Source organism: Pseudomonas sp. NPDC087639 (assembly GCF_044743385.1).
Taxonomy (GTDB): Bacteria; Pseudomonadota; Gammaproteobacteria; order Pseudomonadales; family Pseudomonadaceae; genus Aquipseudomonas.
Genome location: NZ_JBIUWI010000026.1, coordinates 1 through 55,977, shown reverse-complemented (window position 1 = coordinate 55,977; position 55,977 = coordinate 1). Strand labels below are relative to the sequence as shown.

At 59.6% G+C, this 55,977-nt stretch carries 54 protein-coding genes (1 of these 54 only partly in view); 22 read left to right on the top strand and 32 right to left on the bottom strand.

What is annotated here, in order from left to right:
- Window positions 1–73, bottom strand: the 5' portion of a protein-coding gene (locus ACIOVB_RS13565; protein WP_401268411.1) for a DUF6124 family protein. 167 nt of this gene lie to the left of the window's left edge; the window shows 73 of its 240 coding nt (coding positions 1–73); the start codon lies at window positions 71–73; the stop codon falls past the left edge of the window.
- 507 nt (window positions 74–580) lie between these two features.
- Between ACIOVB_RS13565 and selD the strand changes: the two genes are divergently transcribed.
- Together selD and mnmH are read left to right on the top strand one after the other, a co-directional pair.
- Entirely contained in the window at window positions 581–1,615 is a 1,035-nt protein-coding gene (selD, locus tag ACIOVB_RS13560) for a selenide, water dikinase SelD (protein WP_401268409.1), read from the top strand.
- A complete protein-coding gene (gene mnmH, locus ACIOVB_RS13555; protein WP_401268407.1) occupies window positions 1,615–2,718 on the top strand; it encodes a tRNA 2-selenouridine(34) synthase MnmH in 1,104 nt (367 codons plus the stop codon). The genes selD and mnmH overlap by 1 nt, the downstream gene beginning before the upstream one ends.
- A gap of 135 nt (window positions 2,719–2,853) precedes the next feature.
- On the opposite strand, the gene ACIOVB_RS13550 is transcribed toward mnmH, so the two are convergent.
- A complete protein-coding gene (locus tag ACIOVB_RS13550; RefSeq protein WP_187677614.1) occupies window positions 2,854–3,528 on the bottom strand; it encodes a histidine phosphatase family protein in 675 nt (224 codons plus the stop codon).
- Window positions 3,529–3,841: 313 nt separating this feature from the next.
- Here ACIOVB_RS13550 and ACIOVB_RS13545 point away from each other — a divergent pair, with 313 nt between their 5' ends.
- From ACIOVB_RS13545 to hemB, 3 genes are all read left to right on the top strand, one after another.
- Window positions 3,842–4,540 (top strand): glutathione binding-like protein, encoded by a 699-nt coding sequence (locus ACIOVB_RS13545; RefSeq protein WP_187677615.1) that lies wholly within the window; start codon window positions 3,842–3,844, stop codon window positions 4,538–4,540.
- Window positions 4,541–4,550: 10 nt separating this feature from the next.
- Window positions 4,551–5,393 carry a PhzF family phenazine biosynthesis protein gene (locus ACIOVB_RS13540; protein ID WP_401268403.1) on the top strand — a complete coding sequence of 281 codons (843 nt, stop codon included), beginning with the start codon at window positions 4,551–4,553 and terminating at the stop codon, window positions 5,391–5,393.
- A gap of 147 nt (window positions 5,394–5,540) precedes the next feature.
- Window positions 5,541–6,515: a porphobilinogen synthase gene (gene hemB, locus ACIOVB_RS13535; RefSeq protein WP_187677617.1), complete on the top strand. Its 975-nt coding sequence runs from the start codon at window positions 5,541–5,543 to the stop codon at window positions 6,513–6,515.
- A 34-nt stretch (window positions 6,516–6,549) separates the two neighbouring features.
- On the opposite strand, the gene ACIOVB_RS13530 is transcribed toward hemB, so the two are convergent.
- Both ACIOVB_RS13530 and ACIOVB_RS13525 read right to left on the bottom strand, forming a co-directional pair.
- Window positions 6,550–8,079, bottom strand: a complete 1,530-nt coding sequence (locus tag ACIOVB_RS13530; protein WP_401268400.1) for an FAD-dependent oxidoreductase — start codon at window positions 8,077–8,079, stop codon at window positions 6,550–6,552.
- 213 nt (window positions 8,080–8,292) lie between these two features.
- A complete protein-coding gene (locus ACIOVB_RS13525; protein WP_401268399.1) occupies window positions 8,293–10,497 on the bottom strand; it encodes a TonB-dependent receptor in 2,205 nt (734 codons plus the stop codon).
- Window positions 10,498–10,841: 344 nt separating this feature from the next.
- On the opposite strand from ACIOVB_RS13525, the gene ACIOVB_RS13520 reads away from it, so the two are divergent.
- Window positions 10,842–11,933 (top strand): DUF1615 domain-containing protein, encoded by a 1,092-nt coding sequence (locus tag ACIOVB_RS13520; RefSeq protein WP_401268397.1) that lies wholly within the window; start codon window positions 10,842–10,844, stop codon window positions 11,931–11,933.
- Window positions 11,934–12,004: 71 nt separating this feature from the next.
- On the opposite strand, the gene ACIOVB_RS13515 is transcribed toward ACIOVB_RS13520, so the two are convergent.
- From ACIOVB_RS13515 to ACIOVB_RS13460, 12 genes are all read right to left on the bottom strand, one after another.
- Entirely contained in the window at window positions 12,005–12,445 is a 441-nt protein-coding gene (locus tag ACIOVB_RS13515; protein WP_401268396.1) for a hypothetical protein, read from the bottom strand.
- Window positions 12,446–12,577: 132 nt separating this feature from the next.
- Window positions 12,578–13,273 carry an anti-sigma factor domain-containing protein gene (locus tag ACIOVB_RS13510; protein WP_187677622.1) on the bottom strand — a complete coding sequence of 232 codons (696 nt, stop codon included), beginning with the start codon at window positions 13,271–13,273 and terminating at the stop codon, window positions 12,578–12,580.
- A complete protein-coding gene (locus ACIOVB_RS13505) occupies window positions 13,270–13,806 on the bottom strand; it encodes a sigma-70 family RNA polymerase sigma factor (protein ID WP_401268394.1) in 537 nt (178 codons plus the stop codon). Before ACIOVB_RS13505 ends, ACIOVB_RS13510 begins: the two co-directional genes overlap by 4 nt.
- Window positions 13,807–13,901: 95 nt before the next feature.
- Complete coding sequence (locus ACIOVB_RS13500; RefSeq protein WP_401268392.1) at window positions 13,902–14,423, bottom strand: DUF3455 domain-containing protein; 522 nt, start codon at window positions 14,421–14,423, stop codon at window positions 13,902–13,904.
- Between the two features lie 165 nt (window positions 14,424–14,588).
- On the bottom strand, window positions 14,589–16,223 hold the full coding sequence (locus ACIOVB_RS13495) for an ABC transporter ATP-binding protein (RefSeq protein WP_401268390.1): 1,635 nt from the start codon (window positions 16,221–16,223) through the stop codon (window positions 14,589–14,591).
- Window positions 16,224–16,237: 14 nt separating this feature from the next.
- The gene (locus ACIOVB_RS13490; RefSeq protein WP_187677626.1) at window positions 16,238–17,260 is read right to left on the bottom strand and encodes an ABC transporter permease; all 1,023 of its coding nucleotides are present in this window, start codon (window positions 17,258–17,260) and stop codon (window positions 16,238–16,240) included.
- Window positions 17,260–18,324: a microcin C ABC transporter permease YejB gene (locus tag ACIOVB_RS13485; RefSeq protein WP_401268389.1), complete on the bottom strand. Its 1,065-nt coding sequence runs from the start codon at window positions 18,322–18,324 to the stop codon at window positions 17,260–17,262. The genes ACIOVB_RS13490 and ACIOVB_RS13485 overlap by 1 nt, the downstream gene beginning before the upstream one ends.
- A gap of 1 nt (window position 18,325) precedes the next feature.
- Window positions 18,326–20,191 (bottom strand): extracellular solute-binding protein, encoded by a 1,866-nt coding sequence (locus ACIOVB_RS13480; RefSeq protein WP_401268387.1) that lies wholly within the window; start codon window positions 20,189–20,191, stop codon window positions 18,326–18,328.
- Between the two features lie 225 nt (window positions 20,192–20,416).
- On the bottom strand, window positions 20,417–23,128 hold the full coding sequence (locus ACIOVB_RS13475) for a TonB-dependent receptor (RefSeq protein ID WP_401268386.1): 2,712 nt from the start codon (window positions 23,126–23,128) through the stop codon (window positions 20,417–20,419).
- 207 nt (window positions 23,129–23,335) lie between these two features.
- A complete protein-coding gene (locus ACIOVB_RS13470) occupies window positions 23,336–23,737 on the bottom strand; it encodes a biopolymer transporter ExbD (protein ID WP_007918272.1) in 402 nt (133 codons plus the stop codon).
- Entirely contained in the window at window positions 23,737–24,444 is a 708-nt protein-coding gene (locus ACIOVB_RS13465; protein ID WP_401268383.1) for a MotA/TolQ/ExbB proton channel family protein, read from the bottom strand. Before ACIOVB_RS13465 ends, ACIOVB_RS13470 begins: the two co-directional genes overlap by 1 nt.
- Before the next feature lie 50 nt (window positions 24,445–24,494).
- Window positions 24,495–25,325, bottom strand: coding sequence for an energy transducer TonB (locus tag ACIOVB_RS13460; protein WP_401268381.1), 831 nt, complete (start codon window positions 25,323–25,325; stop codon window positions 24,495–24,497).
- A gap of 1,087 nt (window positions 25,326–26,412) precedes the next feature.
- Between ACIOVB_RS13460 and ACIOVB_RS13455 the strand changes: the two genes are divergently transcribed.
- Window positions 26,413–27,036, top strand: a complete 624-nt coding sequence (locus tag ACIOVB_RS13455) for a glutathione S-transferase N-terminal domain-containing protein (protein WP_401268378.1) — start codon at window positions 26,413–26,415, stop codon at window positions 27,034–27,036.
- 51 nt (window positions 27,037–27,087) lie between these two features.
- Here the strand turns inward: ACIOVB_RS13455 and ACIOVB_RS13450 are convergent, their stop codons facing one another.
- Window positions 27,088–27,528 carry a CBS domain-containing protein gene (locus ACIOVB_RS13450; RefSeq protein WP_187677632.1) on the bottom strand — a complete coding sequence of 147 codons (441 nt, stop codon included), beginning with the start codon at window positions 27,526–27,528 and terminating at the stop codon, window positions 27,088–27,090.
- Between the two features lie 235 nt (window positions 27,529–27,763).
- Between ACIOVB_RS13450 and ACIOVB_RS13445 the strand changes: the two genes are divergently transcribed.
- Window positions 27,764–30,124, top strand: a complete 2,361-nt coding sequence (locus tag ACIOVB_RS13445) for a DNA polymerase II (protein ID WP_401268375.1) — start codon at window positions 27,764–27,766, stop codon at window positions 30,122–30,124.
- Here ACIOVB_RS13445 and ACIOVB_RS13440 read toward each other — a convergent pair.
- The 3 genes from ACIOVB_RS13440 to ACIOVB_RS13430 all read right to left on the bottom strand — a co-directional run bounded on the left by ACIOVB_RS13440 (window position 30,089) and on the right by ACIOVB_RS13430 (window position 32,718).
- Window positions 30,089–30,559 carry a DUF1810 domain-containing protein gene (locus ACIOVB_RS13440; RefSeq protein WP_401268372.1) on the bottom strand — a complete coding sequence of 157 codons (471 nt, stop codon included), beginning with the start codon at window positions 30,557–30,559 and terminating at the stop codon, window positions 30,089–30,091. The genes ACIOVB_RS13445 and ACIOVB_RS13440 overlap by 36 nt on opposite strands.
- 29 nt (window positions 30,560–30,588) lie before the next feature.
- Window positions 30,589–31,410 carry an aldo/keto reductase gene (locus ACIOVB_RS13435; RefSeq protein WP_187677635.1) on the bottom strand — a complete coding sequence of 274 codons (822 nt, stop codon included), beginning with the start codon at window positions 31,408–31,410 and terminating at the stop codon, window positions 30,589–30,591.
- A gap of 159 nt (window positions 31,411–31,569) precedes the next feature.
- A complete protein-coding gene (locus ACIOVB_RS13430; protein WP_401268370.1) occupies window positions 31,570–32,718 on the bottom strand; it encodes an aldose epimerase family protein in 1,149 nt (382 codons plus the stop codon).
- 233 nt (window positions 32,719–32,951) lie between these two features.
- Here ACIOVB_RS13430 and ACIOVB_RS13425 point away from each other — a divergent pair, with 233 nt between their 5' ends.
- The 4 genes from ACIOVB_RS13425 to ACIOVB_RS13410 all read left to right on the top strand — a co-directional run bounded on the left by ACIOVB_RS13425 (window position 32,952) and on the right by ACIOVB_RS13410 (window position 36,285).
- Complete coding sequence (locus ACIOVB_RS13425; protein WP_187677637.1) at window positions 32,952–33,701, top strand: hypothetical protein; 750 nt, start codon at window positions 32,952–32,954, stop codon at window positions 33,699–33,701.
- An 80-nt stretch (window positions 33,702–33,781) separates the two neighbouring features.
- Window positions 33,782–34,996 (top strand): MFS transporter, encoded by a 1,215-nt coding sequence (locus ACIOVB_RS13420; RefSeq protein ID WP_401268368.1) that lies wholly within the window; start codon window positions 33,782–33,784, stop codon window positions 34,994–34,996.
- 167 nt (window positions 34,997–35,163) lie between these two features.
- Complete coding sequence (locus tag ACIOVB_RS13415; RefSeq protein ID WP_401268365.1) at window positions 35,164–35,949, top strand: sulfite exporter TauE/SafE family protein; 786 nt, start codon at window positions 35,164–35,166, stop codon at window positions 35,947–35,949.
- Between the two features lie 9 nt (window positions 35,950–35,958).
- Window positions 35,959–36,285, top strand: a complete 327-nt coding sequence (locus ACIOVB_RS13410) for a hypothetical protein (protein ID WP_401268363.1) — start codon at window positions 35,959–35,961, stop codon at window positions 36,283–36,285.
- A gap of 28 nt (window positions 36,286–36,313) precedes the next feature.
- Here the strand turns inward: ACIOVB_RS13410 and ACIOVB_RS13405 are convergent, their stop codons facing one another.
- Window positions 36,314–36,778 carry a GNAT family N-acetyltransferase gene (locus tag ACIOVB_RS13405; protein ID WP_401268361.1) on the bottom strand — a complete coding sequence of 155 codons (465 nt, stop codon included), beginning with the start codon at window positions 36,776–36,778 and terminating at the stop codon, window positions 36,314–36,316.
- A gap of 207 nt (window positions 36,779–36,985) precedes the next feature.
- On the opposite strand from ACIOVB_RS13405, the gene ACIOVB_RS13400 reads away from it, so the two are divergent.
- The gene (locus tag ACIOVB_RS13400; RefSeq protein ID WP_401268359.1) at window positions 36,986–37,555 is read left to right on the top strand and encodes a DUF4174 domain-containing protein; all 570 of its coding nucleotides are present in this window, start codon (window positions 36,986–36,988) and stop codon (window positions 37,553–37,555) included.
- A 62-nt stretch (window positions 37,556–37,617) separates the two neighbouring features.
- Here ACIOVB_RS13400 and ACIOVB_RS13395 read toward each other — a convergent pair whose 3' ends face one another.
- Window positions 37,618–38,247 carry a TIGR02646 family protein gene (locus ACIOVB_RS13395; RefSeq protein WP_401268358.1) on the bottom strand — a complete coding sequence of 210 codons (630 nt, stop codon included), beginning with the start codon at window positions 38,245–38,247 and terminating at the stop codon, window positions 37,618–37,620.
- The gene (locus tag ACIOVB_RS13390) at window positions 38,240–39,601 is read right to left on the bottom strand and encodes an AAA family ATPase (protein WP_401268356.1); all 1,362 of its coding nucleotides are present in this window, start codon (window positions 39,599–39,601) and stop codon (window positions 38,240–38,242) included. The genes ACIOVB_RS13395 and ACIOVB_RS13390 overlap by 8 nt, the downstream gene beginning before the upstream one ends.
- Before the next feature lie 487 nt (window positions 39,602–40,088).
- Here ACIOVB_RS13390 and ACIOVB_RS13385 point away from each other — a divergent pair, with 487 nt between their 5' ends.
- Window positions 40,089–40,418, top strand: coding sequence for a DUF6124 family protein (locus tag ACIOVB_RS13385; RefSeq protein WP_401268354.1), 330 nt, complete (start codon window positions 40,089–40,091; stop codon window positions 40,416–40,418).
- Window positions 40,419–40,482: 64 nt separating this feature from the next.
- Here the strand turns inward: ACIOVB_RS13385 and ampC are convergent, their stop codons facing one another.
- Window positions 40,483–41,649, bottom strand: coding sequence for a class C beta-lactamase (gene ampC / locus ACIOVB_RS13380; protein ID WP_401268351.1), 1,167 nt, complete (start codon window positions 41,647–41,649; stop codon window positions 40,483–40,485).
- 160 nt (window positions 41,650–41,809) lie between these two features.
- Between ampC and ACIOVB_RS13375 the strand changes: the two genes are divergently transcribed.
- Window positions 41,810–42,682: a LysR family transcriptional regulator gene (locus ACIOVB_RS13375; protein ID WP_401268348.1), complete on the top strand. Its 873-nt coding sequence runs from the start codon at window positions 41,810–41,812 to the stop codon at window positions 42,680–42,682.
- A 128-nt stretch (window positions 42,683–42,810) separates the two neighbouring features.
- Here the strand turns inward: ACIOVB_RS13375 and gudD are convergent, their stop codons facing one another.
- Together gudD and ACIOVB_RS13365 are read right to left on the bottom strand one after the other, a co-directional pair.
- The gene (gudD, locus tag ACIOVB_RS13370) at window positions 42,811–44,154 is read right to left on the bottom strand and encodes a glucarate dehydratase (protein WP_401268345.1); all 1,344 of its coding nucleotides are present in this window, start codon (window positions 44,152–44,154) and stop codon (window positions 42,811–42,813) included.
- A 25-nt stretch (window positions 44,155–44,179) separates the two neighbouring features.
- Entirely contained in the window at window positions 44,180–45,526 is a 1,347-nt protein-coding gene (locus ACIOVB_RS13365) for an MFS transporter (protein ID WP_401268342.1), read from the bottom strand.
- Window positions 45,527–45,893: 367 nt separating this feature from the next.
- Here ACIOVB_RS13365 and ACIOVB_RS13360 point away from each other — a divergent pair, with 367 nt between their 5' ends.
- Together ACIOVB_RS13360 and ACIOVB_RS13355 are read left to right on the top strand one after the other, a co-directional pair.
- A complete protein-coding gene (locus ACIOVB_RS13360; protein WP_401268339.1) occupies window positions 45,894–46,607 on the top strand; it encodes a FadR/GntR family transcriptional regulator in 714 nt (237 codons plus the stop codon).
- A gap of 92 nt (window positions 46,608–46,699) precedes the next feature.
- Window positions 46,700–46,900 (top strand): hypothetical protein, encoded by a 201-nt coding sequence (locus tag ACIOVB_RS13355; protein WP_401268337.1) that lies wholly within the window; start codon window positions 46,700–46,702, stop codon window positions 46,898–46,900.
- 127 nt (window positions 46,901–47,027) lie between these two features.
- Here ACIOVB_RS13355 and ACIOVB_RS13350 read toward each other — a convergent pair whose 3' ends face one another.
- The gene (locus tag ACIOVB_RS13350; protein WP_401268334.1) at window positions 47,028–47,924 is read right to left on the bottom strand and encodes a DMT family transporter; all 897 of its coding nucleotides are present in this window, start codon (window positions 47,922–47,924) and stop codon (window positions 47,028–47,030) included.
- Window positions 47,925–48,025: 101 nt separating this feature from the next.
- Between ACIOVB_RS13350 and ACIOVB_RS13345 the strand changes: the two genes are divergently transcribed.
- A complete protein-coding gene (locus tag ACIOVB_RS13345) occupies window positions 48,026–48,889 on the top strand; it encodes a LysR family transcriptional regulator (RefSeq protein ID WP_401268332.1) in 864 nt (287 codons plus the stop codon).
- 89 nt (window positions 48,890–48,978) lie between these two features.
- Here ACIOVB_RS13345 and yegQ read toward each other — a convergent pair whose 3' ends face one another.
- Window positions 48,979–50,316, bottom strand: coding sequence for a tRNA 5-hydroxyuridine modification protein YegQ (gene yegQ, locus ACIOVB_RS13340; RefSeq protein WP_401268330.1), 1,338 nt, complete (start codon window positions 50,314–50,316; stop codon window positions 48,979–48,981).
- A gap of 261 nt (window positions 50,317–50,577) precedes the next feature.
- Here yegQ and ACIOVB_RS13335 point away from each other — a divergent pair, with 261 nt between their 5' ends.
- Window positions 50,578–51,639, top strand: coding sequence for an AI-2E family transporter (locus tag ACIOVB_RS13335; protein ID WP_401268327.1), 1,062 nt, complete (start codon window positions 50,578–50,580; stop codon window positions 51,637–51,639).
- Here the strand turns inward: ACIOVB_RS13335 and ACIOVB_RS13330 are convergent.
- From ACIOVB_RS13330 to ACIOVB_RS13320, 3 genes are all read right to left on the bottom strand, one after another.
- Window positions 51,636–51,818: a hypothetical protein gene (locus tag ACIOVB_RS13330; RefSeq protein WP_401268325.1), complete on the bottom strand. Its 183-nt coding sequence runs from the start codon at window positions 51,816–51,818 to the stop codon at window positions 51,636–51,638. The two genes, ACIOVB_RS13335 and ACIOVB_RS13330, sit on opposite strands and share 4 nt — an antisense overlap.
- 102 nt (window positions 51,819–51,920) lie before the next feature.
- Window positions 51,921–52,115: a hypothetical protein gene (locus ACIOVB_RS13325; RefSeq protein WP_016984641.1), complete on the bottom strand. Its 195-nt coding sequence runs from the start codon at window positions 52,113–52,115 to the stop codon at window positions 51,921–51,923.
- Window positions 52,116–52,345: 230 nt separating this feature from the next.
- On the bottom strand, window positions 52,346–52,705 hold the full coding sequence (locus ACIOVB_RS13320) for a hypothetical protein (protein WP_187677652.1): 360 nt from the start codon (window positions 52,703–52,705) through the stop codon (window positions 52,346–52,348).
- 245 nt (window positions 52,706–52,950) lie between these two features.
- On the opposite strand from ACIOVB_RS13320, the gene ACIOVB_RS13315 reads away from it, so the two are divergent.
- Window positions 52,951–53,769, top strand: a complete 819-nt coding sequence (locus tag ACIOVB_RS13315; RefSeq protein WP_401268321.1) for a shikimate 5-dehydrogenase — start codon at window positions 52,951–52,953, stop codon at window positions 53,767–53,769.
- 111 nt (window positions 53,770–53,880) lie between these two features.
- Window positions 53,881–54,399: a cupin domain-containing protein gene (locus ACIOVB_RS13310; RefSeq protein ID WP_401268318.1), complete on the top strand. Its 519-nt coding sequence runs from the start codon at window positions 53,881–53,883 to the stop codon at window positions 54,397–54,399.
- A 72-nt stretch (window positions 54,400–54,471) separates the two neighbouring features.
- On the opposite strand, the gene ACIOVB_RS13305 is transcribed toward ACIOVB_RS13310, so the two are convergent.
- Window positions 54,472–55,116 (bottom strand): YceH family protein, encoded by a 645-nt coding sequence (locus ACIOVB_RS13305; RefSeq protein ID WP_401268317.1) that lies wholly within the window; start codon window positions 55,114–55,116, stop codon window positions 54,472–54,474.
- A 126-nt stretch (window positions 55,117–55,242) separates the two neighbouring features.
- On the opposite strand from ACIOVB_RS13305, the gene ACIOVB_RS13300 reads away from it, so the two are divergent.
- Window positions 55,243–55,752, top strand: coding sequence for a DUF1993 family protein (locus ACIOVB_RS13300; RefSeq protein WP_123529389.1), 510 nt, complete (start codon window positions 55,243–55,245; stop codon window positions 55,750–55,752).
- The last annotated feature ends 225 nt before the right edge of the window (window positions 55,753–55,977 follow it).

Sequence of the window (55,977 nt, the reverse complement as noted above, 5' to 3'; positions counted from 1 at the left end):
GTAGGGATTCGGTGTCGATGTTGGGCGCGACCATGAACATGGTGCTGGGGGGATCCGGAGTAACTTTGACCATTGTGAAATCACCTTTCAAATCGATGGACTGACCCCATCTGCCGCCAAGCAGATTGGGTGGCAGGTTGCACAGGGTTGGCGGACCGAGAAAGGTGAATCGGCATCCCCGAAGGAATCCATGTGCAACCCGCCATAAAGTGAGTCCGGCACCCATAAGCGCCTGAAACTTTCATGACAGAACCTGCAACACCTTTCCGGGCCGCCAAGCCCGACCGCTGTATTTCAGCGACCGAGAAACAATAGGCACAGCCCGCAAGGCACACAAGCCGGGCGATTCTGGCGTTGTTGTAGGCAAAGACGCAACCCGCCGTAGCCCAAACATGTAACCAGTGAAATCGGTGTAGGAACCGTCTAACAGTGGCAGATGATTTTTCATCAGGGCACTTTCTGCGCTTTTGCAGTGAAGTGTTCATTGACTGCTCGCGCAGGCGCCTTGACAGTCACCAGACAAATTGCAAGTTCCGCTCTCTGCTAGAATCCGCCCCATTCCCTGCCAGAGACCCTCCTGATGAGTGAGCCGATTCGTCTGACCCAATACAGCCACGGCGCCGGTTGTGGCTGCAAGATTTCTCCGCAGGTGCTGGAAGTGATTCTGGCCGGCAGCGGCGCGCAGAACCTTGATCCGAAGCTGTGGGTCGGCAATGCCTCGCGCGATGACGCGGCGGTGTATGAGATCGATGCCGAGCGCGGCGTTGTGTCGACCACTGATTTTTTCATGCCGATTGTCGATGACCCGTTCGACTTCGGCCGTATCGCCGCGACCAACGCGATCAGCGACATCTACGCCATGGGCGGCGATCCGTTGATGGCGATTGCGATCCTCGGCTGGCCGGTGAATGTGCTGGCGCCGGAAGTCGCGCGGGAAGTGATTCGCGGCGGGCGTGCGGTGTGCGACGCCGCAGGTATTCCGCTGGCCGGCGGCCACTCGATCGATGCACCGGAGCCGATCTTCGGCCTGGCCGTGACCGGTCTCGTCGAAAAACGCCACATGAAGCGCAACGACACTGCCACCGCTGGTTGCTTGCTGTACCTGACCAAACCGCTGGGCATCGGCATCCTCACCACTGCCGAGAAGAAGGGCAAGTTGCGCCACAGCGACGTTGGCGTGGCTCGCGACTGGATGTGCACGTTGAACAAACCCGGCAGCCGCTTCGGCAAACTGGCCGGCGTCACCGCGATGACCGACGTCACCGGTTTCGGACTGCTCGGGCATCTGGTGGAAATGGCCGATGGCAGCCAACTGACCGCACGCATCCACTATGACCTCGTGCCGCGTCTGGACAGCGTCGAGTATTACCTCGATCAGGGCTGTGTACCCGGCGGTACGTTGCGCAATTTCGACAGTTACGCAAGCAAGGTTGGGCGCGTGCAGGAGTTGCACAAACGCGTGCTGTGCGACCCGCAAACCAGCGGCGGCCTGCTCATCGCCGTCACGGCTGAAGGCAATGACGAGTTCCTCGCCGTCGCCGCCGAACTGGGACTGAACCTTGCGCCAATCGGTGAACTGGTTGAGCGACAGACGAACGCAGTCGAGGTGATTTGATGTTCCGCGACTGCACTGATTACCGTGACATCTTCCTCAACGACCGGCCGATGATGGATGCCCGTGCGCCGATTGAATTCGCCCACGGCGCGTTTCCCGGCGTGGTCAACTTGCCGCTGATGAATGACCGTGAGCGCGAACTGGTTGGCACTTGTTACAAGGAACACGGGCAGCAAGCCGCGATTGCCTTGGGTGAGCGGTTGGTGTCCAACGAGGTCAGGGAGCAGCGCATTCAAGGCTGGGTCGAGTTCGCCCGGGCCAATCCCGATGGCTATCTTTACTGCTTCCGCGGCGGCCTGCGTTCGCAGATCGTCCAGCAATGGATCAAGGAAGAGGGCGGTATCGATTACCCGCGTGTCGGCGGCGGTTACAAGGCTATGCGTACTTTTCTGCTGGAGACCGTCGATCAGGCGGTGGCCGAGTGTGAATTGGTACTACTGGGCGGCATGACCGGGACCGGCAAAACCGAAGTGCTGGTGCAGTTGAGCAACAGTCTGGATCTGGAAGGCCATGCCAATCACCGGGGGTCGAGTTTCGGCAAACGGGCCATCGGGCAACCGACCAACATCGATTTCGAAAATCGGTTGGCTGTCGATGTGCTGAAGAAGCGTGCGGGCGGGATCAGTCAATTTGTCCTGGAGGACGAAAGTCGAGTGGTCGGCAGTTGCGCCTTGCCATTGCCGCTGTACAAAGGCATGCAAGCGGCACCGCTGGTCTGGCTGGAAGACAGCATCGAAAACCGCGTCGAGCGCATCCTCCAGGATTATGTGATTGACCTGCACGCCGAGTTCGTCGCGGTGCATGGCGAGCAGGGCTTTGCGCTGTATGCCGAGCGGCTGATTTCCAGTCTGCACAACATTCAGCGACGCCTGGGTGGCGAGCGCCACCAGCGAATGTTTTTGCAGATGGAAGAGGCGCTGTCCGAGCAGGCGCGCAGCGGGTCAGTCGAACTGTTCCGGGACTGGATCGAAGTGTTGCTGCGCGAGTATTACGACCCGATGTATGTGTTTCAGCGGGAGAAGAAGGGCGGGCGAATCGAGTTTGCGGGTGAGCGCGGGGCGGTTATCGAGTATTTGCGCGAGCGGGTCAGTTTGAAAGATTGAGGCTGATTTTACCGGCCCCTTCGCGAGCAGGCTCGCTCCCACATTGGGTTTTCGGTGGACACGAATCAGGTGCCTTCGTCAGCCCCTGTGGGAGCGAGCCTGCTCGCGAAAGGGCAGGCACAGACACCGCACAACTCAGGTCGGGCAGGATTCCTTGCCATTATCCAACCCCTGCTTGTAGCTATGGCTCTGCAGACTGGCCTTGCCGTTGTGCCAGGTCAGGGTCAGCACATACAGCGAGTCAAAGTCGTTGCCCGCCCAGTCATCGGTGATGCTCTGCTTTTCGCCGACCGCGTTGCCCGCCACCTTGTTGATCAGCTCCGGCAGATAGCCGTGTGACCAGGCCGTGTAGATCGTCGAGTTGTGATACTTGTCATCAAGCAGCTCACGCGCCAGATCGCTGGTGTCGTTGGCCGAGAACTCGATGTTTACCGGCAGGCCGAGCTTGATCGCGGCCGGGCTGATGGTCATCAGTGGGCGAATGTAACTGTAGGAATTGTCCAGCTCGCCTTCCTCGACATTGCGCGTCGGATTGGCGGCGAACACGTAGTCAGCCTTGCCGAATTTCTCCGGTAGCAGTGTCGACAGGTCGATGGCACGGTTCAGGCCCTGGCAGTTGAGCTGGCCGAGACCGCCCTCGGGTTTTTCAGCGTGGCGCAGGAACACCAAAGTCTGCGTGCCGTCGACCGGCTGCGCACGGCTTTCGCTGGATTCCAGCGACAGAAACAGCGCGCTGACCGCCAACAGGGAGGGCAGGGCCACATAAGCGCGATGTTTGAAGCGTTTGGCGAAACTCATAAGGTTCGTCATGAAATTAAGAATTCTTCAGCGTGTTCGGTTAAGGCTGACAAACCTTTACACCGCGGGCTCCCAGCACCGGGTGTTTTCCATGTCGTTTGCGCTTCCCTTGCGAAAGGCATAACTCAGAGTCCTCTGAGGCCGTTTGGTTCGATCGGCAAAAGTGCGCAGCACTCTATCGGCAACCCTCAATGGCTTGTTCGCAGGTTAGCGACAGGATGTTGCGAAATTAAGTAAGCAGGTGGCCGTCCGGGAAAAGAACCCGAGCTAGAGCGGATGATCCTGGATTATGCTCAGGCCTTTCATTTGTGACTGGATGCTTCCCATGACCGATCTGTCCGCGTTCCCGATCACCCAAAAGTGGCCCGCGCAGTACCCAGACTGGATTCAGCTCTACTCTTTGCCGACCCCCAATGGCGTCAAAGTCTCGATCATGCTCGAAGAGATCGGCCTGCCGTACGAGCCGCACCGCGTCGGTTTCGACACTAATGACCAGTTGTCCCCGGCGTTCCTGTCGCTGAATCCGAACAACAAGATCCCGGCCATCCTCGACCCCCACGGCCCTGAAGACCAACCGTTGCCGCTGTTCGAATCCGGCGCGATCCTGATTTATCTGGCTGACAAGAGCGGCCAATTGCTCGCTCAGGAAGGCGCGCTGCGCTACGAAACCATTCAGTGGCTGATGTTCCAGATGGGTGGTATCGGCCCGATGTTCGGCCAGTTGGGTTTCTTCAACAAATTCGCCGGCAAAGACTACGAAGACAAGCGTCCGCGTGATCGCTACGTCGACGAAAGCAAACGTCTGCTCAAGGTGCTCGACACTCGCCTCGAAGGGCGCGACTGGATCATGGGCGAGCGCTACACCATCGCCGACATCGCCACGTTTCCGTGGGTGCGCAATTTGATTGGCTTCTACGAGGCCGGTGACTTGGTCGGCATCAGCAATTTCCCGAATGTCACCCGCGTGCTGGAACGCTTCCTGGCGCGACCGGCGGTGGTGCGTGGTTTGACTATTCCTCAATAAAGGTCTGTGTATGCGTTCATTCGATTTCAAGCAAGTCGACGTTTTCAGCCAGATAGCGCTCAAAGGCAATCCGCTGGCGGTGGTATTTGGCGCCGACTCCCTGAGCGATGAACGCATGGCTGCGTTTGCCGCATGGACCAATTTGAGCGAAACCACGTTCATTCTTGAACCGCGGGATCCTCGCGCCGATTATCGGGTGCGGATTTTCACCACGTTGAACGAATTGCCGTTTGCCGGTCATCCAACGCTCGGTAGCTGCCATGCCTGGCTCGAGGCCGGGGGCACGCCCAAAGGCGACGAGATCATTCAGGAGTGCGGCGTCGGGTTGGTGCGGATTCGGCGCGAGGGCAAGGAACTCGCGTTTCTCGCACCGCCACTTATAAGGACGGGACCGGTTGAGTCCGAGATTATGGCGCGAGTGCAGCGAGGTCTTGGCCTTGCCAGCGACGCCATTGTTCGTGCGCAGTGGGTGGACAACGGCGCGGGATGGCTGGCCGTGATGCTCAGCGATCGGCAGCAGGTGCTGAACCTGCAACCGGATCATGCGCAAATGCTTGGTCTGGCGGTTGGCGTCATCGCTCCGTGGGATCCTGAGCGCGAGGGTGATGAGGCACAGTTTGAGGTGCGCGCGTTTATTTCCGGGGATGGTATGCCCGAGGATCCGGCCACCGGAAGTCTGAATGCCGGGATGGCTCAATGGTTACTCGGCGAAGGGCTGGCGCCAGATTCCTACACCGTCAGTCAGGGTTTGAGCATGGGCCGAGCGGGGCGGATTCGGGTTAATCGGCTTGGCGACGAAATCTGGGTTGGCGGTGCTGTGGTGACCTGCATTGACGGACAGTTGACTCTCTGAAGGCAAGACGCGCCAGCGTAACCCCGATGATTATTGCACCCCCGGTAATGCACTCTTGATTGATCCAGGTTTGTACCTCAACCCCCGCAAGGCATAAGCTTCGCCCCCTACGACTTTCGTCTCATCTGCAGGTTTCAGGAAGGCCCCATGTCCAGTCAGTTCCCCGAAGCACGTCCCCGCCGTCTGCGCCGCAATGCGAGCCTGCGCAGTCTGTTCCAGGAAACCGAATTCAGCCTGAACGATCTGGTGCTGCCGATTTTCGTCGAGGAAGAAATCGATGACTTCGTGCCGATCAAGAGCATGCCCGGGGTGATGCGCATTCCCGAGCGCAAACTGGCCAGCGAGATCGAGCGCTACGCCCGTGCCGGCGTCAAATCGGTGATGACCTTCGGCGTGTCCCACCATCTGGACAGCAACGGCAGCGATACCTGGCGCGAAAACGGTCTGGTCTCGCGCATGTCGCGCATCGCCAAGGATGCCGTGCCGGAAATGATCGTGATGTCCGACACCTGCTTCTGCGAATACACCGATCACGGCCACTGCGGCGTGATGCACAACCATGAAGTCGACAACGACCAGACCTTGGTCAACCTTGGCAAACAAGCCGTGGCAGCGGCGCGGGCGGGCGCAGATGTGATTGCACCGTCGGCGGCGATGGACGGTCAGGTGCGTGCGATTCGCCAGGCACTCGATGCCGCCGGTTTCACCCAGATTCCGATCATGGCCTACTCGACCAAATTCGCCTCCGCACTTTACGGCCCGTTCCGCGAGGCCGGTGGCAGCGCGCTCAAGGGCGACCGCAAAAGCTACCAGATGAACCCGATGAACCGCCGCGAAGCCCTGCGCGAATCGCTGCTGGACGAACAGGAAGGCGCCGATGCGCTGATGGTCAAACCGGCCGGCGCGTATCTGGACATCATCCGCGACATCCGCGAAGCCTCGAACCTGCCGCTGGCGGCGTATCAGGTCAGCGGCGAGTACGCGATGATCAAGTTCGGCGCACAAGCCGGGGCGATTGATGAGGATCGTGTGGTGCGTGAGAGCCTAGGCGCAATCAAGCGCGCGGGTGCGGATCTGATCTTCACTTACTTTGCGATGGATCTGGCACTGGCCGGGATCTAAACAGCACTGCACTCCTACAGGGTTTTTTGGTGTGTCAGGGGAGGAATGGCCTGATGCCTTGATCGCGGAAGTAGCGTTCTATGACTTTCGGATCGGCGCTGTTATCGGCAATCGCCACATAGGTATCCGGGCGCAACAGATAAAAGCCGTTGCGCCCCAATCCCGCCGTTTCAAACGCCGGGCGCCAGTCGAACACATGCAGCGGCAAATGATGCTTAACGCACCAGGCGATCATCTCGTCGCTGGTGTCGCCGTACACATGCACCTGCCAGCACGGTTGGCGTAGCGGCTCATAATTATCCCCTTCACCGTCATGCGCCCACGGCAAGCGATCGCCGCCGTGGACGTGGCCGGCCGTGCCTTGGCTGAGCGGCATGCCGCGATAGTTGAGAGTGACCTGCGAGACAGTGCGAAAGAGAAATTCGCGACTGGCCTCGAACGAAGCCATTTTCGGGATCAGAAACGGTGCAAGCCGCATGCGCAGCAGATCGGCCATGCGCCCCTCAGCGGTGACGAAGCTGAAGACTTTGTCGGTGGTCGAGACCAGTCGCCGGGCAAACGCGATGCGCTCGGTTTCGTAAGTGTCGAGCAGTCTGGCCTCGGCAGCGCCGCTGAGCACGGCGGCGAGTTTCCACGCCAGATTGATCGCGTCACCGATACCGGTGTTCATGCCCTGGCCGCCCGCCGGGCTGTGCACGTGCGCCGCGTCGCCGAGCAAAAAAGCGCGGCCACTGCGAAAATGCTCAGCCACGCGGTGATGCACGCGATAGGTCGAGAACCAGTTCACGTCTTCGATATGGACTTTCAGGTGCTCGATGGCGCGGCTGCTGACGTCAGAGAATTCCAGGGTTTCGACGCGATCCGCGCGTTCGTCGCGCACGGTGCCGATCAGTCGCGCACGGCCTTCGCCCGCCAGTGGGAACACCGCGAGAAAGTCCGCTTCGTCCAGATCCAGATGCAACTCGCCATTGAGCGCCGGGCCGCTGGCCTGCACATCCGCCACGTAGAAAATCTGCTGATAGGTCCCGCCGGGGAATTCGGTGTCGAGGTTTTTACGCACCACCGACCGCGCGCCATCGCAACCAGCCAGGTAACAGGCCTGGCAGATTTCCTGCTCGCCATCGGGCAGACGCAAATGCGCGGTGAGGCCGTCGCCGGTTTCCGCGAAACTCTCCAGCAACGTATTGCGTTCGACGCGGACGCCATAGTCTTCGAGGCGTTCGATCAATAGCCGTTCATGCTCATCCTGCGGGAAGATTTCGACGAAAGAGTAAGGCGTCAAGCCTTCGCCGATGCGGTTGAGCGGCAATTGCGCGACGGGTTTGCCGTTGACCCAGAAGTTTGCCGCCGCCACGCGATGGCCGTTGCGCACAATGGTGTCGGCCAGATCCAGTTGCCGATACAGCTCCAGGGTTCGCGCCTGTACCGCCAATGCCCGGGAGGTGGTGCCGGGGGCAGAAGTCTTGTCGATGATGCGCACCTGAACGCCCAGTTTTCTCAGCCACAGGGCCAGAACGAGTCCGGTGGGGCCGGCGCCGATGATCAGGACGTCGCTGCGGTTCATGGGCCTGTCCTCCGTTTGCTGTGGAGCAAGTATGGATCAGAAGGAGAGGGTGGCCAGGCCCGGCCGTCTTCGCGAGCAGGCTCGCTCCCACTTTGGAATACAGTCCCCTGTGGGAGCGAGCCTGCTCGCGAAGTGGCTTTATCAAGCGCCACAAAACCCAAAAAGGCCCCGCAACCGTGAAGCTGCGAGGCCTTTTTCATGTTGCGGCGTTGTTTAGAAGTCGATGGTGCCCGACAACTTCGCCACTCGCGGTTCACCTTGCGTCAGATAACCGCCCTGAGCCGATTCCCAGTACTTCTTGTTCGCCAGATTCTCCACGCCCAGACGCAAGGTCACGTCTTTTTCCGAGACCTTGAAGGCATAACGCGCACCCGCGTCGAAGCGGTTCCAGGTCGGCAGGCTGAGGTTGTTCGCCGCGTCGGCGTATTGGCCGCCGGTGCGCAGCATCCGCGCATTCAGCGCGACGCCTTGCAGGCCGGGTACATCCCAATCCACGCCGGCGTTGAACTGGAAGGTCGGCACGCCGATGGCGCGGTTGCCGTCGTTGGCACCGTTGAGGGTGTTCTTCAGTTCGGTGTCCATGAGGGTCAGGCCGCTGATCAGGCGCAGACCGTTGATCGGCTCGCCGAACACGTTCATTTCCACGCCTTTGTTGATCTGCTCGCCTTCACGCACGTAGGTGCACGTGGTGGCGCTGTCGATTTCACAGTAGCCGTCGCTCGGCTGCTCGATGCGGTACACACCCAGGCTCGCGCCGTAAGTGCCCATGTCGACTTTCACCCCGGCCTCGGTCTGCTTGGAACGGGCCGGTGCGTAGACTTCGTTGCCATTGGTCACGCGAAAGCCACCGGAGCTGGTCGGCGAAGTCGGGCCCTGGGCCAGGCCTTCGATGTGGTTGGCGTAGAACGAAACGTGCTCCCACGGCTTGAATACGATGCCGTACACCGGCGTGGTGATCGACTCGTCGTAGCTCGAAGAGCGCGGGCCGCTGCCGTAGCTGGCGTAACCGTAACCTTGCACGACCAATTGCTGACGACGCAGGCCGGCGGTGATCAGCAGTCGATCATCGAAGAAACCGAGGGTGTCGGAGATCGCGAGGCTGCGGTTGAAGGTCTTGCCGACGATGCCCGGGTCATTCAGGTCGCCACCGGAAAAGTTGCCGACCGGCGACGGGGTCTGTACCGGGTGATAGATGTTGTTGGCGTATTTGGTCAAGTCAAAATCATAGGCGCTGCGCTGTTCGGCCCAGATGCCGGTCAGGCCGAAATTGAGCTTGTGGCTGACCGGGCCGGTGTTGAATTTACCGTTAAGGCCGGCCATCACACTGGTGTTGTCTTCATCGTGGGGAATGAACGAGCCGGTGGTGAACGATGCACCGTTATTGCCGACCAGTGTGGTCGAGTTATAGCGCCCGACTTCACGGGTGTGCTTGGCGCCGCCAGCGGCGTAGGCGGTCCAGTTGTCGTTCAGGTCGTACTCGGCGCGGAGCATGCCGAAGGTGTCTTCGATGTCGGTGTAGCCCCATTTCGGCGCGTAGTTGGTGTCGGCTGATGGCGCATCCGGAATGTGCGTGGCGGTGCCGAGGTTGACCGAGTTGCGGCCACCGTTGACGCGCTCTTTCTGATAGGCGAAGTCGCCGGAAATTCGCAGCGCATCGCCGCGATAGTCGAGGCCGATGGCGAACAGTTTCGAACGCTGGTTCTCGTGATCAATGCCGGTATCGCCTTCGCGCTGGGACAGGTTGATCCGTGCGCCGAAGCGGTTGTCTTCACCGAAACGCTGGCCGATGTCGAAGTGATGACCGATGCGGCCTTCGCTGTTGATGTCGGTGGTGTAGCGGCGCAGCGGCACGTCGCCGGCGCGCTTTGGCTGCAGGTTGACGCCGCCACCGATGCCCGAGCCGGTTGGGGTCACGCCGTTGATGAAGGCGTTGGGGCCTTTGAACACTTCCACGCGCTCCAGGGCGTCAGTGGAAATGATCTGCCGTGGCAGTACGCCGTACAGGCCGTTATAGGAAATGTCGTCGCCGTTCAGCGGCAGGCCACGGATCATGAAGACTTGCGACTGGTTGGAAAAGCCGGACGCCTGGCGCACCGACGAATCATTGAGCAGCACGTCAGCGACGTTTTCGGCTTGCTGGTCCTGAATCAGTTGCTCGGTGTAGGACGCGGCACTGAAAGGTACGTCCATCATGTCCTGATTACCCAACACGCCCAACTGGCCGCCACGAGCGACCTGACCACCGGAATAAACCGGTGGCAAGGCGTTTGGCGCTGGGGCCTGGGCGTTGATGTTGACGTTGTCCAGCAGCAGTTCTTTGCCGTCTTCTTCAGCGGCATGGGCAGTGACAGTCAGGGAGCACAGCAGGGCGAGAAGCGTCGGGCGGAACGGGACGGCAAGTCGGGCTGAAGCGGGCATGTTTCGTACCTGGAGGCGCACGGCCGGTGAGAAAAGGTTAAGACGGCGCGGAACTCCTTGCGCAAATGCGACTCCAGGTGCAAATGATAGGTTTTCTCAGTAACGTTTTGCAATCAGTTTGTCATCACCTCTTGAAGGCGCTAGGCCGATGGGCATTTTACCCCCCGTGGTGAGGGGATTTATCCCCGATGGGCTGCGCAGCAGTTCCCTTTTCAGTAAAAAAGCAGGGCCGCTTCGCGCCCCATCGGGGATAAATCCCCTCGCCACAGGGTCTGTGTGGGTCTGGCTTGTGGAATACCATTGATCGTATGGTGAACCCGGCTCAACGGACTGGATGGAGCAACATGCACACCCCTCGATTACTGATCACCCTCGCCGCAATGCTCGTACTGGCCGGTTGCGCCAGCCAGCGCGGCGGCGAACCCGCCCCGCGCCCACCGGCTGAAGTGAAGGCCGAGATCGTGCGCCTGATGCCCGCCAAAACCGCCGATCGCCAAGGCTGGGCCACCGATATCTACGCCGCGTTCGCTGCACAAGGCATCAGCCCGACCACACAGAATCTGTGTTCGGTACTGGCCGTTGCCGAACAGGAATCCACCTTTCAGGCCGACCCCACCGTGCCCGGTCTGGGCAAAATCGCTCGCGATGAAATCGACCGCCGCGCCGCCAAAGTCCATATCCCCAGCCTGTTGGTCAGCGGCGCCCTGCAAGTGCGTTCGACCAACGGCAAGAGCTACAGCGAACGCCTGAGCAGCGCGCGCAGCGAAAAGGAGTTGAGTGCGATTTTTGATGACTTCATCGGCAGGGTGCCGATGGGTCGCACACTGTTCGGCGGCTTCAATCCTGTGCATACCGGCGGACCGATGCAGGTCAGCATCGAGTTTGCCGAACAGCACGCCAAGGATTATCCGTACCCGGTCGACGGCACCATCCGCCGCGAGGTGTTCAGCCGTCGTGGTGGGATGTACTTCGGCATCGCGCATCTGCTCGGTTATCCGGTGAGTTACCGCGAGCCGCTCTATCGTTTCGCCGACTTCAACGCCGGTTGGTACGCCAGCCGCAACGCGGCGTTCCAGAACGCGGTCAGTCGCGCGTCGGGTATCCCGCTGGCGCTGGACGGCGACTTGATTCGCTACGATTCGATCATGCCCGGCGGCACGGAACTGGCGGTACGCACCCTCGGCAAGTCGTTGGGCATGCGCAATCCGACCATTCGCGATCAACTGGAGAAGGGCAAAACCCTGGAATTCGAAGAGACCAAACTCTATCAACGGGTATTCGAGTTGGCGGAGAAGGCCGAAGGCAAGTCATTGCCGCGTGCGGTGCTGCCGGGGATCGTGCTGCAGAGCCCGAAAATCACCCGAAAACTGACCACCGCGTGGTTCGCCAAACGCGTGGATGAACGCTACAAACGCTGCATGGCCAAGGGTGGCTGATTGTTGCAGGCATAAAAAACCCGGCTGAGGGGAGCCGGGTTTTTCTGGGTTGTTGCGATGACGCCATTCATTCAAGCGTTGCGCAGTTCGTTCAGGCGATCAGCACCACCTTCAGCGACGGTGTTGCCTTGCAGGCGATCCGAGCCATCGGCAGCGACGGTGTTGCCTTGCAGACGATCCGAGCCATCGGCAGCGACGGTGTTGCCTTGCAGACGATCCGAGCCATCAGCCGCGACGGTGTTGCCTTGCAGACGATCCGAGCCATCGGCAGCGACGGTGTTGCCTTGCAGACGATCCGAGCCATCGGCAGCGACGGTGTTGCCTTGCAGACGATCCGAGCCATCGGCGGCGACGGTGTTGCCTTGCAGACGATCCGAACCGTCAGCAGCAACGGCGTTCTGGTACAGACGGTCCGAGCCATCGGCGGCGATCATCGTGTGTGCTGGAGTAGCGGCAAAAGCGTTAACTGCGAAAACCGAGAAAGCGATGCTGAGAAGAGTTTGGCGTTTCATGATGGTGTGCTCCGGGGTGTTATTGGTTGGTATGGAGCAGATGTTACGCCGGAGATTTTTTATGAGAACTTCATTGCTGTGATTGTGAACATCGACGCCGCTGATGATTGCCAGAGCCCGCAGCTTAGAGCCTCACAGCACCTTCACAGCGCGCCCGATGGCCTGAATCGGCCCGGTCGGTTTGCCGATCGGCGAGCCATTGGCGCCTTCCAGCGTCAGCTCGAACAACTGATTGGGTTGCAGTGGCGGCAACTTATCCAATTCAACCTTCAGCGCTTGCCCGGGCTTGACCAGCCCCAGCGACACAGGCCCTTGCCAGCCATCGGCCTTGGTCCAGAATTCCAGCGCCTTGTCTGCCGGCACCTCGACCACGCCTAGCGGTATCAATTGAATCTCATGTGAGTTGCTGGCCTGAATTACCCAGCCCGGGGCCTTGTCCTGCGGCGCGACCAGCACCACCAGATAACTCGGCTTCGGCGTGGTCTGGGTCAGCAGGATTGAACCCAATATCAACGTTGCGGCTAACCCGGCAGCACTCAAACCGCGCCACAGCGGCAGCAGATTCCACCAGGAGGTTTGCGCCGGGCTAGATACTTTTTGCGTAAGTCGTTCGACACTGCGCTCAATTCGCGGCCACAACAGGGGGGATGGCTGTTGCGGCTCGGCGAGGTCGGTGAGGTCCAGCAGGCGTCGTTCCCAGACATCCACCGCAGCACGCAGTTCAGGATCAGTCGGCAGGCGCCGTTGAACGTCGGCGCGATCTTCAGCCGAGAGCGTGCCGAGCACATATTCGCTGGCCAGCTCATCGCGTTCCGATTCAGTGGTCATCCCATGCACTCCCGCAAGGCGTTGAGGCTGCGTTTGATCCACGCTTTGACGGTGCCCAGCGGCGTTTCGAGGCGCGCGGAAATCTGCGCATGGCTGTAGCCGTCGACATACGCATGAATGATGCAGCTCCGGCGTTGAGGATCGAGTTGTTCCAGGCAGCGGTGAATGCGCGCCGAATGCGCCTGGGCATCGAAGCCGTCATCGTCGTGCGTGGGCATTTCATGATCTTCGCTGAACGGTGTTTCCCGAGCCTGATTACGCAGCAGGTTCAACGCCAGGTGCCGGGTCACGGTGAACATCCAGCCACGCGCCGAACCTCGCGCCGGATCAAACCCTGCCGCGCCGTTCCAGATCTTGATGAAGGCCTCATGGACAATGTCCTCCGCCAGTGCTGTGTCGCGCACCAGCCGTTTGGCCACGCCGAGCAGGCGCGGGCCTTCCTGCACATACAAATCGCGCAGGGCCGACCGCTCGCCGCGGGCACAGGCAGCGAGACGGGCTTCGTAATCGAATTCAGTTTCGGGTAAGGACATGCAGTGCAATCTAGCTCATTTTCCGCATTACAACGCAGAACCCTGTGGGAGCGGGCAAGCCAGCTCCCACAGGGGGGCAGGGTGAGCCTGAGAAATCAGTTCGCCGCCCAGAAAATGTAATCCGCCTGATACTTCACCACTTCCTGCTTACCCTTGTTCGCCGCTGTGCATTCACTGCTCGGCGCCACGCCGCCCTTGAGCGCGACACGCTGGATGTAGCTAACGCCGGTCATCGCGCCTTTGCCTTCTGCGGGGTTGGCCTTGACCAGTTGATAGGGCAGGTTGCCCGGGCTCGACGGCGCTACCGCCAGTTGCGTGCCGGTGACTTTCGAACCGTCCTCGGCCTGCCAGGTGGCCGGTGGGCCGAAGTATTTGCCGACCTGCTTGCCACTGCGATCATTGAGCACCGCTTTGGGGCCGACGAAGGTCCACTCGGTCTGCCCGGCCATATTGGGCTTGTCGCGGCATTCGTAGGTGATCTCGCCGACCCCGGTGGTTTCCAGCGCGATCTTGTGGCCGTCCGGGACTTTGATGGTGTCGGGATAACTGCTTTGGGCGAAGGTTGCCGAGGAGGCTGCGAGCAAACCGGTGAAGCAAATCAGCTGTGTGGCGTTCATCAGTGTTTTCTCCGAAAAGGGTAGATCGCTGGCAGCCAAGGAGGGCTGTTACAGGGACTACCCATGGCGGAGCCGATTGGATGCAGTGAATAAAAAATAAATTTCAAACACCATCCATCCAATGTGGGAGCGAGCCTGCTCGCGAAGCGCCGTGTCAGCCAACACTCACGTCACTGACATACCGCTTTCGCGAGCAGGCTCACTCCCACAGGGTTCCATGTCGGGCTTGAGGCCGGAGGCTTTCAGTAACTCCTGGGTGTAGGGATGCTGCGGCGCCGCAAAGATCTTGCGCGACGAGCCCTGTTCCACGACTTTGCCATCCTTGATCACCATCAAGTCGTGGGCCAGGGCATGCACCACCGCCAGATCATGGCTGATGAACAGATACGTCAGCCCATGCTTGATCTGCAATTGCCGTAACAACTCCACCACTTGCTTTTGCACCGTGCGATCCAGCGCCGAGGTCGGTTCATCGAGCAGAATCAGCGCCGGTTCCAGCACCAATGCGCGGGCGATGGAAATGCGCTGACGCTGGCCGCCGGAGAACTCATGGGGATATCGATGACGACTTTGCGGATCCAGCCCGACTTCTTCGAGCACCCGGATCACCGCTGCCTCACGCTCGGTCTCGGTACCGATGCCGTGGGTCAGCAAACCCTCGGCGATGATCTGCTGCACCGACATCCGTGGGCTGAGGCTGCCGAACGGGTCCTGAAACACCACTTGAATCTGCCGCCGCAACGGCCGCATCAAACGCTGATTAAGCAGACTCAGTTGCTTGTTGCCGAAACGGATATTGCCCTCCGATTCCACCAGCCGCAGGATTGCCTGACCCAGTGTCGACTTGCCCGAACCGGACTCGCCGACAATCCCCAGGGTTTTGCCCCGTTGCAGGCTGAAGCTCACGCCATCCACCGCTTTGATGTATTCCTGATGCCGACTGAACAAAGCCTTGGGCAACGGGAACCACACCTTCAGGTCATCGACTTCCAGCAAGTTGTGCTCGTACAAGCTCGGCACCGGCGCGCCGCTGGGTTCTGCCTCGATCAGCAAGCGGCTGTAAGGGTGCTGCGGCGCGCGAAACAGTGCTTCGCAATCGGCCTGCTCGACGATCTCGCCGTGGCGCATCACGCACACCCGCTGGGCGATGCGTCGCACCAGATTGAGGTCATGGCTGATCAGCAGCAACGACATACCCAACCGCTGCTGCAGTTCAATCAACAGCTCAAGAATCTTCTGCTGCACGGTCACGTCCAGCGCCGTGGTCGGCTCGTCGGCGATCAACAGTTCCGGCTCGTTGGCCAGCGCCATCGCAATCATCACCCGTTGCCGCTGGCCGCCGGAGAGTTGGTGCGGATAGGCTTTCAAGCGCTGCAAGGGTTGGCGAATGCCCACCAGTTCCAGCAACTCCAAGGTGCGCGCACGGGCCGCGCGGCCCTTCAAGCCCTTGTGAATTTCCAGCACTTCGCTGACCTGTCTTTCGACGGTGTGCAATGGGTTCAGCGAAGTCATCGGCTCCTGGAAAATCATCGCAATCCGGTTGCCGCGCAAACCACGCATTTGCTGTTCACTGGCGTGCAGCAAGTCGACGCCGTTGTAGCGAATCGAGCCACTGCTGCTGACGGTTTTGCCGGGCAACAAACGCAAGATCGAATGCGCCGTCACCGACTTGCCCGAACCGGATTCACCCACCAGCGCCAGGCACTCGCCGCGGCGGATATCGAGGTTCAGACCGTGCACCACTTCCTGCCCGACGAAAGCGACACGCAGGTCGCGGATCTCGATCAAATGGTCTTTCATGTCAGCTCCTCGGATCAAGATCGTGGATCAAACGCATCACGGCAGGCTTCACCGATGAACACCAACAACGACAGAATCAGCGCCAAGGCAAAAAACGCCGTTAGCCCCAGCCACGGCGCTTGCAGATTGCGCTTGGCCTGGCCGATCAACTCGCCCAGCGACGCGGTGCCGGCCGGCATGCCGAAACCGAGAAAGTCCAGCGCGGTGAGGGTGGCGATGGCGCCGGTCAGAATGAACGGCAGGTAGGTGAGGGTGGAGGTCATTGCGTTGGGCAGGATGTGCCGGCGCATCAGCTCGCTGTCGGTCAGGCCCAAGGCCCGCGCGGCTTTGACGTATTCCAGATTGCGCCCACGCAAGAACTCGGCACGCACCACGTCGACCAGCGCCAGCCACGAAAACAACGCCATGATCCCCAGCAACCACCAGAAACTCGGCGAGACGAAACCGGACAAAATGATCAGCAGATACAGCACCGGCAACCCCGACCAGATCTCCAGCACCCGTTGCCCGAGCAGATCGACCCAACCGCCGTAATAGCCCTGCAACGCCCCGGCAACGATGCCGATCAGCGCACTGATGCCGGTGAGGATCAGCGCAAACAGAATCGAAATCCGCGTGCCGAAAATCACCCGCGCCAAGACGTCCCGCGCCTGATCGTCGGTGCCCAGCCAATTGCTGGAGGAGGGTGGACTCGGCGCCGGTTCGGCGAGGTCGTAATTGACCGTGTCGTAACTGAACGGGATCGGCGGAAACAGCATCCAGCCGCCCTGATCCTCGATGAGTTTGTGCACATAGTTGCTGGCGTAATCCGGCTGGAACGGCAACTCGCCGCCGAAATCGGTTTCCAGGTAATCGCTGAGGATCGGGAAATACAAGGCGTTGTGGTAGCGGATCACCAGCGGCTTGTCATTGGCGATCAACTCGCCGCCGAGGCAAATCAGGCACAGGCCGATGAACAGCCACAGCGACCAGCGCCCGCGCCGGTTGGCTTTGAACTGAGCGACACGGCGCTGACCCAGAGGAGAAAGTGTGAACATCAGGCAGTCCTCGCCGAGAAGTCGATGCGCGGGTCGAGCAGGGTGTAGCAAAGGTCGCCGATCAGCTTGATCAACAGGCCGAACAGGGTGAACAGAAACAGCGCGCCGAACACCACCGGGTAGTCGCGCGACACTGCCGCTTCGTAGCTCATGCGGCCGAGGCCGTCGAGGTTGAAGATGGTTTCGATCAACAGGGAGCCGGCGAAAAACACCTCGATCAACGCCGACGGCACACCGGCCACCACCAGTAGCATGGCGTTGCGAAACACATGGCCGTAGAGCACGCGGCGCTCAGTCAACCCTTTGGCCCGCGCGGTGATCACGTACTGGCGGCTGATCTCGTTGAGGAAACTGTTTTTGGTCAGGATGGTCAGCGTGGCAAAGCCGCCGATCACCAGCGCTGTCACCGGCAGCACCAAATGCCAGAGGTAGTCGCCGACCTTGCCCAAGGTGCTGAGGCTGTCGAAGTTGTCCGAGACCAGGCCCTGCACCGGAAACCAGTTGACGTAACTGCCGCCGGCGAACACCACGATCAGCAGGATTGCAAAGAGAAACGCCGGCATCGCGTAGCCGATGATGATCGCCGTGCTGCTCCAGACGTCGAAGGCGCTGCCGTTCTTGATGGCCTTGCGAATGCCCAGCGGAATCGAGATCAGGTAAGTGATCAGCGTCGCCCACAGCCCCAGCGACAACGACACCGGCAGCTTCTGCGCGATCAAGTCAGTGACCTTGGCGCCGCGAAAGAAGCTGCTGCCCAGATCCATCTGCGCGTAGTTTTTCAGCATCAGCCACAGGCGTTCATGCAGGGGTTTGTCGAAACCGTAGTGGTGTTTGATTTCCTCGATCAGCGCCGGGTCGAGGCCACGGCTGCTGCGCCCGGCGCCACCAATCGCGGCGACCTCGCCACCGCCGCCCATGCTGTGCCCGCCGAAGCCCTGCAGGCGGGCGATGGCTTGTTCCACCGGGCCACCCGGCGCGGCCTGCACGATAAGGAAATTGACCACCAGAATGCACAGCAGCGTGGGGATGATCAGCAGCAAGCGTCGACTCAGATAACGCAGCATGTCACTGGCCCCCCGCGAGCTGGGCGTTCATCTGTTGGGTCGTCAACGGTTTGGCCGAAACCTCCCACCAGGTTTCCAGACCTTCGTTGTACAGCGGCTGCTGCGCCGGCATGCCGAAACGGTTCTGGTACACCGTCGGCGTGCCTTTGGAGTAGTAGTTGGGAATCATGTAGTAACCCCATTGCAGCACCCGGTCGAGGGCGCGGGCGTAATGCACCATGGCGTCGCGGGTATTGGCCTGGACAAGGCCGTCGATCAGTTGATCCACGGCCGGGTTGGCCAACACCATCGAATTGGAACTGCCGATTTGCGTGGCACTTTGCGAGGCGTAAAGGCTGTACAGCTCGCGGCCGGGGGAGACGATCGGATCGCCACTGCGCGGGAAACTGGTGACGATCATGTCGTAGTCCCGGGCGTTGAGCCGGTTGACGTATTGCGCCGAGTCGATGCGGCGCAAATTGAGGGTGATGCCGATCTGCGCGAGGGTGCGTTTGAACGGCAGCAGCATGCGGTCGAAGCCGCCCTGGCCGTCGAGAAAGGTGAACTCCAACGGTTCGCCGGCCGCGTTGACCAGCCGATTGTTTTTCGCCGTCCACCCAGCCTCGGCCAGCAGCTTTAGTGCTTGCAGTTGCTTGTCGCGGATGTAGCCGCTGCCATCGGTTTTGGGTGCCTGATAAACCGTGGTGAACACTTCCTCGGGGATCTGCCCGCGCAGCGGTTCGAGGATCTTCAATTCCTCGGCGTCGGGCAGGGCGGTCGCGGCCATTTCACTCTTCGGCCAGAAGCTGTTCTGCCGCACGTAGAAGCCGCGCATCATCTGCTTGTTGGTCCACTCGAAATCCCACAACAGGCTGATCGCCTGACGCACGCGACGATCCTTGAAGATCGGGTTCTGCAGGTTGAACACGAAGCCCTGAGCGGCGGTGGGTTTTTCCGGTGCGAGGATCGATTGCTGCAAGCGTCCGTCACGCAGTGCCGGGCTGTCGTAGCCCACCACATAGCCGGACGAAGAAAACTCGCGGTTGTAGTCGAATGCGCCGGCCTGTAGCAGTTGGCGCGCAACGTCAGTGTCGCCGTAAAAATTGACGGTCAGGTTGTCGAAGTTGTACATCCCGCGACTGACCGGCAGGTCTTTGCCCCACCAGTCCGGATCACGTTCGAAACTGATGCTGCGCCCGGCGTCGACCTTGCTCACGCGGTAAGGGCCGCTGCCCAGCGGCGGCTCGAAACCGCCACCGTTGGCGAAATCGCGCGTCTTCCACCAGTGCTCGGGCACCACGCGCATCGTCGCCAGATCCAGCGCCAACGTGCGGTTGAGGTTGTTCTTGAAGGTGAAGCGCACCTGACGCGGACTTTCGATCAGTACGTCCTGCACGTCGGCGTATTGCTGGCGATAACTCAGGCTGCCCTTGGTCATCAGCAGGTTGAAGGTGTAGCGCACGTCTTCGGCAGTGATCGGCGTGCCGTCGGCGAAGCGGGCCTTGGGGTTGAGGGTGAAACGCACCCAGAGGCCTTCGGGATCGCGCTCCATCTGCTGGGCGACCAGGCCGTAGACGGTGTAGGGCTCATCCAGCGAACGGAACGCCAGCGGCGAATACACCCAGTCATTGACCTGCACCACGGAAATGCCTTGATCGGCATAGGGCGCGATGTAGTTGTACTGACCGATCTCCATCGACGCACGGCTGAGCGAACCGCCCTTGGGCGCCTTGGGATCGACGAAATCGAAATGCTGGAAATCCGCCGGGTATTTCGGCGCCTCGCCGTACACCGTCATTGCGTAAGTGCCGACGGCCAGCGCATGGGCGGCATTGCACAGCAGTGCACTGCCAAAAAGCAGCGCAGCCATGTTGCGCATGAAAGTCATGAAGTCACTCCTGAATCCCTGGGAAGGTCACGCACGAAAATGTGGAGGTAAACCTGTGGTGAGGGGATTTATCCCCGACCGGCTGCGAAGCAGTCGCAAAGCCATTGCATGCGGTTGTTCTGGTCATCCGCAGTTGCAGGTTTTGGGGGCGCCTCGCACCCCATCGGGGATGAATCCCCTCACCACAAAAGCTCACTCACACAAGGGGTGTATCCAGCCCTGGGGTTAGAAGTGATAAGTCATCCGCGCAAACAGCGTGCGGCCCAGCGGATCGGTGTAGCGCGGGTCATAGCCGCTCTGGAAGTTGTAGGCCTGGTTGGAGAACGGTGGGTTGCGGTCGAACACGTTCTTCATCCCGGCATCGACATCCAGCACCTTGTTGAAGGTGTAACCGGCCGACAGGTCCCACACCGAATACGACGCCACGCGCGCATGGGTATCGCGGTCGTAGTCGTTGTAACCGGTGGTGAAGCGGTTGGTCAGCGCCGCCCGCGCCGCGCCGAAGGTCCAGCTGCCGGTCAGGTTGTGCTTCCAGCGAGCGATCACGCCGTCACCTTGAAAGTCGCCGACCTTGTCGGTGAACGGGCCTTTGATGGTGCTCTGGAAGTCGTACTCGTCCACGTAGGTGCCTTGCAGCCCGAGACCGAACTGACCGTACGGCGTGTTCGGGAAGCGATAGTCGAGCGACACGTCGACACCGTTGGTTTCGACGATGCCGAGGTTGGCGTTGCCGGTGACGATGTAGTTGAGCGTGCCATCGGCGTTGCGCACGAAGCGATCCGGGTAGCTGCCGGCCTGATCAAACACGGTGGATTCCGGGAATGGCTGGATCTGGTTGGAGATGTGAATCCACCAGAAATCCAGACCCACCGACAGGTTGCTGATCGGCTGATAAACAAAGCCCAGTGTCACGTTGCGCGCCTTCTCCGGGGCCAGATCCTCGTTGCCGCCAATCTGGTTCAGGAACTGCTGACCGCAATCACGCCCGCCGTTGCCGCCCGGTTGCACCACACCGCCGGTACACAGCGCCGGGTCGTTGTAGTAACCCTGGGTGAACGTGATGCTGCGCGGTGAATACAGTTCGTAGAGCGACGGCGCACGGAAACCTTCGCTGTACGCACCACGCACCACGAGCTCTTTGAGCGGCTGATAACGGAACGAGTATTTCGGGTTGGTGGTGCTGCCGAAGTCGCTGTATTTGTCGTGGCGCACGGCGGCAGACAATTCGAGACTGTCGAGCACCGGCACGTTGATCTCGGCATACGCGGCTTTCACGCTGCGGTCGCCTTCGACGCTGCCGGCCGGGTCGATACCGAGGCTCTGGATGTCACCGGCAAACTGCTCGAAGTCCTGGTGGAATTTCTCTTTGCGGTACTCGCCACCCAGTGCCAGACCGGAAGGGCCGGCACCGAACCAGTCGCCGATTTCGCGGCTGATGCGCCCGTCAAACCCGGCGACCCGGCCGACAGCCGTGGAGTAGGCGCCGTGGTAGGCGGCGTTATCGATGTACTGCTGACCAGCGGCCGACTGCGGGCCGAACGGATTGAGCAAACCGCTGGCCAGACCATCGATCATCGCCTGATCGCTGACATAACCGCTGGTGACGCTGGAGACGATTTTGTTCTGGTTGTACGAGGCGCCGACGTTGTAATCCCAGCCGCCAACCAGGCCGTCGAAACTCAGCAGGAAGCGCTGGCTGGTGTTCTGGTCTTTCGATTCACGCGGGCCTGCTGCCGTTTCACGCCAGTTGACGTCGACCGGTTGCGTCGGGTCGAGGGCGAAATCAGTCGGCGCCGGGGTGATGCCGTTGCCGGGGTAGTAGGGCGACGAGGAATCCAGGCTCAGACCGGTGAGCGGAGCAGGGCCGATGGCCGTGGCGTTGTTGTTGCGCGACCAGAAGTACTCGAGATTGACGTTGTGATCGTCCGAGAGCTTGCCGGTGGTTTTACCGAAGAACGAGGTCTTCTCGGTTTGTGGCACCAGGTCGATGTACTCGCGGGTGCTGAAGCGGCACAGGCCGTCGCGCGCGACCAGGTTGGGACCATTGCAATTGCTGTTGGCCAGCGGGTTGGTGGCGTTGCCGTTCTGGCTGTAGTTGCCGGGGAATGCAGTGCCGGAGGTCTGGTCGAGGCCGCGACCGGGCGCGTAGTCGCTGGCGAAAGAGCGGTCGTTGGCGTCGAGGTTCTGCTGCTTGTTGTAGTTGAACACGCCGAGCACGTTGAAGCGGTCTTCTTCCAGATCGCCGTAACCCCAACTGGCGCTCATGTCCTTGGTCGCACCGCCGCCGCTGTGGGTCGGGGTTTCGCCGCCGAGGGTGAGCTGGCCGTCAGTCAGGGATTTCTTGGTGATGAAGTTGATCACGCCGCCGATGGCGTCGGTGCCGTACAGCGCCGATGCGCCGTCACGCAGCACTTCCACACGTTCGATGGCGGCAAACGGGATCATGTTCAGATCCACCGCGCCGCCGGCCGAGTTGGTACCCGACAAGGCGTTGTTGGCCAGTCGTCGGCCGTTGAGCAACACCAGCGTCTTGTTCGCGCCGATACCGCGCATGTCGGCGAACGATGCGCCACCCGTGGCCGCGCCGACCGAGCCGGCACTGTTGTTGATCGACTGGCTGCCGGTGATGCGTTGCACCAGCTCGGCGGTGGTGGTCACGCCCTGTTTGCGCAGTTCATCGGCCTTGAGAATGGTGATCGGCACCGCCGTCTCCGCATCGACCCGGCGAATCGCCGAACCGGTCACTTCCACCCGTTGCAGTTGCGTGGTCGGCGCAACCACTGCGGCGGCGGCCGGGACGCCAGCATTATCGTCCTCCGCCGCTTGCACGGTCCCGGCGCCCATCCCCATGGCCACCAGATACAGCGGAACAAAACGATGGCGAGAAATCGTGGCCACCAATGGTTTGAGCGTGAAGCGTGGAGTGTTCATCAGCATGGTTGTTTCCGACTTTGTTAGACGTTATCGAATTGGCCTTGTGAGCCCCTCATTGCTCCGCTTTCGGTGATACCGCGTGCGGAAAACCACTTTCTTCAAGCAAGCCGATCCCCTCCGAAGACGCCGTGCGTTTTTTCGGTCGGCTGATTGCGACGGGATGCTTCAGCGGTGCCGGGCGTGTTTCTCAATGCGCGCCCGGCACCGCACTCAGTGGGTGGTCATCACCGAAATTTTGGTAATGCCTGAGCGTTCGATGGACGCCATGGCCTTGGCCACCTGGCCGTAATTGACGGCGGAGTCGGCCTGAAGCTGGACGCGCACTTCGGCGTCCTTGGCCTTGACCTCCTTGAGGCTGGCCTCCAGTGATTCCGGTGCCAGTTCGGTCTTGGCCAGATAGAACTTGCCGTCCTGGTCGACGCTGACCACCACCGGGTCTTTCTTTTCGGCGGGGGCGACGGCGTCGGTTTTCGGCAGGTTCACTTTGATTGCATTGGTCATCAGCGGCGCGGTGACGATGAACACCACCAGCAGCACAAGCATCACGTCCACCAGTGGCGTGACGTTCATTTCGCTGAGTACTTCATCGCTGTCTTGAGTGGAGAAAGACATCAGCTGGCCTCCCGCACGGCGGCCGTGGTTTTGCTGGCAATGGCCTGACGGCTGATGGAAAACGCACTGCGCGAGGCGAGGGCGTCGAAGTCGTGGGCGAAGTCATCCATGTCCGCCGAAGCGAGTTTCAGACGACGCAGGAAGAAGTTGTAAATCAGCACCGCCGGCACCGCGACGGCGATCCCCACGCCGGTGGCGATCAGCGCGTGGCCGATGGGGCCGGCGACCGCTTCAAGGCTGGCCGAGCCGGTTTCGCCGATGCTTTGCAGCGCTTCCATGATTCCCCAGACGGTGCCGAACAGGCCAATGAACGGCGCGGTGCTGCCGATACTGGCGAGGATCGCCTGACCGTTTTCCAGCGAGCGGCGTTCTTTCTGGATCTGCTGGCGCAGATTGCGTTCCAGACGATCGGAACGGTTGATGGTGTGCGCAAGTTGTTGCGTGGTGCGCGGCGATTCTTCCACCAGCAGCGCTTCGAAACCGCTGCTGGCGATGCGCGCCAGTGAGCCTGGGTATTGGCTGGCGTGTTCGGCGGCGGTGAGCAGATCCGGCGCGCCCCAAAAGGCTTTGCTGAATTGTTTGTTCTGGGCTTTCTGGCGCAGGTATTGCGCCGACTTGACCAGCAGGATCGCCCAACTGACCACGGAAAACAGCACCAGGCCCCAAAGCACACCGGGGACAATCATCGAAGACAGTGAATCGTTCATGGCTACACCTCGCTTGCATTAAATCGGTTGTGAGTTCGTGGTTTGTGCCGTTATTGCGGCAATTTGAAATCGATGGTCTGGGTGGCGAAGCCGTCAATCGGCGTGTCACCGCGCTTGGCCGGAATAAACTTCCAGTTCTTCACGGCGGCGACCGCAGCTTCGTCCAGTTGCGCCTTGCCGCTGGACTTGGTCACCGTCACCGAACCTGCGCGACCGTTGGCCAACACCTGAATGCGCAGCACCACGCTGCCTTCCCAGTTGCGCCGCAGCGCCAGCGACGGGTATTCCGGCGGCGGGTTGCCGAGGCTGGCGAGGCCCGAAATCGCCGCCGACTCTTTCACCGGGCCGGGTGCAGCCGCAGCCGCAGGTGCCGGTGGCGCGCTCGGTTTTGCTGGCGCCGCAGGGGCGGCCGGTTGTGCCGGAGCGGGTGGGGCTTTTGGCGGCTCGACCTTTTTCACCGGTTTGGGTTTTTCCACCGGTTTCGGTTTTTCGATTGGCTTGGGCTTCTCCACCGGTTTTGGCGGCGGTTTGACCGCGTCCTCGTCTTCCACCGGTTGCTCGGGTTCGGGCGGCGGTGGAGGCGGTGGCGGCGGCGGTGGTTCCGGAGTGGGCGGTGCGGGTGGCGTCGGGCTGGTCAGCTCGACGGTCATTTCCGGAATCTGCGGCGGCGTGGGCAGTGGCTCGGGTCGGGTCTGCTGAAAAAACCACCACGCACCGCCATGTATCAGCGCCGACACGGCAATCAACAGAACCATTTGCTGTTTGTTCAACCCGCCGGGCTGCGAGGTATTGGCTTTAAAGGCCGGCCTGCCGGATACCGGCGGGAGCGGCGCTTCCCGTAACGGCCCCGGCAGGGTCTTGTGCTTTACCGCATCGTTCATTAAAGCTCCCTCGGGTTGATGAAGGGCAATAAGGTGCCGTCCGAACATGTGCGTCATGTTCGAGTGGGTGGGTGCAACTTTCTTTAAGGTGTGCGCAAGCCGATAGTTAAACTATCAATTAACTAACCGGTGAACAGGGCTTGTGCAGGGTTACTGGCTTAGCGCCATAAGTTTCGTTTGTTCATTAGCCATTCCCTGGTGATTGTTCTGTTCATCGAGACTTCAGCTGTCTCATGCCTGTTACATAGCAACCGCTGTGCCAAATATTGCTGAAATGTAGAGCCAGTATTTCTTCAGTGTTACCCATGTCGCATTTATATAAATTTTTTGGGTGAGCGGATTTTTACGTAGCGCATAAATCTCCATCAGCCCGAATGCAGAGGCTTTTTCAAGGGCGAGTCAGACTTAACGCTATATCACGCTGAAGGGCGAGACAGAGCGGCTGCTCTCATGCCCGCCAAGGCACTTGCTGGTGCAGGGCGGACTGATTTGGTGCGGGTCAATGTTTTAGCGGTTCACAGGCGATGTTCCTTGTTTTTGTTTAAATGAAATCAATGCTTCAAGTTTGGGTTAGTTGCAAATCCAAGAACGGTTTTGGTGCACGGCAAACAGTTAATTAGCTATTGTTCGACAATCCAGCTGTCGTTCATTAATGCACTGCCTGTTGGGTGTTGTATTTAAAAAATAAATAACACGCTGCCGTCGGCGTATAACTCAGCGCCGAAAACAGTGCGTGGTCGCTTTATTCAGGTAATAAAGTAAATGCGCAGGGCGCCGGGGCTGTTCTGCTGAACTCGGCGTTGGGCGGATAGACGCAAACGGACAGTGATGCGGCAGAGCGATTGAAGATTCACGCGGTGAACTCCTTGTTGCCAGCTCGGATACACGAACTTTTGGTTCGGTATCGCACCTTACAAGAACGCGGATAGCGTTCGATGATTGCTCTTGGTGCGGGGTGGGCACCGCCAGCGCTGTTTTGCGAGGTTTGAATTCGCAAGTGGCGAGTGCATGGGAAAAACGTGCCAAATCGGATACACCAGCTATAAATAGGGCTACACCAGATGCCTGTCGGGATTGAGGAGGGGTTATGTATCAGCTCTACGGACATCGCAACTCAGGCGCCGCCGCTATTGAAGCGGCGCTGGAGCTGTGTCAGATCGCATATCGCTTCATTGATATTGAAGCCAGTACCGAAGCCGCCGAAGCGTTGGCGCAACTCAATCCATTGAAACAGATCCCGACCCTGCAACTGCCCGATGGCAGTGCGGTCACCGAGAGCGCGGCGATTCTGATTCATTTGGGCCTGACGTTTCCCAAGTCAGGATTGTTGCCGGCCGAGGCAGACGAGCGTGACCAGGCGATTCGCGGCCTCGTGTACATCGTCAGCAATTGCTACGCGGCCATTGGCGTCATTGACTACCCCGAGCGCTGGCTGCTGATGCCCGACGAAGCGTCGCGGCAGAACCTGATCGCCGGCGCCCGTGAGCGTCTGCACTGGAGTTGGGAGGTGTTTGCCGACCAGTTTTCCGCCGAGCTGTACCTGGACGATGAAACTCCGGGGGCGCTGGATGTGCTGGCAGCTGTGGTGACACGTTGGGCGGGGAGCCGCGAGCATCTGCGCCAGACGCGGCCCGGTTTCTATGCGTGGCTACAACGCATTGACCGGCATCCGGTGCTGGCGCCGGTATTCGCCCGGCATTGGCCGGCCTGAGCTTTCCTCTGATCGTTCCCACGCTCTGCATGGGAACGATCGCGGTTAGATTTATTCCCCGCGAATGTACTGCTCCAACTGTTTGATCAACTCCGCCTGTTCGGCAATCGCTTCCTTGACCAGGTCACCAATCGACAGCAAGCCGATCAATTTGCCGTTCTCCACCACCGGCAAGTGGCGCAGGCGTTTGTCGGACATGATGCCCAGGCAAGTGTCGACAGTCTGGTGGGTATCCACCGTGATCACGTTGGCAACCATGATGTCGCGTACCGGCGTGCCGACTGAAGAGCGGCCATGCAGCACCAGTTTGCGCGCGTAATCGCGTTCACTGATGATGCCGACCACATTGTCGTCTTCCACGACCAGCAAGGCGCCGACGTTTTTCTCGGCCATCTTCATCAGTGCTTCGAGCACCATGTGATCAGGCTTGATCTGGTGCACTTCCTGATTTTTCTGATCTTTGAGCTTGAGCAGTTGGGCGACGGTCTTCATGGCAGTTACTCAGGTGTTGTCGTTGTTATCCAAGCATCGTAGACGCTGGCGTTCAGGGCAAGGTGGCAAAGCGGCAGATAACACGCAAAAAACGTCATTTGCCGCACTTTTTCTCCAGCAGCACGCACTTGTGGTGACTAAATCCCCTCACCACAAAGTATTCCAAACTGAAAACGCGGGCTATGGAAGGGCAGCGTAGAATGCCTGCCAGATTCAATTTTCCGAGGTCGCAGTGGTGGATTTACAGCAGGGCTTCGTCCTGACCCGGCATTGGCGCGATACGCCGGCCGGCACCGAAGTCGAGTTCTGGCTGGCGACCGACGCCGGGCCGCGCCGTGTGCGCTTGCCGCATCAGCCGTCGGTGGCGTTTATCCCCGCCGAGCAGCGCGCAGCCGCCGAGCGCCTGCTGCATGACGAAAAGAACGTCGAACTGCGCCCCCTGGCCCTGCAGGACTTCGAACATCGCCCGGTGCTCGGCCTGTATTGCCAGCAACATGGCCAGTTGATGCGTCTGGAAACCGCGCTCAACCGCCACGGCGTCGATGTTTTCGAGGCCGATGTGCGCCCGCCGGAACGCTATCTGATGGAGCGTTTCATCACCGCACCGGTGTTGTTCAGCGGCACCGCCGATGCCGACGGCACATTGCTCAACGCCCACCTCAAACCCGACCCCGAGTATCGGCCAAAGCTGCGACTGGTCTCGCTGGACATCGAAACCACCGAAACCGGCGAGTTGTACTCCATCGCTCTTGAAGGCTGCGGCGAGCGTCAGGTGTACATGCTCGGCGCGCCCAACGGTGACGCCAGCATCGTCGACTTCGACCTTGAATACTGCGACTCACGCACGGTGATCCTGAAGAAGCTCAACGATTGGTTCGCCCGCCATGACCCCGACGCGATCATCGGCTGGAACGTCGTGCAGTTCGATCTGCGCATCCTCCACGAACACGCGCGGCGCCTCGGCGTACCGTTGAAAATCGGCCGTGGCGGTGAAGAGATGCAGTGGCGCGAACACGGCAGCCGCAACCATTACTTCGCCTCGGCGGCGGGGCGCCTGATCATCGACGGCATTGAGTCGCTGCGTTCGGCGACCTGGAGTTTCCCTTCGTTCAGTCTGGAAAACGTCGCGCAGACCTTGCTTGGCGAAGGCAAGTCGATCGACAACCCGTACCAGCGCATGGATGAGATCAACCGCATGTTCGCCGAGGACAAACCGGCGCTTGCCAAGTACAACCTCAAGGACTGCGAACTGGTCACGCGGATTTTCGTCAAGACCGAACTGCTGACGTTTTTGCTGGAGCGCGCCAGCGTCACCGGCCTGCCGGCGGATCGCAGCGGCGGCTCGGTGGCGGCGTTCACGCATCTATATATGCCGTTGATGCACCGTCAGGGTTTCGTGGCGCCGAATCTGGGCACCAATCCGCCGCAGGCCAGCCCCGGTGGCTTTGTCATGGACTCGCGACCGGGGCTGTACGAATCGGTGCTGGTGCTCGATTACAAGAGCCTTTACCCGTCGATCATCCGCACCTTTCTGATTGATCCGGTCGGGCTGATCGAAGGCTTGCAGCATCCGGACGATGCCGACTCCGTGCCGGGCTTTCGTGGCGCCAGATTCTCACGCACCCGGCATTGCCTGCCGTCCATCGTCTCGCGAGTCGCCGAGGGCCGCGAGACCGCCAAGCGCGAACACAATGCGCCGCTGTCCCAGGCGCTGAAGATCATCATGAACGCCTTCTATGGCGTGCTCGGCTCCAGCGGTTGCCGGTTCTTTGATACACGGTTGGCGTCGTCGATCACTCTGCGCGGCCACGAGATCATGCTGCGCACGCGCAAGTTGATTGAAGAGCAGGGCCACGCGGTGATCTACGGTGACACCGACTCGACCTTCGTCTGGCTGCGTCGTCCCCACGGGCAGGAAGAAGCAGCGGCCATCGGTCATGCGCTGGTCAAGCACGTCAACGACTGGTGGCGTGAGCATGTGCGTGACGAATACGGGCTGGAAAGCGCCCTCGAATTGCAGTTCGAAATTCACTACAAACGCTTTCTCATGCCGACCATTCGTGGCGCGGAGGAGGGCAGCAAGAAGCGCTACGCCGGTCTGGTGACACGCGCCGACGGTAGCGAAGAAATGGTCTACAAAGGCCTGGAAACCGTGCGCACCGACTGGTCGCTTTTGGCCCGGCAATTTCAGCAGGAATTGTACGAGCGGATCTTCCAGCGCAAGCCGTATCAGGATTATGTGCGTGACTACGTCCGCAAAACCCTGGCGGGTGAATTCGATGATCGACTGATCTATCGCAAACGCCTGCGCCGCACCCTCGACGATTACGAGCGCAACGTTCCGCCCCACGTGCGCGCGGCGCGGCTGGCCGATGATTACAACGCGCAGCACGGACGACCGCGGCAGTACCAGAACGGTGGCTGGATCAGCTACGTGATTACCCTGGCCGGCCCCGAACCGCTGGAAGTGCGGCGATCCACCATCGACTACGACCACTACATCACCCGGCAACTGCAACCGGTGGCGGATGCGATCCTGCCGTTTGTCGACGACGACTTCTCAACCCTGATCGGGGGACAACTGGGCCTGTTTTGAGTCCAGCAGTTGCAACGTCCACTCATCGAGGATGCCGTGGAAGTAGCGCTCAAGTGCCTGGTTGAACAAGCTGTCTTCGGCAGCGAACTGGGCGAACAACGTCATTGAGGAGTGAAATTTCAGGTCATCGGGATGGCCGAAAATCTCGGCAATCGAACGCTCTCGCACATTCAGCACAAGCTGCGTGCAGGCGCGTAATCGTGCGCCGAGCAAGGGATGGTCCAGATAGGTCTGAGCTTCCTCGGCCGAACCTATGGCGAAGCGCCGGGACATCTCACTGCCGCCCAGGCCTGCGAACTGCGGGAAGACAAACCACATCCAGTGGCTGCGCTTGCGGCCTTCGTCGAGTTCGCGCAGGACCCGTTCGAAAACCGGGTCCTGCGCCTGGATGAAACGTTGCAGATTGAACGGGTCGTACTGATCAGTGCTTCTCATCGCGAAGCCCTCTGCCAGTCGGCGGTGGCTCAGACCATGGCCAACCGCTGCTTGCGCTTTGGCGCGTGAAACGCCTGGTCCAGCGCTGCCAGATCCCCGGCCTCCAGTTGCAACTGCGCCGCTTGTGCATTGAGTTGCACGTGTTCCGGCCGCACAGCTTTGGGAATCGCAATTACGCCATCCTGACGCAGAATCCACGCCAGCGAAACCTGTGCCGGGGTCGCGTTGTGACGAGCGGCAATCTGTTTCAACACCGGATCAGCCAGCATCGCGCCGCCCTGACCGATCGGACAGTACGCCATCAGCGGCATACGTTGCTGCTGGCACCACGGCAGCAGGTCGAATTCGACACCGCGTTCTTCCAGGTTGAAGAGCACCTGATTGGTCGCGCAGGCCGGTGACGCCAGTTCTTCAAGGTCATCAACATCGAAGTTCGACACGCCCCAACGGCCGATCTTGCCGTCCTCGCGCAGACGTTCGAACGCCTCGACGGTTTCTTCCAGCGGATACTGGCCGCGCCAATGCAATAGATAGAGGTCGATGTAATCAGTGTCGAGCCGGCGCAGACTGCGCTCGCAGGCTAGCGGAATACCTTTGCGGCTGGCGTTGTGCGGGTAGACCTTGCTGACTAGAAACACTTGATCACGCAGGCCGGCAATGGCTTCGCCAACCACGGTTTCGGCACCACCCTCGGCGTACATTTCAGCGCTGTCGATCAGGGTCATGCCCAGCTCGATGCCAGTGCGCAGCGCGGTGACTTCACGTTTGTGCGCCGAACGGTCTTCACCCATGCGCCAAGTGCCCTGGCCAATCACCGGAACCTGCACGCCGGCCAATTCGAGGGTACGCATTCAAACCTCCTTTCTGAAACGGTCGATACCTTAGTGGGCAGCAGGATAGTCCAAGGGTTCAAAAAGCAAAAAGATCGCAGCCTGCGGCAGCTCCTACATTGGGCTCGGGTTTCGCCCTGTAGGAGCTGCCGCAGGCTGCGATCTTTTGATCTTCAGCTTTTATTTGGCAGAAAACTTCAGCACCACGCTGTGCGCATAATCCTGCCCCGGATCCAGCCGCGTGCTCGGGAAGTTCGGCTGATTCGGTGAGTCAGGATAGTGCTGCGTCTCCAAGGTAAACGCGCCCCAGTGCGGATACACCTTGCCGCCCTTGCCCTTGACCGTGCCATCGAGGAAGTTGCTGGTGTAGAACTGCACGCCCGGTTCGCTGGTGAACAACTGCAAATGCCGGCCGGACTGTGGATCACTGACCTCGGCGGCGACTTTGCTCACGTCACCCTTGGTATCCAGCGCCCAATTGAAATCGAAACCACCCTGTTTAGGCTCGGCGAATTTCAACTGCGGGTGATCAGCCTTGATGTGCGTACCAATTGCCGTTGGCTTGGTGAAATCCATCGGTGTACCTGCCACCGGCGCCAGTTCGCCGGTCGGGATCAGCTTGCCGGTGACCGGGGTGTAATGGCTGGCGTGCAGGGTCGCGACCTGTTTGAGGATGTCGCCATTGCCGGCACCCGCGAGGTTGAAGTAGCTGTGGTTGGTCAGGTTGAGCACGGTCGGTTTGTCGGTGCTGGCCTTGTAGTCGATGCGCAGTTCGTTGCTGTCGGTCAGGCGATAGGTCACTTCGGTGGTGAGGTTGCCGGGGAAGCCCATTTCACCGTCCGCCGACAGATAGGTCAGGGTCACGCCGACTGAGTCCTTGTCTTTGGTTTCCTGCGCTTTCCAGACCTTTTTATCGAAGCCCTGGGTGCCGCCGTGCAAGGCGTTGGACTTGTCGTTCTGTGGCACTTGATAGCGCTTGCCGTCTAGTTCAAAAGCGCCGTCGGCCAGGCGATTGCCGAAACGGCCGATGGTCGCGCCGAAGTACGCGGTGCCTTTCTGGTAGCCCTGCACATCGTCGAAACCGAGCACCACGTCGGCGGCTTTGCCTTGTTTGTCTGGCACCAGCAGCGATTGCAGGGTCGCGCCGTAGGTGATGACGGTGGCTTGCATGCCGTGGCTGTTGCGCAGGATGTATTGCTCGACGGGCGTGCCGTCATTGGTTTTGCCGAAGGCTTTGTGTTCGGCGGTCAGGCCCGCCGCATTGGCGGAAAGGGTGGCGATCATCAGGGACAGTCCGAGGCCGGAGAGCAAGTGACGGGATTGAAGCATGGTTGACCTTCCTTTTTGTTGTTGTTTTCAAAACAGGTAATAGTCATGCTAATTGAGGCATTAATCAGAATTTATAGCGGATTAAACGTTTATTGCAAAAATAAAGTCGGACTAAATGGTTGCCGAAGGTCGGGAAACCACGCGGACACTGCACTTTTCAGCAATTGGCGGCTCTATCCATGGCCAGGATGCGGTGACTCCCGCCGCACAGGAATGTGCCTGTTCGAGAATTCATGCCGAGAGCTTTTCACCTGATCGCCCGTGTTGTTCATCGCCCGTGCCTGTTGCTGGCCTGTCTGTCGTCGCTGTTTGTCAGCGGCTGCACGCATCAGGACGGCAATGGTTTCATCGCTCAGATTCGTGACGGTCAACCGCAGGAATTCCTGCAGACCAGCGTCGACCGTATGGCCACGCTGGCGATGCGCGACAACCTCAACAGTCTTTATCGGTTGATGGGCAAGTTGTACCTGCGCAACCCCGAAGAGCTGCGCAAATCCGGCTTCCTCAATATCCACGCCGCGGTGAAGCAGGTACGCCTGGCCATCGAGCAGCAGCAACCGTTGCCGGTGCTGGGCGGGCGCAAGGATCTGGCTGCGCTCAGTTATGCGATGAGCCCGGAGTTTCTCGGTGATCGGGTCGGCGCGTTCATCTATGCCATCGGCAGCATGTTGGTCACCGCCCATGGCAATCGCGTCGAGTTCTACATGACTGACGCGATCAACCCGACGTTCGTTCACAACGCCGCGCGCAACATCGAAAAAGCCACGTGGATTCTGTCTCAGCGCCAGAACAAGGAAGGCCAGCCGCTGCTGTTCTCCAATGAGATTTCGGAGGAGGGCAGCAACCTGAGTTTCGCCACGGAGTTCGGCAAAGTGGTGGCGCGCCTTGATCTGCTTACGCAAATGCTCGATGAGCGCTACCGGCGCATTGGCCTGAATTACGCGCAAAGTCTGCTGTTTCTGAATTTTTTACCGGTGCAGTAAGTCGAGTCGGTTAGAGTGGCGGGCGGATTATTTGTATACAATCCTTCGTCATATTTGACTCAAAGGGAGCTGCACCCGTCATGACCGACCCCGCAAGCGCCGATTTCACTCGACTTGACTGCGCCGCCCGCGCGGACAAACTGCCCTATGCCGCGTTGCTGGCCTTCGCCATGACTGGTTTCATCGCTATCCTCACCGAAACCCTGCCAGCCGGACTGCTGCCGCAAATTGGCGCCGGGCTTAACGTCAGCGAAGTGCTCGCCGGTCAACTGGTGACGCTGTACGCGCTGGGTTCGATTGTCGCGGCGATTCCGCTGACCGTCGCCACGCGCGGCTGGCCACGGCGGCGCGTGCTGCTGATGACGGTGGGCGGCTTTCTGTTGTTCAACACCATCACTACGTTTTCCAGCCATTACGGCCTGACCCTGGCTTCGCGATTTCTTGCCGGGATGGCGGCGGGGCTGTCGTGGGGGATCATGGCCGGCTACGCGCGCGGCATCGTGCCGGTGCATCAACAGGGGCGGGCGCTGGCGATTGCCATGCTCGGCACACCGGTGGCGTTGTCGCTGGGCACGCCGGCGGGGACGTGGCTGGGCAATCTGATCGGCTGGCGCGCCTCGTTCGGGATCATGTCGGCGCTGGCCTTGGTGCTGGCGGCGTGGATCGTCATCGCGGTGCCGGATCGTCCGGGGCAGAACAACGAAGAACGCCTGCCACTGCTCGAATCCCTGCGCCTGCCAGGTGTGCGACCGGTGCTGTTCGTGGTGCTGACGTGGATGCTCGGACACAACATTCTTTACACCTACATTTCACCGTTTCTGATGCAGGCCGGGCTGGCCGAGCGCGTTGATCTGGTGCTGCTGGTGTTCGGCCTGTGTTCGCTCGTGGGGATCTGGATCATCGGCATGCTGGTGGATCGCTGGTTGCGTTGGCTGACGCTGATCAGCCTTGCGGTGTTTGCCGTGACAGCGTTGGTATTGGCGCTGATTTCGCCGTCGCCGTGGCTGATTTATGGCTGCATGGCGGTGTGGGGGTTGTCGTTTGGTGGCTCGGCGACGCTGCTGCTGACAGCGGCGGCGGATTCTGCAGGCGACCATGTCGACGTGGTGCAGGCGATGCTCACCACGTCATGGAACGTGGCGATCGCCGGCGGCGGATTATTTGGCGGGTTGCTGCTGGATCGGGCGGGGGCAATGTCGTTTCCGTGGGCGCTGCTGATCCTGTCGCTGATCGCATTGGCCACGGTGTGGATCAATAGCCATCACAGCTTCAAGTCGGGGCGGCGGGTGCATTGATCTTCTAATCACTACATCATCCCTGTGGGAGCGAGCAGGCTCGCTCCCACAATGGACCTGCGGTGTGATCGAAAGGCATAACGATAGACCGTATCGATATAGGTGGTTATAAGAAAAATCGCTATGCTGCGGGCCAGATTTTTCCTGTCGTTTTTCTGGACGTCTTAATGGAATTGGCAAATTTCGGCCTGGTGATTGCCGGGCTGGTGGTGGGTTTTATTGTCGGCATGACCGGTGTCGGCGGCGGTTCGTTGATGACGCCGATTCTGCTGTGGTTCGGCATCAACCCTGCAACGGCGGTGGGCACCGACCTGTTGTACGCGGCCATTACCAAATCCAGTGGCGTGCTCGTCCATAGAAAGAACAAGAACATCGACTGGGCCATCACCGGTTGGCTGACCCTCGGCAGCGTGCCGGCGGTGGCCATGACCCTGTGGTTTCTCAGCACCCTGCACACCGCGCCGGACGCGATGAACGCCATCATCAAACAGGCGCTGGGTTTCGTCCTGTTCGCTACCGCGCTGGCGATTTTCTTCAAGAAACGACTGTTGGATTTCGCCCACAAACGCGCCGGCGGCAACTACAACCCGAGCGGTTCGCGGCTCAATGTGATGACCGTGATCACCGGTCTGATCCTCGGCACCATGGTCGCCCTGACTTCGATTGGCGCCGGCGCCCTCGGTACCGTCGCGCTGTTTATCCTCTATCCGCTGCTGCCGACCCGCCGTCTGGTCGGCACCGAAATCGCCCACGCCGTACCGCTGACTCTCGTCGCAGGCCTGGGCCACGCGAGCATGGGCAACATGGATTGGGGCGTGCTGGGCTTTTTGCTGGTGGGTTCGCTGCCGGGCATCTGGCTTGGCAGCCACCTGACCGGGCGCATCTCCGATGAAGTGCTGCGCCCGTGTCTGGCGACGATGCTGTTGTTGATCGGCTACAAATTGGCGTTTTGATCGAAGACCATGAGTGAAACCACCTTGCATTGCGATGGCCGAATGGCCATTACCGTCGAGCCCCGTGAAATGCGTATGAGCCATTGGCTGTATGCGCCGCTTGTGGTTGATCAGCAGCGTCAGCAGGTGTTGCTGGATCTGAGCGACAGCCTATGGGATTTGATCGGCACGGCGGACGAGACAGCCAGTGGCATCGACTTGCTCCTGCGCAAATATCCTGGAGATCGCGCATCGGTAATGCTGAGCGTTGATCTCGACGGCGGGGTACTCAAACTCGGCGAGCGCCGAATCGAACCCTCACAATTACTGGCGGCACTCGATTCGGCACTGAGCTGAGACAAGCTCCCACGCCACAGGGATTGTCTCAGTCGGCGAAGGTGTACTTCATGATCGTCACCGGCAAGTTTTCGTAAACCAGCTCCTCGACCACCTCCCAGCCCAGCCGAGCATAGAGCGATTGCGCCGCGTCGGTGTACAGATACAACGTCTGCACGCCCAACGTCTTGGCCTCTTCGACAATCCGATTGACCAGTTGCGAAGCAACCCCGCGTCCACGTTCCTCTGCCTTCACATAAACCCCGGCCAGCCAGGGCGTCAGCTCGGGACGTGCCTTCATGTCGCTGTCGATCAGCAGCGCGCCACCGAGTAGCCTGCCGTCTTCAATCGCCACCACCACGCTGGGGATTGCGCCTTTGCCGCAGGCTTTGCGCATGCGTTCGGTGCGGGCCTCAAGGGTGTCGCCAGGGCGGAATTCACCCCACTCCTTGAAGTTGAGTTCGGACAGTTCTTCAACAAATCCGGGGTGATCGCACAGGTATTCGATGTGCATGCATTGAACTCCATTTCGTGGGCAGAACCGCCACCCTAATGCGCTCACAAAAGGTAATCAAATCCGCGTCACGATTGCACGCAGGCGGTTGCGCAATGCCGGTCCTGACCTAAGCTTCTGACAAGGCGACACATATTTGCCAGACACACCCGGAACAATCGCCACGATGCGCAATCAGTAGAGCGTGGATATCAAAAGGAGATGCGCATGCTCATCAGGTCACTGACCCTGACACTCTTGCTGGCGATTGCCGGCCCCTTGTTCGCCGCTGACAACGATTCGCCGATTGCCGCAGACATGGGCCGCGCCCGACCGCTGATCGTGATCGCGCAAAGCACCGTCGACCCCGTGTGGGTGAGCCTGAAAAAGTCGCTGGAGGACCCGGCCAACAAAAAAGGTGTGGCCGACCGCAACATCAAGGTTTACACCATCCTCAACATGTCCGGCCAACTCGACGGCAAGGACATGGGTCAGCAAGACACCATGGCGCTGCTGCGCTCGCTGAAGCTGGGTGCCGGTGCTTATCCGAAAGTCTTCCTGGTGGGCAAGGACGGCGAGACCAAACTCTCGGCGTCGGGGGATGAGGCGAAATCGGTGGACCTGAAGAAAATCTTCGACACCATCGACGCCATGCCAATGGCCGAGAAGGAAGCGGCCGCTGCAGCCGCCGCTCAAGCCCCGGCCGCCGCCGAGCCTGAGCCGGCCAAAGGGGCGAAGGGCGCCAAACCGAGCAAACCTGCGAAACCGGCCAAGCCGCCGGAAATGCCGGATGATTGATGGTTTGTCGTAGACGTTGTTTCCATGCAAAAGGGCGAGAGGATTTATCCTCTCGCCCTTTTTTACACCGGTATTTGCCGAATTACGTTAACCAGCACAGGAGAGAAGGGATCAAGCTTTTGCCCTTTTGGTACCAATAGATCGTCCAGGAGCCGGTCGAGAAATTCTTTGTCTTCAATCTGCGGCAGCTCGTCAGGGAGTACGCCAGCTCTGTAAATCAGGGCATCAACCAACGCTTTTCGCTTGCCGATAAGTCCACGATTGCTCTCCTCGGTGTGGCCAAGGTTCAGCGCTTCGATGGCTGTTTGGGCACGTGCGGTTTCGCCAACGACCAAACCCGACAGATAGAATTTGAGTTCGGTTTCGCATTCATCCATGAACGGTGTGAGTTTGAGCGGCTGAGTTTTTCGACCGTGTCCGCAGTGATGGCGGTTCTCGCAACTGGCAACGATATTTGTGAAGTCCAGAGTGCGCGCAGGCGTTTTATCTTGTGCCTGCACATGCTCGTTGTGCGCCGCATCGACGTTGATGGACTGGCAGCAATAAGCGCACAGACCGAACTGTTCGCTGATGCAGGCGGTGCGAATGGATCGACTCTCTTCGTTTGGTAAATCCCGATAAGTCGCGGTGTTGTTCGCTCGTTTCCATCGAGTGAGTGATACAGGCTCAGTTCCTTTGATGATCTTACGCACGACGCAACTCCAGTTTGCGGATCAGCAGAGCGGCTTTTGCCAGCTCCAAGTGACCTTCGGGAAGTTCGCTTGAAAGCTTGGCGAAGAGCTTTTTGGCTTTATCCAGACTTCCGTCCTGCACGTACTTCAGCAACTGATTCAGGCTCTTTTGCACGTCACCGTTGCGAATGTCGGTGTCCATGACTTCCAGCAGCACCTGGTTGGCATCCAGACCGTACAAGCCGTTGTGTTCGTGGATTTCGCCGTCATTGAGTACGTAAACCAGCACATCCTTGGCGTCGCTGATCACCAGCGGCGAGTGGGTGGTCAGGACAAATTGGCAGTTCGGGAAGGTTTCGCTCAACTGCCGGATAAGGCTGCGCTGCCATCTCGGGTGCAGGTGCAAATCAACTTCGTCGATAAGCACGATGCCGTCGCCGTGCAGCGGGTTGTCCAGCGACTGGTTCATCATCGCCAGGCGACGCGCGATATCGCCGACCAGCGCCATCATCGACTTCTCGCCTTGGGAGAGTTGGGCGACGTTGAGGGTGACGCCGTCCTTGTCGATGGCCATGTGCAGACGCGGTTTGCGTTGCACACGCAGGTTGGTGAAACCGGGCATGAACGCGGCGATGGCCGAGCGCACGGCGGTCAATTGGCGGTCGCGGGAGGAGGCTTTCAGATTGGCGAGGGTTTTCCAGACGTCGCTGTCGGTTCCGAACTTCTCGGAGATTTCGGCCAGTGCGGTATCGGAAATGCCGGTCTCGTTTTCGCTGTCTTCGCGCTCTCGGAACCATTCGAAGAAACGGCGGAAGTCGACGCCCCGGTTGAGTGAGTTGTCGTAGCCGTCGAGTTGGTCGAAGGTATGTTTGGTGCGGATTTTTAGCGGGATTTCGAGGACTGAACGTTCGACCGGGTAGTAGGCGATTAGGGGGAGTGAGGCCTTGTTGTCGGCCGTAAGTTGGGTACGGTAATGGTCGGCAAGACGGGTGGCGTCCACAAGAGAACTGTGGGCTGTAGATTTTCTTCCTTGCCTAGCCCGCGCAATGCCCCAAGTACATAAAGCATCGTTTGGGTTTGGGATATCCGAACGAATCAATGCCTTGTCAACTACAGCGATGTAAATGAATCCAGCCGAAGCGTCGTTCTTAATATCCTCTTGTGCAATAGGATTTCCGATGCCTTTCTCGCTGCGAATTCTAGAAACCAGCCAGCTCAGTGATGTAGCGAGTGATTTCAAAAGTGTTGTTTTGCCGGCTCCATTGTTTCCTACTAAAACCGTCACTTTCGAGGGGTGGTGATCTGTGGGGGCTAATTTAACGTTCAGACCGGTGAACCGACCAACGTCCTCAAGCTTGAAACTGTAGATGTCCATTACAACGCCCTTTGGGGGTCAGTCGGATTGAAGATATTGCCGCGCATTATGTCATTCCCCCCCACAGATTGATTCGCTGAAGTGTAGATACAACAAATTCAGTCGCTCCCCAAAATTCGTTGCAGCATATTCCTACAGAAATGTCTGAGGCAAAGGCCTGCGTCGACCGTGGATATTTCCTGCAAGTCGCGGCGGCGTTGGTGAACTGGTGCGTTGTGGGGCAGGGGGATAACCTTCTTTGGCCGCTGAAAAAAACAGTGGTCGGATGTGGAAGTCCGGTGATTCCCGAGAGCGCGTATGCGCCTGTGAACACATGTTGGCTAGTTTTATGCCAACATTGTGGCTTATGGCAGCTATGCGCAGGAGCACTCTCGAGTGCACCGGGTTCCTCGGGCATCCCCGGACTTCCACACCTGCGCAAAGCTGCCACCCTCTCGTGGAAGTGAGTTCGGCAGTTTTTTCTTTAAATGTCCCGAGGATTTAATTTATGAAAAAACATACTCCAAGTCCCCCCGAATCCCCCAAAGATTCTGGATCCTTCGACTCCCGCAACACACGCCTGCGCCACCCGCATCACCCCGATCCCGTCAGCTACGTCTTCACCATCCGCCCCGATATCGATACCCCCACGCTACTGACTCACGCTTGCGAAACCCTCGCCTCGCTCAACGTCCTGACCACCGACATGGCCTGCAAGCTCGACGATTCGCAGCGCAGTCTCGCTCTGTCGATTCAGCAGTTGGCAGTGGTCGGCGAGTTGCTGGTCAACCGCGCGCTGGACAATCTCGATCCGCCGGAAGCCATTTTCCAGGCTTGAAATGGTGATAAAAAAATGGGCGACCTCAGCAGGTCGCCCATTTTTATGCCCGCTATAAATCCGGTCAGTCAGCAACAGCGCTGAGGATCGTATGCGCGATCTTCACTCGCTCCGCAATCGGATAGTTTTTGTTGGCCATGATCACGATGCCAATGTCTTTGCTCGGCACGAACGCGACGTAAGTACCAAAGCCTCCGGTGGAGCCGGTTTTGTTGAGCAACACATCGTCGGGTTGCGGTTGCGGCGGAGTCAGCCACTGAACCTTATGCGCCTCCATGGCCATTGGCGTCGAGTTACCGGCCAGCAAGCGGTCGAGGCTGGTCGGGTAGCGATACATTTCCCAGCCCAGGCCTTGGGTCATGTCGCCAACGGTGTAGTAACCGGTGTGGGTCGCGGCGATGGCTTTTTGCAGCGGCGCTTCAAGGCTGGCCGGTTTCAGGTTGGCCTCGACGTAACGTAGCAGATCCGCCGCGCTGGTTTTAATACCGTAGGCTTCGGAATCCAGCGCGCCCGGACTGACCCGAACCGGTTGGTCATTCTTGTTGTAACCCTGAGCGTAGAGCTTGGCTTCGGACGCGGGCACCTTGACGAAGGTGTGCTTGAGGCCGAGTTTCGGCAGCAGGGTTTCGCTCATGGCCTGATCAAATGGCTGGCCCAGACTTTTCGCCGTCAGATAACCGAACAACCCAAGGCTCGGATTGGAATACAGCCGATGGCTGCCCGCCGGATACACCGGTTTCCACTGTTGGTAATAGCCGAGCATCTTGTCCGCCGAATCCGCCTCGGCGGGGAATTGCAGCGGCAAACCGCCGGCGCTGTAAGTACCCAGTTGCAACACGCTGATGTTGTCGAAAGCGCTGCCTTTGAGTTCCGGCCAGATTTTGCTGGCCTTGGTCGACAGGTCCAGTTTGCCCGTGGCCTGAGCGTAACCGGCCAGTGTCGCGGTGAAGGTTTTGCTCACCGAACCGATTTCGAACAGGGTGTTTTCGCTGACTTTTTGCCCGGTGTCTTTGGCGGCGACGCCGTAGTTAAAGTAATGCGGTTTGCCGTTGATGGTGAGGGCAACGGCCAGGCCGGGGATGTTCTGCTGCTGCATCACAGGCGTAACGGCACCTTTGACCAGTGCTTGCAGTTGTTCGTCGGTTTGCGGTGCGGCCATGCAGGTCGCGGCGCCGAAGAACAGGCCGAAAGCGCTACAGGAAATGACTTTGCTCGGGTTGATGAATGACATAGATGAACCACTTTCCATGAGTGTTGAGGGTGTTATCCCGCTAGACTGCGGGCATTTGCAACGTTAGGCGGGTGATCAGCGCCGACAATTTAGGCAGTCTGGCATTCGTCGACAAACGATGAAATCTCGGATGAGCCATTAGAAAAATTTGGGGCAGGGCATGATTCGACCACCATTGCCGCTCAACGCACTGCGCGCCTTCGAAGCGTCGGCGCGTCATTTGAGCTTTACCCGCGCTGCCGTGGAGTTGTGTGTGACCCAGGCTGCCGTCAGTCATCAGGTCAAAAGCCTTGAAGCGCAGCTCAACGTCACCCTGTTCAAACGCCTGCCCCGCGGGCTGATGCTGACCAGTGAAGGCGAAACCTTGCTGCCGGTGTTGAGCACGTCGTTTGATCATATCGCGCAGATTCTGGAACGCCTCGCCGGCGGACAGCATCGCGAGATGTTGACCGTGGGCGCGGTGGGCACCTTTGCTGTGGGTTGGTTATTACCGAGGCTTTCGGACTTTCGGGCGAAACATCCGCTCATAGATTTACGGCTGTCGACCAACAACAATCGTGTGGATGTTGCCGCCGAAGGGCTGGATTACGCGATCCGGTTTGGCGCCGGAGCGTGGCACGGCATTGAGGCGACCCGTCTGCTGGAAGCGCCGCTGTCGGTACTGTGCGTCCCGGAAATCGCCCGGCAATTGCACGCGCCGGGGGATCTGTTGCAGCAGACGTTGCTGCGTTCCTATCGCACGGATGAATGGCCGGAGTGGTTTCAGGCGGCGGGTATGGCGACTCAGGCGGCACCGCCGCAGAGCGTCGTCTTCGACTCGTCGCTGGCGATGATGGAGGCGGCATTGCAGGGCGGCGGGGTGGCGTTGGCACCGCCGCTGATGTTCGCGCGGCAACTGGCGGCGGAGGCGATTTGTCAGCCGTTTGCGATCGAGATCACCACGGGGAGTTATTGGCTGACGCGATTGCAGTCGCGGCCGGAGACGGCGGCGATGCTCGCCTTCAAGAACTGGTTGTTACAAGTCTCTGGTTAATACACAGCCCCCTGTGGGAGCGAGCCTGCTCGCGAAAGCGATGTGTCAGTCGACAGAAGTGTTGGCTGTTATACCGCCTTCGCGAGCAGGCTCGCTCCCACAGGGACTGCTGGTGGTTCCAAAAAACCTTAGCGCACCAGACACGGCCGCTTGTTATCGAACTTCCACCCCGGAATCAAAAACTGCATCGCCACGCTGTCATCCCGTGCGCCCAGGCCCATGCCTTTATAGAGTTCGTGAGCCTTGGCCACCTGATCCATGTCCAACTCGACACCCAGCCCCGGTTTCTTCGGCACCTGCACGCAGCCGCCGACAATCTGCAACGGTGCCTTGGTCAGGCGCTGGCCGTCCTGCCAGATCCAGTGGGTGTCGATGGCGGTGATATCGCCCGGTGCGGCGGCGGCGACATGGGTGAACATCGCCAGCGAGATATCGAAGTGGTTGTTGGAATGCGAGCCCCAGGTCAGGCCCCACTCATGACACATCTGCGCCACGCGCACCGAGCCCTGCATGGTCCAGAAGTGCGGGTCGGCCAGCGGGATGTCGACTGATTGCAACTGGATCGCGTGGCCCATCTCGCGCCAATCGGTGGCGATCATGTTGGTGGCGGTTTTCAGTCCGGTGGCGCGGCGGAATTCGGCCATGACTTCGCGACCCGAATAACCGTTTTCCGCACCGCACGGATCTTCGGCGTAGGCGAGTACATGATGCTGATCGCGGCACAAACGGATCGCTTCTTTCAGTGACCAGGCGCCGTTCGGGTCGAGGGTGATGCGCGCATCAGGAAAGCGCTCGGCCAATGCCGTCACCGCCTCGATTTCCGCATCGCCGCTAAGTACGCCGCCCTTGAGCTTGAAGTCCTTGAAGCCGTATTTGGCATGGGCCGCTTCGGCGAGACGCACCACCGATTCGGCGGTCATGGCCTTCTCGTGACGCACGCGAAACCAGTCATTTTCGGCGTCCGGTTCACTGCGATAGGCGAGGTCGGTTTCGCGCCGATCGCCGACGTAGAACAGATAGCCGAGCATCTTCACTTCATCGCGTTGCTGACCTTCGCCAAGCAATGCCGCGACCGGGACGTCGAGGTGTTGGCCGAGCAGATCAAGCAGGGCGGCTTCCAGGCCGGTGACCGCGTGAATGGTGATGCGCAGGTCGAAGGTTTGCAGGCCTCGGCCGCCGGCATCGCGGTCGGCGAAGGTCTGGCGTACTTGATTGAGGATCTTCTGCCAGGTGCCGATCGGGCTGCCGATGACCAGGCTGCGCGCGTCTTCCAGGGTCTGGCGAATGCGTTCGCCGCCGGGCACTTCGCCGACGCCGGTGTGGCCTGCGTTGTCCTTGAGGATGACGATATTGCGGGTGAAGAAAGGCCCGTGGGCGCCGCTCAGGTTGAGCAGCATGCCGTCGTGGCCGGCCACCGGGATGACTTGCATGTCGGTGATGATCGGGGCTTTGGCGGTGTCGTGTGCGTTCATTGTTTTTATCCCTGGAAACGGAAAGTCAGGCGTGCTTCGGCGCGGTATCGACCACGGCGGCAACTGTTGCGGGTTTCGCTGTGGTGCGGGCGTAGAACACGATGATCGCGGCGATGATCGAGGTCGCAGCCAGACCATAGAGGCCGCCCTGAATCGAGCCGGTGTGTTCTTCGAGCAGGCCGAAGGTGGTCGGTGCGACGAAGCCGCCGAGGTTGCCGACCGAGTTGATCAATGCGATCACTGCAGCGGCGATCCGCGCGTCCAGATAGGCCTGCGGAATCGGCCAGAACAGCGACGAGGCGGACTTGAACCCCAGCGCCGCAAAGCAGATCGCGACAAAAGCGAAGATCGGCCCGCCGGTGGTGGACATGAACATCCCCGCGGCCGCGATCAACAGCGCCGTGGCGACCCACGCCTGCTGGTGCTTCCACTTGGCCGAGAGCGTGGCGAAGGTATACATGCCGATAATCGACAGCAGCCACGGAATCGAGTTGAACAGCCCGACCTGGAAGTCGCTCATGTCGCCCATTTTCTTGATGATGCTCGGCAGCCAGAAGGTCGCGGCGTAGATCGTCAATTGGATGAAGAAGTAGATCAGGCAGAACAGGATGATCTGGCGATCCTTGAGCAGTTTGCCTATCGATGGCCGGATCGGTGTGGCGGCTTCGCGAGCCTTCTGTTCATCGTCGATGGCGTTGACCAACGCGTCCTGTTCGGCGCGGTTCAGCCATTTCGCGTCGTGGGGTTTGGCGTCGAGCCAGAACCAGACGAACACGCACAGGCACACCGAAAACATCCCTTCAATGAAGTACATCCATTGCCAGCCGTGCATGCCCAGGCCGTTGATTTGCAGGAGCAGGCCGGACAGCGGGCCGGAGATCAACGAGGCGATGGCCGAACCGCTGAGAAAGATCGCAATCGCCTTGCCGCGTTCGACGCCGGGCAGCCAACGGGTGAAGTAGTAAATCACGCCGGGAAAGAACCCGGCCTCGGCCACCCCGAGCAGAAAGCGCAGGATGTAGAAGTGGGTTTCGTTCTGAATGAATGCCATGCCGGCGGCGACCAGCCCCCAGGTGAACATGATGCGGGTCAGCCAGATTCGCGCGCCGATTTTTTGCAGCAGCATGTTGGAGGGGACTTCGAACAGCGCGTAGCCGATGAAGAACAGACCGGCGCCGAAGCCGTAAGCGGCGGCACCAATACCCAAGTCGTGTTCCATGTGGGTACGGACGAAACCGATGTTCACCCGGTCAATGTAGTTGACGATAAACATGATCACGAAGAGCGGCAGAACGTGGCGTTTCACTTTAGAAATGGCGGAGGCCAGCGTTGGATCAACGCCCTCGTTCATCCCGGAGACGGAGGTTTTCACTAGGTTTTCTCCCACTGATTATTTTTATGCGGGGTAGGGCTTGGGTGCTGTGTTGTTGATAGACATCATACAACCTGATTTTTTTGTCCTACAAGTGGGGAGCGGTGATTAAATTTCTATTGGGAGAGATTTTTTTATGCTTTTTTGGATTTTTCCCCATATTTCATTGGGTCTATCAGGTTTTTCTTAACGTTGATATTTTTAAGGCAGGGAGCCCTTGGTTACCGGGAGACACTCAGTAAACGTGAGGTATTTCCGTATTTTGAAGTGTTGTCATACAAGTTGATCGGCGATTCAGATCTAAAATCAATCTCGTCCCACCTCTGCCCGGTGCTACGATCCGCAAGTCCCGAACACGGATTAACCCATGCAAGATGACCTCGATGCCCCAGCCCGCAAACGCGCGCACAACCTGGCCCACGATCTGGTGGAAAAACTCACCCAGAGCATCCTGCTCGGCCAGATGTCGCCCGGCGACAAGCTGCCTTCGGAGAACTCGATCGTTCAGGAGCACGGTGTCAGCCGCACGGTGGTGCGCGAGGCAATTTCCAAGTTGCAGGCTTCGGGGCTGGTAGAGACGCGGCACGGCATCGGCACGTTTGTGATCGAGCGTGCGCCGGAGCAGGGACTGCGGCTGAACGTCGATACGGCGCTTGGAGTGCGCAGCATTCTCGAATTGCGCATGGGCCTGGAGACGCAAGCGGCCGCGCTGGCCGCGCAACGGCGTACCGAGCAGCAATTGCTGCAGATGCGTCAGGCACTGGATGACTATCAACGCCTGCTGGCCAATAACGACAGCTGCGTCGAGGCCGATCGACGCTTTCACCTGCTGATCGCCGAGGCCACCGGCAACGTCTGCTTCAGCGAGATCATGCAGCACTTGGGCAGCGCGATGATTCCACGCACGCGGGTCAACGCGGTCGAGCGGGGTGCGGCGGATTTGAGCAAGTTGGGGCAACTTGCCAATCTGGAGCACGAGGCGATTCTGAATGCCATCAAACGACAAGACCCCGATGCCGCCCGCGCCGCCATGTGGCTGCACCTGACCAACAGCCGCGACCGCTTTATTGCTCAAGGCTGATCGCCGTTGGTCTATTCGATAGCACGCCGTCCAGCGGCTCGCTTCCAACTTGGACGGCCCGGGTTTTCCGGACCTCCTTGGTGAGGTGCGTGATGTCTAACGATTTGCTGTTTCAGGGTGGAGTGCTGCCCACCGACCCAACCCGTCCGATGCCTGGCACGGATGAGCCGACACTGGCCGATCACGATGCGCCGCCGGGGATGGCGCCGGGGCGCGATCCTTTGAGCGATGCTGATCGGCCCGAGGACTGGAAAGATCCGGCGGCGGATGACGATGTACCGCCAGCGGATTAACCGACACCGTTGTCGGATGATCGGCGCTAGGTAGAATCCGGCCGGGCAGTCCATCACTGGCTGTCCGCGCTGGCCTCTTCGCTGGCAAGCCAGCGAAGGCGGTATCAGCCTTTACACACAACCATGATCAGGCCCGCATACCCCGAAGCACTGGAATCCGCTGCTCCAGATTCAACGCCAACACACTGATCAACACTACCGCGGACCCCGCCAGCACCATCCACGTCGGCCGCTCGCCCAATCCCACCGAAGCAATGCCCATCGCTGTCGGCGGAATCAGGTACAGCGTCATGGTTGCCCGACTCAAATCCACATGTTTGAGCACAAATCCCCACGCCAGATAGGCCAGCGCGCTGGGAAACACGCCCAAGGTCAACACTGCCCATTGCACCCGCAGCGGCGCTTTCATCACGGTTTCGCTCAACCCCGGCAGATAAATCAGCAATAACAACGTCCCTGACCAGACTGCGTAGCACACCAGGCTCAAGCCGTCATAACGCCGTGCGTGATGCTTTTGCAGCGCGAAGTAAATGCTCCATGAAACTGCTGCGAGCAAGATCAGCCAGGCATGCGCGTCAATCTCGCCCAGGCCGCGATCACCGCTGACCACAATCACCACGCCGACAAAGCCGAGCAGCACACAGCCCCAGCGCCAAAGGCTGACCTGATCCTTGAATACGAAACGCGCGAGCAACGCGCTGAACAACGGGCTCGATTGCGCCAACACACTCGACGCACCGGCACTGATGCTTTGCTGGCCGATGTTCAGCGCGACGTGATGCAGGCTGACCGCAAAAAAACCCAAGGCGAATAGCAGCGGCACATCGCCCAGACGCGGCAGCTGAATACCTTTGAAGGCAGCGATCACCGCCATGCACAGCGACGCCAGGAGAAACCGCAGCAACGCCAGATGTCCGGGATCGTAGGCTTGCAGGCCAATGTGAATGCCGGTCGGCGAATACGCCCAGCAGCCGACGACAAATGCCATCGCCAGAACAATTTTCGCGGGAGAAGGGGATTGCATGATCAGCGCACCAGTGGGGTCGATGCGCCGAGTATCCGGGCGGCCAATCATTCACCACAACTGACTTATACTGCTTCGAATATTCACTCTGAGTGATGAGTATGGAGCTGGCACAAATCCGTATGTTCAAGACCGTGGCCGAAGTCGGCAGCATTGCTCGGGCCGCGGAAAAACTGTTCTGCGTGCCGTCGAATATCACCGCACGAATCAAGGCGCTGGAGGCCGAATTGGGCGTGGCGCTGTTTCTGCGCGAGGGCCGTGGGTTGCGGATCAGTCCGGCGGGGCTGACGTTTCTCGCCTACTCCGAGAAGATTCTCGCGCTGACGGCGGAGGCCAAACGCGCGGTCGATCCCAGCGCAGAACCCTCCGGGCCTCTGCGCATCGGCGCCATTGAATCCTCAGCCACCGGTCGGTTACCGCGGCTGCTGGCGAAGTTTCACCAGCGTTATCCGCAAGTGGCGCTGGAGCTCACCACCGGCACCTGGGGCCAGTTGCTCGACGATACCGTCAGCCATCGCCTCGACGGCGCGATAGTGGCGGTGGACGTCGAGCGCTCGCATCTCAAACGCACGCCGATGTATCGCGAAGAATTGCTGCTGATCGCTTCAACGTCTTTCGGGCCGGTGCGCGACATCAATGATCTGCGGGACAAAACCGTGTTCATGTGGCCGCAGGGGTGTCCTTATCGGGCGGCACTGGAGCAGTGGTTACTGCGACAGGGACAGGCGCTGCCGATTGTCAGCCTTGCCAGTTACGGGGCGATTGTCGGATGCGTGAGTGCCGGAGCGGGCGTGGCGTTGGTGCCCAAAGGGGTGTTTGAGCAATATGCGAAAGGCGCGGGGTGCGTGGGGGTTGAATTCCCCGAACTGACGGCCATCGACAACTTGTTTTACTGGCATGAAAACGCCGGGGTGCACCCGGCGCGTGAGGCTTTTGTAGCGATGTTGCGCGAAGAGTTTACCTAGTCCCACCGCCCCTGGAGGAGCTGCCGCAGCTTTGATTCTTGAAAACAAGATCAAAAGATCGCAGCCTGCGGCAGCTCCTACAAGGGCCTTCAAGCGCCGGCCACATCCCGCATCAACAACCCGAACCGCAAATCCACCGCATCCGGAATCGGCACATACACCGTATGCCCATCCCCCGGCGCCACTTCGATCGGCTCACCCTTGAGGTTCTGCAATTCATCCAGATCAAATTGAAAATTGCCCTTGGGCGTCATCAACTCGAGATGATCACCCAGCGCAAAACGATTCTTCACCTTGACCTCGGCCAGCCGATCACGCCGCTCACCCGTCAACTCGCCGACAAACTGCTGGCGCTCCGACACTGAGCTGCCGTTCAGATAATTCTGGTACTCGTCATGCACATGGCGACGCAGGAAGCCCTCGGTGTAACCGCGTTGGGCCAGCGATTCCAGATCGGTCATCAGGCTGCGATCAAACTCGCGTCCCGCCACCGCATCATCAATCGCCCGGCGATACACCTGAGTGGTGCGTGCGCAGTAGAAGTGCGATTTGGTCCGGCCCTCGATCTTCAATGAATGCACGCCCATGCGCGTCAGGCGCTCGACATGCTGCACCGCGCGCAGATCCTTGGCGTTCATGATGTAGGTGCCGTGCTCGTCCTCAAAAGCGGGCATCAATTCGTCGGGACGGTTGGCTTCCTGGAGCAGGAACACCTGATCGGTCGGGGCGCCGATACCCAGCGTCGGTTCGGGCTGGAACGTCTGGACGATTTCGCCGTTCTGATTTTCCGTAGCCTGCTGCGCCGAGTATTTCCAGCGGCAGGCATTGGTGCAGGTGCCCTGATTGGCGTCGCGCTTGTTCATGTAGCCCGAGAGCAGACAGCGCCCGGAGTAGGCCATGCACAGCGCCCCGTGAACGAATACTTCCAGCTCCATGGTTGGCACGTGCTCGCGGATTTCGCCGATCTCCTCCAGCGACAGTTCGCGCGACAGGATGATCCGACTCAGGCCCTGCTGTTGCCAGAACTCGACGCTCGCCCAATTCACCGTGTTGGCCTGTACCGAGAGGTGGATCGGCATCTGCGGGAAATGCCGGCGCACCAGCATGATCAACCCCGGGTCGGACATGATCAGCGCGTCCGGGGCCATTTCGATGACCGGCGCCAGGTCCTTGAGAAAAGTCTTCAACTTGGCATTGTGCGGCGCGATGTTGACTACCACGTAAAAGCGCTTGCCCTGCGCCTGTGCCTCGCGAATGCCGAGCGCCAGGTTGGCGTGGTCGAACTCGTTGTTGCGCACTCGCAGGCTGTAGCGCGGCTGACCGGCGTAGACCGCATCGGCACCGTAGGCAAAGGCGTAACGCATGTTTTTCAAAGTGCCGGCGGGGGCGAGCAGTTCGGGGGCGGCGAGGGTGGCGGTGAGGGTCATGGCGGCATCTGTCGCAAAAGCGCAGCAGGGTAGTGCGGTTGCCGGCAGGGTTTATTGATCTGGGTCTACGTTCGAGTGGTGCGATGTGGGTCTGTGCAGAAACAGGCGACGTCCTGACCGCCGCGCAATCGTGTAATTGCCCGTTCGCTGCGTGGCTCGCGCCGATCCGCAACTATGCTCCATGAATAAAGATGGCACTCGTGCACGCTACGGCTGACTAAGCACCGGGCGTGTTTGACGCCCGACTGACATGGATCGGACATGAACGTAAAAAGTCTTCAATTCAAATCTCTGACGGTACTGCTGGTGCTGGTCACGGTGGCCTTTATCTGGATTCTGTTGCCGTTCTACGGCGCGGTGTTCTGGGCGGTGATTCTCGGCATTCTGTTTGCGCCGATGCAGCGTCGCTTGCAGGCGAAGTTCGGCTGGCAGCGCAACCTCACGTCTTTGTTTACGTTAAGCATCTGTCTGGTGATCGCGATTCTGCCGGTGATCATCATCAGCTTGTTGCTGGTGCAGGAGGGGATGACGGTTTACAAGAATATCGAGAGCGGCGAGTTGGATATCGCGGCGTATCTGGCGCAATTCAAACACAGCCTGCCGCAATACTTTCAGCATCTGCTCGACCGGTTCGGCATGGGCGAACTCAATGCGCTGCGCGAAAAAATCGTCAAGGCAGCCATGCAGGGCAGCCAGGTGCTGGCGAGTCAGGCGTTCAGTTTTGGCCAGGGCACGTTCGAGTTTGTGGTGAGTTTTTTCATCATGCTTTATCTGTTGTTTTTCTTACTGCGTGACGGCCCCGAACTGGCGCGCAAGGTGCGCACCGCCTTGCCGCTGGAGGAAAATCACAAGCGCCGTTTGCAATTGAAGTTCAACCGGGTGGTGCGCGCGACGGTCAAGGGTAATGTTCTGGTGGCAATCACACAGGGCGCGTTGGGCGGGGCGATTTTCTGGTTTCTCGACATCCCCAGCGCGTTGCTGTGGGCGGTGTTGATGGCGTTTCTGTCGCTGTTGCCGGCGGTGGGGGCGGGGATTGTCTGGGCGCCGGTGGCGCTTTACTTCCTGCTCAGCGGGATGATCTGGCAGGGCGTGGTGCTGGGTTTGTTCGGGGTGTTTGTGATTGGCTTGGTGGACAACGTGCTGAGGCCGATCCTTGTGGGCAAGGACACTCGGATGCCCGACTACATGATTTTGATCTCGACCTTGGGCGGTCTGGCGGTGTTCGGCCTGAACGGATTCGTGATCGGGCCGTTGATCGCTGCGCTCTTCATGTCCAGCTGGGCGCTGTTCGTCGAGACCAAGCCCAAGGTGCAACTGCCTTAGGCGTGAAACGCAGCGCTGATGAACTGTTGTGACAAGGCCTGCGCCGCCGGCAATGAGGTGAGCGGGCCGCTGATTGCTTCGCCGTCGCGCACCACATACCAACAGGCGAGCAGTCCCAGCTCTCTGAGTGGTGCGGGAACGGCGCTGCCGATTACCGACATGATTTGAACCTGAGCCATGACAAATACCTCCATCAAACGATGGGGCTACCTTAGGGATTTGCCGTTCTCAGGGACAATCAACGCTTTTGATAGTGGTCATTGATAACAGTGAGGGCTGCTTCAATCGACCACTTGATCAAGCATGTGCATGACTTCACGCTCATTGAGCAGGCCCTTGTGCACAAGGTTTTCCGCCAATAGCGAAAGAAACTTGGCGCAGCGGTGCCCTTCAAGGTGCTTGAGTTCGGTCAGCGCGCTGTACACCTTGCTTGAGGTACACAGGCCGACGATGCGGTGCGGGTTTTGTGTTGGCATAGAGTCGTCCTTGTTGTTATCAACCTATTGTTTGCGGACGGATTCAGATTGCAGTTCCGCCATGACAAAAAGATGACCGTTTAATGTTTGGCTCCCAACGGTCAAATCCATCATGCCGACTTTAGCTGTTGAAACTGTCCTCACAGCGACCTTGGCGAGATTTTTTCAGACGCCTGCCGACCGACGGTCATAAAAAAGCCCCGCTATAAAAGCGGGGCTCTGTGTTTCTGTTACCAGCGTGGGCCGCCGTAGTAGCCATGAGGGCGACCGTAATAACCACGGGGAGGGCCGTAGTAAACCGGGGCCGGTTGCACGTAAACCGGTTGCTGCACATAAACCGGCGCCGGCTGGTAGTAAACCGGTGGTGGCGGCTGTTGCACGTAAACCGGTTGCGGTTGAACGTAAACCGGCTGTTGCTGCACGTACACCGGTCGGTCCTGGTTGATCAGCGCCGAGCCGATGATGGCCGAGCCGACGATCGCGCCAAACACCGCAGGGCCTTGCCAGCCATGGCCACCACCGGCTTCTGCCTGGCCTGTGACAGCGAGTGCGCCAATCAGTAAGGCCATAATGGGGAGTTTACGAATCATGATAGTTCCTCGGTTCTTCGACCCGGCGTCCGGGCCTGCACCAGGCCCAAAGTTGTCGCGGGGATACTTCTAAGACAGCAACATTTTGAAAAACAGCACGGCCGCTGAGTAAATTTTGTGTAAGGTCTGTACCGCCATCTTTACCGGCCCGCCAAGGCCCGGTGCAGACGAGCGATATCATCGAACAGAACCCGATGGGCTGGCTAATCCCGTCCATCCGAAAGTGCGTTTGAAGGAGAAGTTTCATGCAGATGAACCCGAACAAAGACACCCAGCTGTGCATGTCCCTGTCGGCGCGCCCAGGGAATTTCGGTCTGCGTTTTCATAACCATTTGTATGAGCAACTCGGCCTGAATTTCTATTACAAGGCCTTCAGCAGCCAGGATCTGACCGGCGCGGTCGGCGGAATCCGGGCGTTGGGCATTCGTGGTTGCGGCGTGTCGATGCCGTTCAAGGAAGCCTGCATTGTGCTGGTCGATGAGCTGGATGCGTCGGCGGCGGCGATCCAATCGATCAACACCATTGTGAATACCAAGGGCCACCTCAAGGCTTACAACACCGATTACATCGCCATCGCACAACTGCTGGAAACCCACGCGGTGCCCAAGGATTCGACCTTTGCCCTGCGCGGCAGTGGCGGCATGGCCAAAGCGGTGGCCAGTGCCTTGCGTGATGGCGGTTATAAAAACGGTTTGATCGTCGCGCGCAATGAGCGCGCCGGACGTGCGCTGGCGGATTCGCTGGGGTATCGCTGGCAGGCTGAGCTGGGCGATGAGCGCCCGCAGATGCTGATCAACGTAACGCCGGTGGGCATGGACGGCGGCCCGGAGGCGGGGCAACTGGCATTTGAGCCTGAGGTGATACAAGCGTCTGAGACCGTGTTTGATGTGGTGGCGATTCCTTCGGAAACACCACTGATTGTGCGTGGGCGAGCAGAAGGTAAGCGGGTGATTACCGGGCTGGAAGTGATCGCGATTCAAGCGCTGGAGCAGTTTGTGTTGTACACCGGCGTGCGGCCGACCGAAGAGCAGTTTCAGGCGGCGGTGGCGTTTGCCCGCAGCTGAATTGTTGCGCTGACTGGTCGGGCCTCATCGCTGGCACGATTATCCGGTTGCCTATACTGCTCGACCAGCAAGCACAGACTTGTCCATCCACAAAAAAAACCGAGGTTCAGCATGCATCCGCCCATCCTCAATCTGCATCAGGTCGAACTCGAATCCCTGCCCGAAGCGTTGGCCCCCGAAGGCGAAACTGCCGGACGTTATCAGCAGCGCATGGCCCGGATCGGCCAGCAACTCGGCGCGCAGAAACTCGGTTATCGACTGTATGCACTGCCGCCGGGCATGCGCGGCAGTCCGTTTCACAGTCATCGGGTCAATGAGGAGATGTTTTACGTAGTGGCCGGGGAAGGCGAGGTGCGTCTGGGCGCCGAGCGTTTTCCGATCCGCGCCGGCGATGTCATCGCCTGCCCAGCGGGCGGCCCGGAAATGGCGCATCAGATCATCAACACCAGCGTGGCTGAACTGCGTTATCTGGCGGTCAGCACTCAGCAGCAGCCGGACATTTGTGAATACCCGGATTCGAACAAATATGCGGTGATGGACAACTTTAAGGTTGATGCCCAGGGCAATGCTTCAGGCTTTGTCGCGGTGGCTCGGCAGGCGGACGGGGTTGATTACTGGGATGGTGAGTGACGCGGCGAGTTTGCAGACAGGCGCATAACCTGTTGGAGCGAGCTTGCTCGCTCCAACAGGGGGCGGTGGTGATTATTCGAGTCGGGCCAGGCGCTCTTCCAGCGCTGCAATCCGCGCCTCAAGCTCTTCGATGCGCTCGACGGAAACACCGCCGCTCGCGCGTTCGCCCGGATTCTGCCGCGCCGCCATAATCGCCCCGATGTCCGCCGGATCGCCCAGCGCATGGGTGTAGCGATCTTCGCGCTGCCCGGCCTGACGCGGAATCAACACAGCCAATCCGCGCGCAATGAGACGCTCCAACTGATGCACCACTTGCTCGGCATCTTCAAATTCATGCATGCGTCCGCTGCGGGTCAGCAATTCATTGACGGTCTGCGGACCGCGCAGAAACATCAGCCCGGTCAGAATCACCTGCGCCGGCACCAGTTCCAGCGCCTTGTCGACCTTGTGCTCCCAGCGGTCGGCGCGACTTCCCATTACAAGCTTGGCAAAACCGCGTCCTTCCAGAGCACGCAGGCTCTGGCCGACCTGGCCTGGGGTCAGGTTCATCACCGGTTCGCGGCTGGTTTTCTGATTGCAAGCCGTGACCAGTGCGTTGAGGGTCAGCGGATAGGTTTCCGGGCTGGTGGCCTGTTTCTCGATCAACGAGCCCAGGATGCGGATTTCCGTGGCATTGAGCCGTGGCTCGTCGAAGGTGGATTCTTGTTCAGTGGTCATCGCGCGTTCCCTCAGCAGTCGAAGGCGCCTAGCCTAATCCTTGCCAAACAAAAGGCAAGCCGTGTGGTCATCAAGCATGGCTATAATCGCCCCCACGTTCCACCCAGCCACTACCACGAGACAGCCATGACTATTTCCCTGTACGCCGCATCCGTCCCGGTTTTTCAACAAATGCTCAACGCCCTGAGCGATGTGCTGAAAAAGGCTGAAGCCCACGCCACCGAGAAAAACATCGACCCGAACGCCTTCCTGCAAGCGCGTCTGTACCCGGACATGTTCCCGCTGGTGCGTCAGGTGCAGATCGCCGTCGATTTCGCCAAAGGTGTTTCCTCGCGTCTGGCGGAAGTCGAAGTGCCGAAGTACGACGACACTGAAACCACCTTCGCCGAGCTGCAAGCGCTGATCGCCAAGGTTCTGGCCTACATCGGCGAGATCAAGCCTGAGCAGATCAATGGCAAGGAAGGCATCGAAATCGTCACCCGTCCGGGCACGCCAAAAGAGAAGCGCTTCAGCGGTCAGGCTTATCTGCTGACTTACGGTTTGCCGCAGTTCTTCTTCCACGTCACCACCACTTATGCGCTGTTGCGCCATAACGGTGTTGAAGTGGGCAAGCGCGATTACATGGGCGCGTTCTAAATCGCCAGAAGCCCCTCACCCTAACCCTCTCCCAGGGGAGAGGGGACTGATCGCGTTGTATGTTCGAGATACGCCGACCTGATCTATCGAGTGGAACTCAGGTTTTGAACAGCACACAAATCAGCTCCCTTTGATCTGGTCAAACGATACTGGACACGGTTATAGGGTTAAGGTCATTTCTCATGCTGCCAAGGCTTCCATGGCTACCGGAGTTCGATAGCCGTT

Coding starts and splice junctions, on each gene's coding strand:
- selD (WP_401268409.1), top strand. CDS start 581: ATGAGTGAGCCGATTCGTCTGACCCAATACAGCCACGGCGCCGGTTGT.
- mnmH (WP_401268407.1), top strand. CDS start 1,615: ATGTTCCGCGACTGCACTGATTACCGTGACATCTTCCTCAACGACCGG.
- ACIOVB_RS13550 (WP_187677614.1), bottom strand. CDS start 3,528: ATGACGAACCTTATGAGTTTCGCCAAACGCTTCAAACATCGCGCTTAT.
- ACIOVB_RS13545 (WP_187677615.1), top strand. CDS start 3,842: ATGACCGATCTGTCCGCGTTCCCGATCACCCAAAAGTGGCCCGCGCAG.
- ACIOVB_RS13540 (WP_401268403.1), top strand. CDS start 4,551: ATGCGTTCATTCGATTTCAAGCAAGTCGACGTTTTCAGCCAGATAGCG.
- hemB (WP_187677617.1), top strand. CDS start 5,541: ATGTCCAGTCAGTTCCCCGAAGCACGTCCCCGCCGTCTGCGCCGCAAT.
- ACIOVB_RS13530 (WP_401268400.1), bottom strand. CDS start 8,079: ATGAACCGCAGCGACGTCCTGATCATCGGCGCCGGCCCCACCGGACTC.
- ACIOVB_RS13525 (WP_401268399.1), bottom strand. CDS start 10,497: ATGCCCGCTTCAGCCCGACTTGCCGTCCCGTTCCGCCCGACGCTTCTC.
- ACIOVB_RS13520 (WP_401268397.1), top strand. CDS start 10,842: ATGCACACCCCTCGATTACTGATCACCCTCGCCGCAATGCTCGTACTG.
- ACIOVB_RS13515 (WP_401268396.1), bottom strand. CDS start 12,445: ATGAAACGCCAAACTCTTCTCAGCATCGCTTTCTCGGTTTTCGCAGTT.
- ACIOVB_RS13510 (WP_187677622.1), bottom strand. CDS start 13,273: ATGACCACTGAATCGGAACGCGATGAGCTGGCCAGCGAATATGTGCTC.
- ACIOVB_RS13505 (WP_401268394.1), bottom strand. CDS start 13,806: ATGTCCTTACCCGAAACTGAATTCGATTACGAAGCCCGTCTCGCTGCC.
- ACIOVB_RS13500 (WP_401268392.1), bottom strand. CDS start 14,423: ATGAACGCCACACAGCTGATTTGCTTCACCGGTTTGCTCGCAGCCTCC.
- ACIOVB_RS13495 (WP_401268390.1), bottom strand. CDS start 16,223: ATGAAAGACCATTTGATCGAGATCCGCGACCTGCGTGTCGCTTTCGTC.
- ACIOVB_RS13490 (WP_187677626.1), bottom strand. CDS start 17,260: ATGTTCACACTTTCTCCTCTGGGTCAGCGCCGTGTCGCTCAGTTCAAA.
- ACIOVB_RS13485 (WP_401268389.1), bottom strand. CDS start 18,324: ATGCTGCGTTATCTGAGTCGACGCTTGCTGCTGATCATCCCCACGCTG.
- ACIOVB_RS13480 (WP_401268387.1), bottom strand. CDS start 20,191: ATGACTTTCATGCGCAACATGGCTGCGCTGCTTTTTGGCAGTGCACTG.
- ACIOVB_RS13475 (WP_401268386.1), bottom strand. CDS start 23,128: ATGCTGATGAACACTCCACGCTTCACGCTCAAACCATTGGTGGCCACG.
- ACIOVB_RS13470 (WP_007918272.1), bottom strand. CDS start 23,737: ATGTCTTTCTCCACTCAAGACAGCGATGAAGTACTCAGCGAAATGAAC.
- ACIOVB_RS13465 (WP_401268383.1), bottom strand. CDS start 24,444: ATGAACGATTCACTGTCTTCGATGATTGTCCCCGGTGTGCTTTGGGGC.
- ACIOVB_RS13460 (WP_401268381.1), bottom strand. CDS start 25,325: ATGAACGATGCGGTAAAGCACAAGACCCTGCCGGGGCCGTTACGGGAA.
- ACIOVB_RS13455 (WP_401268378.1), top strand. CDS start 26,413: ATGTATCAGCTCTACGGACATCGCAACTCAGGCGCCGCCGCTATTGAA.
- ACIOVB_RS13450 (WP_187677632.1), bottom strand. CDS start 27,528: ATGAAGACCGTCGCCCAACTGCTCAAGCTCAAAGATCAGAAAAATCAG.
- ACIOVB_RS13440 (WP_401268372.1), bottom strand. CDS start 30,559: ATGAGAAGCACTGATCAGTACGACCCGTTCAATCTGCAACGTTTCATC.
- ACIOVB_RS13435 (WP_187677635.1), bottom strand. CDS start 31,410: ATGCGTACCCTCGAATTGGCCGGCGTGCAGGTTCCGGTGATTGGCCAG.
- ACIOVB_RS13430 (WP_401268370.1), bottom strand. CDS start 32,718: ATGCTTCAATCCCGTCACTTGCTCTCCGGCCTCGGACTGTCCCTGATG.
- ACIOVB_RS13425 (WP_187677637.1), top strand. CDS start 32,952: ATGCCGAGAGCTTTTCACCTGATCGCCCGTGTTGTTCATCGCCCGTGC.
- ACIOVB_RS13420 (WP_401268368.1), top strand. CDS start 33,782: ATGACCGACCCCGCAAGCGCCGATTTCACTCGACTTGACTGCGCCGCC.
- ACIOVB_RS13415 (WP_401268365.1), top strand. CDS start 35,164: ATGGAATTGGCAAATTTCGGCCTGGTGATTGCCGGGCTGGTGGTGGGT.
- ACIOVB_RS13410 (WP_401268363.1), top strand. CDS start 35,959: ATGAGTGAAACCACCTTGCATTGCGATGGCCGAATGGCCATTACCGTC.
- ACIOVB_RS13405 (WP_401268361.1), bottom strand. CDS start 36,778: ATGCACATCGAATACCTGTGCGATCACCCCGGATTTGTTGAAGAACTG.
- ACIOVB_RS13400 (WP_401268359.1), top strand. CDS start 36,986: ATGCTCATCAGGTCACTGACCCTGACACTCTTGCTGGCGATTGCCGGC.
- ACIOVB_RS13390 (WP_401268356.1), bottom strand. CDS start 39,601: ATGGACATCTACAGTTTCAAGCTTGAGGACGTTGGTCGGTTCACCGGT.
- ACIOVB_RS13385 (WP_401268354.1), top strand. CDS start 40,089: ATGAAAAAACATACTCCAAGTCCCCCCGAATCCCCCAAAGATTCTGGA.
- ampC (WP_401268351.1), bottom strand. CDS start 41,649: ATGTCATTCATCAACCCGAGCAAAGTCATTTCCTGTAGCGCTTTCGGC.
- ACIOVB_RS13375 (WP_401268348.1), top strand. CDS start 41,810: ATGATTCGACCACCATTGCCGCTCAACGCACTGCGCGCCTTCGAAGCG.
- gudD (WP_401268345.1), bottom strand. CDS start 44,154: ATGAACGCACACGACACCGCCAAAGCCCCGATCATCACCGACATGCAA.
- ACIOVB_RS13360 (WP_401268339.1), top strand. CDS start 45,894: ATGCAAGATGACCTCGATGCCCCAGCCCGCAAACGCGCGCACAACCTG.
- ACIOVB_RS13355 (WP_401268337.1), top strand. CDS start 46,700: ATGTCTAACGATTTGCTGTTTCAGGGTGGAGTGCTGCCCACCGACCCA.
- ACIOVB_RS13350 (WP_401268334.1), bottom strand. CDS start 47,924: ATGCAATCCCCTTCTCCCGCGAAAATTGTTCTGGCGATGGCATTTGTC.
- ACIOVB_RS13345 (WP_401268332.1), top strand. CDS start 48,026: ATGGAGCTGGCACAAATCCGTATGTTCAAGACCGTGGCCGAAGTCGGC.
- yegQ (WP_401268330.1), bottom strand. CDS start 50,316: ATGACCCTCACCGCCACCCTCGCCGCCCCCGAACTGCTCGCCCCCGCC.
- ACIOVB_RS13335 (WP_401268327.1), top strand. CDS start 50,578: ATGAACGTAAAAAGTCTTCAATTCAAATCTCTGACGGTACTGCTGGTG.
- ACIOVB_RS13330 (WP_401268325.1), bottom strand. CDS start 51,818: ATGGCTCAGGTTCAAATCATGTCGGTAATCGGCAGCGCCGTTCCCGCA.
- ACIOVB_RS13325 (WP_016984641.1), bottom strand. CDS start 52,115: ATGCCAACACAAAACCCGCACCGCATCGTCGGCCTGTGTACCTCAAGC.
- ACIOVB_RS13320 (WP_187677652.1), bottom strand. CDS start 52,705: ATGATTCGTAAACTCCCCATTATGGCCTTACTGATTGGCGCACTCGCT.
- ACIOVB_RS13315 (WP_401268321.1), top strand. CDS start 52,951: ATGCAGATGAACCCGAACAAAGACACCCAGCTGTGCATGTCCCTGTCG.
- ACIOVB_RS13310 (WP_401268318.1), top strand. CDS start 53,881: ATGCATCCGCCCATCCTCAATCTGCATCAGGTCGAACTCGAATCCCTG.
- ACIOVB_RS13305 (WP_401268317.1), bottom strand. CDS start 55,116: ATGACCACTGAACAAGAATCCACCTTCGACGAGCCACGGCTCAATGCC.
- ACIOVB_RS13300 (WP_123529389.1), top strand. CDS start 55,243: ATGACTATTTCCCTGTACGCCGCATCCGTCCCGGTTTTTCAACAAATG.